Annotated in this window: 50 protein-coding genes (1 of these 50 only partly in view); 20 read left to right on the forward strand and 30 right to left on the reverse strand. The window is 64.0% G+C overall.

All coding sequences use genetic code 11. From position 1 onward, the window contains the following. Positions 1-157: 157 nt before the first annotated feature. From pstS to ACVOKO_RS04655, 6 genes are all read right to left on the reverse strand, one after another. A complete protein-coding gene (pstS, locus tag ACVOKO_RS04630) occupies positions 158-1177 on the reverse strand; it encodes a phosphate ABC transporter substrate-binding protein PstS (protein ID WP_346497748.1) in 1020 nt (339 codons plus the stop codon). 115 nt (positions 1178-1292) lie between these two features. Next, entirely contained in the window at positions 1293-2072 is a 780-nt protein-coding gene (locus ACVOKO_RS04635; protein ID WP_346497750.1) for a PA3715 family protein, read from the reverse strand. 407 nt (positions 2073-2479) lie between these two features. Continuing rightward, on the reverse strand, positions 2480-3688 hold the full coding sequence (locus ACVOKO_RS04640; RefSeq protein WP_346497752.1) for an OprO/OprP family phosphate-selective porin: 1209 nt from the start codon (positions 3686-3688) through the stop codon (positions 2480-2482). Between the two features lie 169 nt (positions 3689-3857). Continuing rightward, positions 3858-4499: an endonuclease III gene (gene nth / locus ACVOKO_RS04645; RefSeq protein ID WP_346497905.1), complete on the reverse strand. Its 642-nt coding sequence runs from the start codon at positions 4497-4499 to the stop codon at positions 3858-3860. Positions 4500-4651: 152 nt separating this feature from the next. After that, entirely contained in the window at positions 4652-5011 is a 360-nt protein-coding gene (locus tag ACVOKO_RS04650; protein ID WP_346497754.1) for a hypothetical protein, read from the reverse strand. Between the two features lie 7 nt (positions 5012-5018). Next, positions 5019-5801 carry an enoyl-CoA hydratase-related protein gene (locus tag ACVOKO_RS04655; RefSeq protein WP_346497756.1) on the reverse strand — a complete coding sequence of 261 codons (783 nt, stop codon included), beginning with the start codon at positions 5799-5801 and terminating at the stop codon, positions 5019-5021. A gap of 167 nt (positions 5802-5968) precedes the next feature. On the opposite strand from ACVOKO_RS04655, the gene ACVOKO_RS04660 reads away from it, so the two are divergent. From ACVOKO_RS04660 to ACVOKO_RS04670, 3 genes are all read left to right on the forward strand, one after another. Continuing rightward, on the forward strand, positions 5969-6670 hold the full coding sequence (locus ACVOKO_RS04660; RefSeq protein WP_282270953.1) for an FKBP-type peptidyl-prolyl cis-trans isomerase N-terminal domain-containing protein: 702 nt from the start codon (positions 5969-5971) through the stop codon (positions 6668-6670). Between the two features lie 766 nt (positions 6671-7436). Further along, on the forward strand, positions 7437-7880 hold the full coding sequence (locus ACVOKO_RS04665; protein ID WP_346497759.1) for a hypothetical protein: 444 nt from the start codon (positions 7437-7439) through the stop codon (positions 7878-7880). Positions 7881-7892: 12 nt separating this feature from the next. Continuing rightward, positions 7893-9566: a PA domain-containing protein gene (locus tag ACVOKO_RS04670; RefSeq protein ID WP_346497761.1), complete on the forward strand. Its 1674-nt coding sequence runs from the start codon at positions 7893-7895 to the stop codon at positions 9564-9566. A gap of 175 nt (positions 9567-9741) precedes the next feature. On the opposite strand, the gene ACVOKO_RS04675 is transcribed toward ACVOKO_RS04670, so the two are convergent. Both ACVOKO_RS04675 and ACVOKO_RS04680 read right to left on the reverse strand, forming a co-directional pair. Beyond that, positions 9742-11430: a PA domain-containing protein gene (locus ACVOKO_RS04675; RefSeq protein ID WP_346497763.1), complete on the reverse strand. Its 1689-nt coding sequence runs from the start codon at positions 11428-11430 to the stop codon at positions 9742-9744. Further along, entirely contained in the window at positions 11427-11858 is a 432-nt protein-coding gene (locus ACVOKO_RS04680) for a post-PEP-CTERM-1 domain-containing protein (protein WP_346497765.1), read from the reverse strand. The genes ACVOKO_RS04675 and ACVOKO_RS04680 overlap by 4 nt, the downstream gene beginning before the upstream one ends. A 345-nt stretch (positions 11859-12203) precedes the next feature. On the opposite strand from ACVOKO_RS04680, the gene ACVOKO_RS04685 reads away from it, so the two are divergent. The 3 genes from ACVOKO_RS04685 (at position 12204) to ACVOKO_RS04695 (ending at position 14894) form a co-directional block, all read left to right on the forward strand. Continuing rightward, positions 12204-13007 carry a CoA pyrophosphatase gene (locus ACVOKO_RS04685; protein WP_430980717.1) on the forward strand — a complete coding sequence of 268 codons (804 nt, stop codon included), beginning with the start codon at positions 12204-12206 and terminating at the stop codon, positions 13005-13007. Beyond that, complete coding sequence (locus ACVOKO_RS04690; RefSeq protein WP_346497769.1) at positions 13004-13906, forward strand: sulfurtransferase; 903 nt, start codon at positions 13004-13006, stop codon at positions 13904-13906. Before ACVOKO_RS04685 ends, ACVOKO_RS04690 begins: the two co-directional genes overlap by 4 nt. 133 nt (positions 13907-14039) lie before the next feature. Then, on the forward strand, positions 14040-14894 hold the full coding sequence (locus ACVOKO_RS04695; protein ID WP_346497771.1) for a DUF1684 domain-containing protein: 855 nt from the start codon (positions 14040-14042) through the stop codon (positions 14892-14894). A 45-nt stretch (positions 14895-14939) separates the two neighbouring features. Here the strand turns inward: ACVOKO_RS04695 and ACVOKO_RS04700 are convergent, their stop codons facing one another. Beyond that, on the reverse strand, positions 14940-15503 hold the full coding sequence (locus tag ACVOKO_RS04700; RefSeq protein WP_346497773.1) for an N-acetylmuramoyl-L-alanine amidase: 564 nt from the start codon (positions 15501-15503) through the stop codon (positions 14940-14942). A 51-nt stretch (positions 15504-15554) separates the two neighbouring features. Between ACVOKO_RS04700 and ACVOKO_RS04705 the strand changes: the two genes are divergently transcribed. Next, complete coding sequence (locus ACVOKO_RS04705) at positions 15555-16082, forward strand: hypothetical protein (RefSeq protein ID WP_346497776.1); 528 nt, start codon at positions 15555-15557, stop codon at positions 16080-16082. 132 nt (positions 16083-16214) lie between these two features. Then, positions 16215-18353, forward strand: a complete 2139-nt coding sequence (gene rlmKL, locus ACVOKO_RS04710; protein ID WP_346497778.1) for a bifunctional 23S rRNA (guanine(2069)-N(7))-methyltransferase RlmK/23S rRNA (guanine(2445)-N(2))-methyltransferase RlmL — start codon at positions 16215-16217, stop codon at positions 18351-18353. A 225-nt stretch (positions 18354-18578) separates the two neighbouring features. On the opposite strand, the gene ACVOKO_RS04715 is transcribed toward rlmKL, so the two are convergent. The 8 genes from ACVOKO_RS04715 to ACVOKO_RS04750 form a co-directional block, all read right to left on the reverse strand. Beyond that, complete coding sequence (locus tag ACVOKO_RS04715) at positions 18579-18911, reverse strand: DUF3325 domain-containing protein (protein ID WP_346497780.1); 333 nt, start codon at positions 18909-18911, stop codon at positions 18579-18581. Next, on the reverse strand, positions 18908-20530 hold the full coding sequence (locus tag ACVOKO_RS04720; protein WP_346497782.1) for a PepSY-associated TM helix domain-containing protein: 1623 nt from the start codon (positions 20528-20530) through the stop codon (positions 18908-18910). The genes ACVOKO_RS04715 and ACVOKO_RS04720 overlap by 4 nt, the downstream gene beginning before the upstream one ends. Then, positions 20527-20853 (reverse strand): DUF3649 domain-containing protein, encoded by a 327-nt coding sequence (locus ACVOKO_RS04725; RefSeq protein ID WP_346497783.1) that lies wholly within the window; start codon positions 20851-20853, stop codon positions 20527-20529. Before ACVOKO_RS04725 ends, ACVOKO_RS04720 begins: the two co-directional genes overlap by 4 nt. A gap of 107 nt (positions 20854-20960) precedes the next feature. Then, a complete protein-coding gene (locus ACVOKO_RS04730) occupies positions 20961-23189 on the reverse strand; it encodes a TonB-dependent siderophore receptor (protein ID WP_346497785.1) in 2229 nt (742 codons plus the stop codon). Between the two features lie 842 nt (positions 23190-24031). Beyond that, a complete protein-coding gene (locus tag ACVOKO_RS04735; protein WP_346497787.1) occupies positions 24032-25318 on the reverse strand; it encodes a DUF445 domain-containing protein in 1287 nt (428 codons plus the stop codon). 3 nt (positions 25319-25321) lie between these two features. After that, on the reverse strand, positions 25322-25750 hold the full coding sequence (locus ACVOKO_RS04740; protein ID WP_346497789.1) for a hypothetical protein: 429 nt from the start codon (positions 25748-25750) through the stop codon (positions 25322-25324). Next, the gene (locus ACVOKO_RS04745; protein ID WP_346497791.1) at positions 25747-26391 is read right to left on the reverse strand and encodes a DUF5671 domain-containing protein; all 645 of its coding nucleotides are present in this window, start codon (positions 26389-26391) and stop codon (positions 25747-25749) included. The genes ACVOKO_RS04740 and ACVOKO_RS04745 overlap by 4 nt, the downstream gene beginning before the upstream one ends. 51 nt (positions 26392-26442) lie before the next feature. Continuing rightward, positions 26443-27324 (reverse strand): plasmid replication/partition related protein, encoded by an 882-nt coding sequence (locus ACVOKO_RS04750; RefSeq protein WP_346497793.1) that lies wholly within the window; start codon positions 27322-27324, stop codon positions 26443-26445. 156 nt (positions 27325-27480) lie between these two features. On the opposite strand from ACVOKO_RS04750, the gene ACVOKO_RS04755 reads away from it, so the two are divergent. Next, positions 27481-28983 carry an aldehyde dehydrogenase gene (locus tag ACVOKO_RS04755; RefSeq protein WP_346497795.1) on the forward strand — a complete coding sequence of 501 codons (1503 nt, stop codon included), beginning with the start codon at positions 27481-27483 and terminating at the stop codon, positions 28981-28983. 452 nt (positions 28984-29435) lie between these two features. Here the strand turns inward: ACVOKO_RS04755 and ACVOKO_RS04760 are convergent, their stop codons facing one another. After that, a complete protein-coding gene (locus ACVOKO_RS04760) occupies positions 29436-29870 on the reverse strand; it encodes a PepSY domain-containing protein (RefSeq protein WP_346497797.1) in 435 nt (144 codons plus the stop codon). Between the two features lie 488 nt (positions 29871-30358). Then, positions 30359-30718 carry a hypothetical protein gene (locus ACVOKO_RS04765; protein ID WP_346497799.1) on the reverse strand — a complete coding sequence of 120 codons (360 nt, stop codon included), beginning with the start codon at positions 30716-30718 and terminating at the stop codon, positions 30359-30361. A 157-nt stretch (positions 30719-30875) separates the two neighbouring features. On the opposite strand from ACVOKO_RS04765, the gene ACVOKO_RS04770 reads away from it, so the two are divergent. Continuing rightward, entirely contained in the window at positions 30876-32174 is a 1299-nt protein-coding gene (locus ACVOKO_RS04770; protein ID WP_346497801.1) for an MFS transporter, read from the forward strand. Between the two features lie 135 nt (positions 32175-32309). On the opposite strand, the gene ACVOKO_RS04775 is transcribed toward ACVOKO_RS04770, so the two are convergent. The 3 genes from ACVOKO_RS04775 to ACVOKO_RS04785 all read right to left on the reverse strand — a co-directional run bounded on the left by ACVOKO_RS04775 (position 32310) and on the right by ACVOKO_RS04785 (position 35642). Further along, entirely contained in the window at positions 32310-32771 is a 462-nt protein-coding gene (locus ACVOKO_RS04775) for a bacteriohemerythrin (RefSeq protein WP_346497803.1), read from the reverse strand. A gap of 118 nt (positions 32772-32889) precedes the next feature. Continuing rightward, positions 32890-34101: a GGDEF domain-containing response regulator gene (locus ACVOKO_RS04780; RefSeq protein ID WP_346497906.1), complete on the reverse strand. Its 1212-nt coding sequence runs from the start codon at positions 34099-34101 to the stop codon at positions 32890-32892. 248 nt (positions 34102-34349) lie between these two features. Next, entirely contained in the window at positions 34350-35642 is a 1293-nt protein-coding gene (locus ACVOKO_RS04785) for an NAD(P)/FAD-dependent oxidoreductase (RefSeq protein WP_346497805.1), read from the reverse strand. Positions 35643-35809: 167 nt separating this feature from the next. Between ACVOKO_RS04785 and ACVOKO_RS04790 the strand changes: the two genes are divergently transcribed. From ACVOKO_RS04790 to ACVOKO_RS04820, 7 genes are all read left to right on the forward strand, one after another. After that, entirely contained in the window at positions 35810-36574 is a 765-nt protein-coding gene (locus ACVOKO_RS04790; RefSeq protein ID WP_346497807.1) for a gamma-glutamyl-gamma-aminobutyrate hydrolase family protein, read from the forward strand. Then, entirely contained in the window at positions 36571-37959 is a 1389-nt protein-coding gene (locus ACVOKO_RS04795; RefSeq protein ID WP_346497809.1) for a glutamine synthetase family protein, read from the forward strand. Before ACVOKO_RS04790 ends, ACVOKO_RS04795 begins: the two co-directional genes overlap by 4 nt. A gap of 323 nt (positions 37960-38282) precedes the next feature. Beyond that, positions 38283-39407: a polyamine ABC transporter substrate-binding protein gene (locus tag ACVOKO_RS04800; RefSeq protein ID WP_346497811.1), complete on the forward strand. Its 1125-nt coding sequence runs from the start codon at positions 38283-38285 to the stop codon at positions 39405-39407. Between the two features lie 486 nt (positions 39408-39893). Continuing rightward, positions 39894-41024, forward strand: coding sequence for an ABC transporter ATP-binding protein (locus ACVOKO_RS04805; RefSeq protein WP_346497813.1), 1131 nt, complete (start codon positions 39894-39896; stop codon positions 41022-41024). Then, positions 41021-41947, forward strand: a complete 927-nt coding sequence (locus tag ACVOKO_RS04810) for an ABC transporter permease subunit (RefSeq protein WP_346497815.1) — start codon at positions 41021-41023, stop codon at positions 41945-41947. Before ACVOKO_RS04805 ends, ACVOKO_RS04810 begins: the two co-directional genes overlap by 4 nt. Then, positions 41944-42789 carry an ABC transporter permease subunit gene (locus ACVOKO_RS04815; protein ID WP_346497817.1) on the forward strand — a complete coding sequence of 282 codons (846 nt, stop codon included), beginning with the start codon at positions 41944-41946 and terminating at the stop codon, positions 42787-42789. The genes ACVOKO_RS04810 and ACVOKO_RS04815 overlap by 4 nt, the downstream gene beginning before the upstream one ends. Before the next feature lie 371 nt (positions 42790-43160). Beyond that, positions 43161-44528, forward strand: coding sequence for an NAD-dependent succinate-semialdehyde dehydrogenase (locus ACVOKO_RS04820; RefSeq protein ID WP_346497819.1), 1368 nt, complete (start codon positions 43161-43163; stop codon positions 44526-44528). 328 nt (positions 44529-44856) lie between these two features. Here ACVOKO_RS04820 and ACVOKO_RS04825 read toward each other — a convergent pair whose 3' ends face one another. The 8 genes from ACVOKO_RS04825 to miaB all read right to left on the reverse strand — a co-directional run bounded on the left by ACVOKO_RS04825 (position 44857) and on the right by miaB (position 53768). Further along, positions 44857-46146, reverse strand: a complete 1290-nt coding sequence (locus ACVOKO_RS04825; protein ID WP_346497821.1) for a M24 family metallopeptidase — start codon at positions 46144-46146, stop codon at positions 44857-44859. Positions 46147-46177: 31 nt separating this feature from the next. Next, positions 46178-47191: a magnesium and cobalt transport protein CorA gene (locus ACVOKO_RS04830; RefSeq protein ID WP_346497823.1), complete on the reverse strand. Its 1014-nt coding sequence runs from the start codon at positions 47189-47191 to the stop codon at positions 46178-46180. A gap of 14 nt (positions 47192-47205) precedes the next feature. Further along, entirely contained in the window at positions 47206-48378 is a 1173-nt protein-coding gene (locus ACVOKO_RS04835; RefSeq protein ID WP_430980718.1) for a lipoprotein N-acyltransferase Lnb domain-containing protein, read from the reverse strand. 62 nt (positions 48379-48440) lie between these two features. Continuing rightward, positions 48441-49319 (reverse strand): HlyC/CorC family transporter, encoded by an 879-nt coding sequence (locus ACVOKO_RS04840; protein WP_346497825.1) that lies wholly within the window; start codon positions 49317-49319, stop codon positions 48441-48443. Between the two features lie 71 nt (positions 49320-49390). Continuing rightward, positions 49391-50011, reverse strand: coding sequence for a hypothetical protein (locus ACVOKO_RS04845; RefSeq protein ID WP_346497826.1), 621 nt, complete (start codon positions 50009-50011; stop codon positions 49391-49393). Between the two features lie 238 nt (positions 50012-50249). Further along, positions 50250-50735 (reverse strand): rRNA maturation RNase YbeY, encoded by a 486-nt coding sequence (gene ybeY / locus ACVOKO_RS04850; protein ID WP_313493664.1) that lies wholly within the window; start codon positions 50733-50735, stop codon positions 50250-50252. Then, positions 50732-51718, reverse strand: a complete 987-nt coding sequence (locus tag ACVOKO_RS04855; protein WP_346497828.1) for a PhoH family protein — start codon at positions 51716-51718, stop codon at positions 50732-50734. Before ACVOKO_RS04855 ends, ybeY begins: the two co-directional genes overlap by 4 nt. Before the next feature lie 601 nt (positions 51719-52319). Further along, positions 52320-53768, reverse strand: a complete 1449-nt coding sequence (gene miaB, locus ACVOKO_RS04860) for a tRNA (N6-isopentenyl adenosine(37)-C2)-methylthiotransferase MiaB (protein WP_430980716.1) — start codon at positions 53766-53768, stop codon at positions 52320-52322. Positions 53769-53914: 146 nt separating this feature from the next. Between miaB and ACVOKO_RS04865 the strand changes: the two genes are divergently transcribed. The 3 genes from ACVOKO_RS04865 to ACVOKO_RS04875 all read left to right on the forward strand — a co-directional run. Beyond that, positions 53915-54868, forward strand: coding sequence for a lytic transglycosylase domain-containing protein (locus ACVOKO_RS04865; protein ID WP_346497832.1), 954 nt, complete (start codon positions 53915-53917; stop codon positions 54866-54868). Between the two features lie 176 nt (positions 54869-55044). Continuing rightward, on the forward strand, positions 55045-55665 hold the full coding sequence (petA, locus tag ACVOKO_RS04870; protein WP_057629370.1) for a ubiquinol-cytochrome c reductase iron-sulfur subunit: 621 nt from the start codon (positions 55045-55047) through the stop codon (positions 55663-55665). Positions 55666-55667: 2 nt separating this feature from the next. Next, positions 55668-56520, forward strand: the 5' portion of a protein-coding gene (locus ACVOKO_RS04875; RefSeq protein ID WP_346497835.1) for a cytochrome b. It continues 410 nt past the right edge of the window; 853 of the gene's 1263 nt are visible here — the first part of the coding sequence; its start codon is at positions 55668-55670; its stop codon lies beyond the right edge, outside the window.

Below are 56520 nucleotides of genomic sequence, written 5' to 3' on the forward strand. Positions count from 1 at the left end.
GAGCCATGCTCGGCAAGGGCGTTACCGGTAAAGCCCCAGCCGAGCATGGCTCGGCTCTACCGGTGGAGCTGGAGTTGCCCCTCCCATAAAAAAAAGCGCGGATCACTTGATCCGCGCTTGAGACGACGAGGGAGAGAGGGACCCGCCGACTCTTTACTCAATAATTCAGGTTCTGCTGCCAGTAAGTTTCAATCTGGCGCACCAACGGATCGGGCAGCGGCACGTAGTCCAGCTGACGGGCCTGGGCATCGCCATTGGCATAGATCCAACGGAAATACTCGACCGTTGCCTTGGCACCTTCGGCGCTCTTGGGCTGCTTGCGCATCAGGATGAAATTGGTGGCGGTGATCGGCCATGCCTGCTCGCCCGGGGCGTTGGTCATCACCAGGTAGAAGTCACGGGCGTTGGCCCAGTCAGCGCTGGCAGCGGCAGCCGAGAAGCTCTCGTCACGCGGCTGCACGAAGTTGCCGGCGGCATTCTTCATGCGCGAGAAGGTCAGGCGGTTCTGCAGTGCGTAGGAGAACTCGACGTAGCCGATGGCGCCCTTGATCTGCTTGACGTAAGCGGCCACGCCTTCGTTGCCCTTGCCGCCGATGCCAGCCGGCCACTGCACGCTGGTGCCTTCACCGACGCTGTTCTTCCAGTCCGCATTGACCTTGGACAGGTAGTTGACGAAGTTGAAGGTGGTGCCTGAACCATCGGAGCGGTGCACGACGGTGATCTTGGTGTCAGGCAGGGTCAGGCCGGCATTCAATGCGACGATGGCCGGATCATTCCACTTGGTGATCTTGCCCAGGAAGATGTTGGCCAGGGTCGGGCCGTCCAGCTTCATCGCGCCCGGCTCGACGCCGGCGACGTTGAGCACCGGCACCACACCGCCGATCACCGACGGGAACTGCACCAGGCCAGCCGAGGCCAGCTCTTCGGGCTTGAGCGGGGCATCGGACGAGCCGAAGTCCACCGTATTGGCCTTGATCTGCGCGATACCGCCGCCGGAGCCTATCGACTGGTAGTTCACGCGCTTGTTGGTGGCGGCGTTGTAATCGGCCGACCACTTGGACATGACCGGGTAGATGAAGGACGCGCCGGCGCCAGTGACATCGGCAGCATTGGCGGCGAACACGGACGACGCTGCAAGGATGGCAACAGCGGCGCGCGATTTGATGGCGTGGATCACGAATGGCTCCTGGGAGTTGATGTGCGGTGGTTTCCGCCCCGGTGCCTATTTCATAACCATTTGATGACAGCTCAGCGTCTGTCATATGACGCACAAATGACAGTGAATCCTGTCCTCAGAACGTGGCCTCTACATCGCTGGGCAGTGGGTAAGTACGGCCCTTTGGCAGCAGCTTGAAGCTGCGCACGGGCATGTCCCGGCGCGCTTCAATGCAGTTGCCATCGGCACCTTCGTAGCTGACGGTTGAACTGCTGCGTTCACGGATTGTCAGCGTTGCCCAGCCTTGCGCCGGGGCCGGGCCAACTTCCAGCGTCCGCTTTGTTTCATTGAATTCACCGGCACAGCGGGTATCCCATTCGCCGCCACTGCGGGAGACGACGATCTGCCCGGTAATGGCTTCCAGGCTGGTGCCGTTGAATACCAGCAGCTGCAGGCGGGTATCGCTGAAAGGATTGGGCTGTGAAGAGTTGCTGCGTGAGCTGCGTATGCCGAATGCGCGCACGTTTGGCGAGAGGTTGTAGCGCGCGGTATCCAGACCGACGCTGTCGACGTGGATGGCATCGCTGCTCATCACGTCAGGCAGGCGGCGGCCTGCACGTGGGCGCAGCGTGGTGCTGTCGACAACCAACACGTCCAGGTCGCCCGCCTGGGAGTCGCCATTGGGGCCCTCCGGACCCAGAAACGGCACCGCTATCAAGGTCAACGAAGTATCCGCTGGCCATACCCTGCAAGCGCTGCGCTCTGCGTCGATGTGCCAGCCAGGGCGGTCGGGCAGGGCTGCCGCATCCCGCTGTTGGTACGCCTGGGTGATGCGTGCAGCAGCGCCATCGCCACAGTCCTGGGCGAAGCTGGTGAAGGGCAGGGAGAGCAGCAGTGCAAGCAGGCAGGTGCGCATGGATCCATCCGGTTGGAGCGCCCCCGGAGCAGGTTGTGGGAGCTGCATAAGCTGCGAAGCTTACATAGCTTCAGGCAACGGGGGCGTATCGGAGGGGCAGGTGCGCCCGTTGTTGTAGGAGCGGCGTGAGCCGCGAAGCTGATAGATCTTCAGATTGCGGCAGCTGTTTGCGCGCAGACGTTGCTTGCTTCGCGGCTCACGCCGCTCCCACAAAAGCACGCACCAGCAGGTACTCAGTGGTTGTGGGAGCGGCGTAAGCCGCGAAGTTCGTGCATTTTCAGTTGGCGGAAATCAGTCTCACGGCTGGACCACCAGCATCGCGGCTTACGCCGCTCCTGCAAAATCACAATCGCTGCAACGACGAACGCCCCTTGCGGGGCGTTCATGGTGTTGCAGGCAGCCGAGATTTACCAGAAGAACTGCAGGCGGGCTTCCAGGATGTCCGGCTTGTCGCTGACGAACTTCTTGCTGGCCGAGGCGTACTTGTTGCTGTCGACCATCACGTAGTTCAGTGATGCCTTGAAGTTGGAGCGCCAGTACCAGTTGGCACCCACGGTCCAGATGTCCATCTTGCCGCCGAGCACGCCATCCACCAGCGGGGTGCCACCGACCACCGCCGGTGCCTTCAGGCCGCCGTCGTTGAGGTCGATGTGATCGAAGCGTGCGCCCAGCTGCCACATGCCGCGGCCCGGCTCGTCCGGCAGGCCCAGGCTCGGGGTGCCGCCCTTGTAGCCCCAGGTCTCGCCGGTGACGTTCCACACGCCGCTGATGTAGTAGCCGTCGGTGCTGTAGTTGTCGTGGGCGTAGCGCTTGGCCTTGGAGCTGTAGTACTCGCCCTGGGCCTTGAACGGGCCGCGCACGTACATGGCTTCGGCGCCGATGGTGCTCAGGCGGTCGGTGTCCTTCAGGTCGCCGCTGTCGACCAGGCGCACGGTGGCGAGGTCGGCGTTCGGGCGCGCGCGCAGGCGCAGCAGGTCGGCGTCGGTGTCGTAATCGACGTAGCTCAGGCCCAGGTGCAGGATGTTGCCCTTCTCGTTGATCGGGGCGAAGGTGCCGCGCACGCCGTAGCCGCTGCCATGGGCCAGGTCGCGGGTCAGCTCGCGGCCGAAGGCCGAAGCGGTGACTGACCAGTTGGCATCGCCGACGCCGTAGCCCACGCCGAGGCGGCGGGCAACTGCGTAGGTGTTGGTGACGGTGGCCTTGGAAATGAAGTCGTTGTTCTTGGTGCTGGACAGTTCTTCCAGGCTGTTGGGCTGCTTGTACTGGCCGGCCTGCAGGAAGTGGTTGCTGTTGCCGCCCAGCTTGTACTTGACGTTGGTGTCCAGGAACTTGTCGGCCTTGGCGTCGTAGCCAACCACCCACTCGATGTTGCCCGGGCCCTTGCCCTTCAACACCAGCTCGGCGCGACGCAGTTCGAACTCGCTGTCCTTGCCGTTCTTGGCGACGCCGTTCAGATCCGCCTTGTCATTGCTGAACCAGTTGCCGTCAGCCTGCACCAGGCCTTCGAAGGTGATTTCGGAACCGCCAATAACGTCGATGGCGACTTCAGCGTTTGCAGCCGGCGCGAACAGTGCAGCAGCCACGGCCGCAGTGAGGAGTTGGCGATGCAGTTTCATTGGGTGGGTAGCCTTGCAGGCGGTTGGAGGTTGCTGCGAAGGCTAGGGCGTAAAGATTGCGTAAATGTGACAGTCCGGCGACCAGCTTTGGCCCCGAAGCACAAGAGCCTGCGTATTTGGCCTATGGGCTGTTACGGGAAAGTGTCGTGCAGATGTCATCCGCCGGCGCTTATTCAGCGTCGGCGGTCTTGTCCTTGAACTGGCACAGGTCGCGGATCACGCACTGCGGGCAATCCGGCTTGCGTGCCTTGCAGACGTAACGTCCGTGCAGGATCAGCCAGTGGTGTGCGTCCTGCAGGAACTCGGCCGGGATCACCTTCATCAAGCCATCCTCGACCGCGCGTACGTCCTTGCCGGGGGCCAGCCCAGTGCGGTTGGCGACGCGGAAGATATGCGTGTCCACCGCCATGGTCGGCTGGCCGAAGGCGGTGTTGAGCACCACGTTGGCGGTCTTGCGGCCGACCCCGGGCAAGGCTTCCAGTGCGGCGCGTTCGGCCGGCACCTCGCCGCCGTATTTGTCGACCAGGATCGCGCAGGCGGCAATCACGTTCTTGGCCTTGGCGTTGAACAGGCCGATGGTGGCGATGTACGGCTTCAGCCCTTCCTCGCCCAAGGCAAGGATGGCCTGGGCGGTATTGGCCACCGGGAACAGCTTGCGGGTGGCCTTGTTGACGCCCACATCGGTGGCCTGTGCCGACAAGGTCACCGCGACCAGCAGCTCGAACGGCGAGCTGTATTCCAGCTCGGTGGTCGGGTGTGGGTTGAGCTCGCGCAGGCGGGTGAACATCTCCAGCACCTGTGCAGCGTTCATGCGCTTGCTGCCACGGCTTGCCGTTGCCTTGCGTGGCGCAGCTTGAGTGGTGGCAACCTGCTTGCTGGCGATGGGCTTGGCGCCGGTCCTTTTTGCGATCACTTTTTTGCCGACAGCCTTCTTGGCCGTCGCCTTTTTCACGTGTAATGAGTTCATGCGCTCGGGTTTCCTGCCGCGCGTGCCTTTGCCCGGGCCAGAATGGCTGCCGCAGCCGAGGGCAGGGCGGGTTTGCTGTCGGCAGCTGGTGGTGGTGCGCGGCGGGCCTGGCGCTCGGCCGCGCGCCGTTCCAGGCGGGCGGCACGTGCGCGGTAACGCTCGCGTGCGGCCCACGCCGTGCGCAGTTGCTGCTGGGCCAGCTGCAGCTGCTGTGGCAGCTGCGGATAGGCCGGATCCAGCAGTGCATCGCCAGGCTGTGGCAGGTAGTCCATCAGCCCGGCGCGCAGCGCCGCATCCAGGTCATCGTCCAGCACGAATTGCAGCAGCTGGCGGGGCGGGGTGCTTGCGGTAACCATGGACTACTCAGTGATTCTTGAATTCCGGCTTGCGGCGTTCCAGGAAGGCGCTGGTGCCTTCACGCATGTCCTGGGTGGAGAACACCAGGCCGAACTGCGCGCTTTCGTATTCCAGCCCTTCCTCGATGCCGCATTCGCCGCCGACATTGATCGCATCCAGAATGCCGCGCAGGGCCAACGGTGCGGCGTTGGCCAGTTGCTCGGCCAGCTGGGTGGTCTGGGCTTCCAGCTCGGCAGCGGCAACCACGCGGTTGACCAGGCCCAGCTGCAACGCACGCTCGGCGCTGATCGGCGCGCCCAGCAGGCACAATTCCAGCGCAGCGGCGCGGCCGCCCAGGCGCAGCAGGCGCTGGGTGCCGCCAAAGCCCGGCACCAGGCCCAGGTTGATCTCCGGCTGGCCCAGCTTGGCGCTGTCGACGGCGATGCGCAGGTGGCAGGCCATGGCCAGCTCCATGCCGCCGCCCAGCGCAAAACCATTGATCATGGCGATCACCGGCTTGTTCAGGCGCTCGATACGGCGCATCAGGCGCTGACCGACCAACGAGAAGTCGCGGCCCTGAACCGGGGTCAAGGTATTCATTTCGGAGATATCCGCGCCTGCCACGAAGGCTTTACTGCCGGCGCCTGTCAGAATCACGACTCTTACGTCTGCGGCCTGGGCTGCCTCGGCAAAGGCTGCATCCAGCGTTTCCAAGGTCTGGCGGTTGAGCGCATTGAGCTTTTCCGGGCGCTGCACCGTGATGGTGCGGATGCCTGCGTGGGTGCTGATTGAAACCGGTGCATCGGACATACGGGCGGAACCTCAAACGTTAAAAAAAAGTGAGGAATTGAACTCTTTTAACCGACGCTGGTCATAGAACGCGTCGTCAGTGGCGGACAGCCTTTGTGACGGCTATCCTAACCCGTCGCCTCTAGCGGCATGTTTGCCCTGAGACACCTTTCCTGGAGAACTGTTTGATGAAGTTGCGTTCTATCGCGGTCGCCGTGGCCGCCCTGGCCGTCACCGGCACTGCTTTCGCCCAGGACATCGCGTCCGAGAAGGGCAAGCTGAGCTATTACTTCGGCTATGACTACGGCAACAACCTGGCCGAGCTCACTGGCCGTGGCGAACAGCTGGATATCGCTTCGGTGGTAAAGGGCCTGCAGGACGCCTATGCCAAGAAGCAGCCGGCCATCACCGCCGATCAGCTGAAGCCGGCCGTGGAAGCGTTCCAGCGTCGTGAGCAGGGTCGTGCCCAGGCTGCCAAGGCCGAGTACGACAAGGCCGCCGCTGAAAACAAGACCCGCAGTGACCAGTTCATTGCCGCCAACAAGGCCAAGGCCGGCGTGCAGACCCTGGCCAGCGGCGTGCAGTACCGTGTGATCGAAGCCGGTGCCGGTGCCAAGCCGACCCAGGCCAGCACGGTTGCGCTGGAAGTTGCCGGTCCGTTCCCGTACGGCCAGCGCCCGACCGAAGCTCGCCCGGCCCAGTCGATCCCGTCGATCAAGCTGAGCGAAGTCGAGATGGCGGCCATGCGCGAAACCCTGCTGCAGATGCCGGCCGGCGCCAAGTGGGAAGTCACCCTGCCGCCGGAAAAGGCCTACGGTGCCGACCCGCGCACCCCGTTCCCGCCGAACGTGGCTGTGCAGTTCGAAATCAAGCTGGTCAGCGTCAAGTAACAGCGCGTCAGTGATGCAATCAAAAGCGCCGGTGGCAACACCGGCGCTTTCTTTTTGCCCGCAACCGCATGTAGTGCCGAGCCATGCTCGGCAGAAGCTTTACCGGTAACGCCCAGCCGAGCATGGCTCGGTTGCTTGCGGGCACGCCCAGCGCGGCACCGAAATCACCTGTAGTGCCGAGCCAGCTCGGCAGAGGCATTATCGGTAACGCCCCGCCGAGCTGGCTCGGCTCTACAGGCGTTGCTTGCAGGCACGCCCAGCGCGGCGCCTCATCGCCTTTGCAACACGTTTGATTCCCGCCTGTGTATGGCACTCCCAGGCAGACCTGCCCGCTGCGATGGATACGTCGCTGCCGCTTACGCTCACGATCCATTCGTGCTGCATGCGGGCATCGGCCATTCTCTCCGCCTACGCGTCTCGTACCCTTGCACTCCGCATTTATCGGTGCGAGCGAGATCAGCATGATTTGGCTGCGCCCGCATGCCAAAAACAACCCGGCGATCTACCAATAAATGTCAATTTTCCGACGAGGCCCATGCCTATGATCTGTGCGGCACGTCGCAGGTTGTCGGTCGCTATGCAATCAACTGCATGTGTATCAACGAGGTCGCTCAACAGGTAATCCCGTAACACCCAACCAAGGTGATTGGCGGTCAGCAGTCGGGGCTGCGCGAACAGGAACGGTGGTCTTCATACCGTCAGACGTTGGGGTTTCGGTTTCCCGGTCGCGGCCATGCTTACCGCGTTCCATTGAAGGGGTGACGAAATGCAACGAGATCGTAATGAGCTTGTTCGTTGGTTGGGTGCCGTGGCTATCGCGTTAGGCACGGCGGCCAGCAACGGTGCGTCTGCGCAGTCTGCGACAGAGCCCGTGCCGGACTATGCCGCGCTGATAGGCGTGCCGATGTCTGCAACCGAGGTTGTGCGTTCGCGTGCGAAAGCGAGCGATGCGCAGGACGTGCGGCGCAGGATAGCTGCCGCGGGCCTGCATCGCAGCGCGGCGGATCGTGCCGCGTCGGAGGGCTTGAATCGTGCTCTGGCACGGATGCCCGACACGGCTGAGCAGGCATTGCGTCAAGCGGCAGCTGGCAGCAGCGGGACAGGGGTCGTGTTGACGTCGCGTCAGGAAATCGAACCGATGTATGCGGTGCCACTCAAGGGCGGCGGCATGAATGCCTCGCACGGCACCAACGACCACAGCACGCGCTGACCGGAGAAAAAAATGAAGATCAAGTCACTTGCGGTATGCACCGCAGCGGTGCTGTGCGCGGCCATTTCGTCGGCGCATGGGCAGGCCAGGATAACCTTGGTCAATCTCGACAAACCCGGCATTGGTTTGAACGACCCGACGCCGGTAACGCCAGTTGGGGGGAACCCCGGAAAAACCCTGGGACAGCAGCGGATGATTTCCTATCAATTCGCGATGGACCTGTGGGGCGCGTTGTTGCGCAGCTCGGCTGAGATCAAGGTGGAGGCGTCGTTTGCTCCGCTGACATGCACGGAGGGTAGGATCGTACTCGGCCAAGCCGGTGCCATTGCCAGGATCAAGGCCAGCGAGGTTGCTCAGGGCGGCGCTGCTGACTTCGAATACCCGGTTGCATTGGCAAATGCATTGGCCAGTCGCGATCTGGATCCGCAAAGAAACGACATTCTGACCAACTTCAGTTCTGCGATCGATACGCCGTCCTGCCAGGAGCTGGGTGCAAGCGGCTGGTACTACGGACTGGCCGGCAACAAACCGCACAACATCGAAGATCGTGCCAACTTCCTCAACGTGATCATGCATGAGATAGGCCATGGTCTGGGTGCGTCGGGCAATTCTGGCTTCTTTTTCAATACGCCGATCCGCTGGAGCAAGGGGCCGTGGGATGGCATGGCGTGGTCGAATCTGCATGCGATGAATTACAACGATTTCGATGTTGTTGATGCGCGCATGGGTGTTGCACTGATCACCCCTGGCGAAACGGTATGGAGGGGCGGTGCGACCAATCGCATGGCCGCACTGTTTGCGGATCACCGGCAGTTGCTGCGCATAACCTCTCCCGCTGCAGCGGACCACGACTACATCCCAGCGGCGTTTGGCGGCGAGGATCTGTCGCCGCTGAAGGGCGAAATCGTGTTGTTGAAAGATGCCGTGGCTGACGGTGCGGTAGACATGCACACCGGCTGCAATGGCCTGGAGGGGCAGCCGCTCATCGCCAACGCAGCAGCACTACAGGGCAAGGTTGTGCTTATCGACCGAGGGGTGTGCGAGTTCTCAGCGAAGGCATTGAACGCGCAGAATCTCGGTGCGTTGGCGGTGATTCTGGCGAACAATGTGCCAGGAGCTACGCTCAACGCGGGCGGCGGTACGATGGGCCACAAGGTGACGATTCCTGTTGTAACGGTCACCCAGGAAGTCGGCAGCATGCTGCGTGGTGATGCGCCGGTGGTCACGGCTGGGCTTGTTGAAGACCCGAAACGATTCTATGGCCTGGATTCCGGTGGCAGCATGCGCCTGTTTACGCCCAATCCCTATCAGTCTGGGTCCTCGTTCTCGCACGTTGACTCCGACATGACCCCGAACTTCCTGATGGAGCCGGCGGAAACCAAGACCTTGCGTGCGGACGTGATGATAGATGTGGCGCTGGAAATGTTCGAGGAAATGGGCTGGCCGACCAATCGCAACGGCACCGCCAAGCTGGGCAACTGCGACACCTCGATACCGGTTTACCGTGATTCGTTCATTCCCGGCGCCAACCTGATAGCGCAGAGCAATCTCTGCAGGTCTTCGGCTGCGGGAAACCGTAGCCAGCAGTTGCGCTGCATGAATGACCACATCAGTTCATTGCATGCACAGTCCTTGATCACCTCGCTGGAGGTGGCAAAAGCCCGCCAGTGCGCCGCCAAACTGTAGCCGCGTTGGCAAGCTGCGGCGCGGTCGCTGATGCAATGGCTGTTGGATGCGGAAGTGGAGCGACGAGGGCTGATGCTCTGCCTGCACCAAAACGGGTAGGTCTGCCCATCATGTAGTCAGTGAAGTAGATAAAACCAGAGCCGGCGCCGCGAGGCGCCGGCTCTTTTCTGAAGCGTTACGGCGAAGCTACCTTGGCCGCGCAGGTGCGGATGCCGGCTTGTTCCACCGTGCTGATCATGCTGGCCGCTTTCAGCGAGGCAGCGGTGTCATTCATGCAGCGCAGGTAGAGCGCCCGGTTGCCGTTGGCGGTGGTACGGCACAGGCGGTCCTGCGCCTGCACGTTGGCGCCTGCGATCAAGCCCGGGTTCTTGAACAACTTCACGCCCGTATCGCAACTGCCGATGCGCGCCGTGCCTGCGTTCAAGCTCCAGCCTTCATCGACAAACGCTGCCAGGGTCAGGTCAACCATGCGTCCTGCATCGGTGTTGGGGCTGTTGGCCGGCTCCATCAACGCATCGGGTACCAGCACACTTTCAAAGTGCGAGAAGGTTGAGCCGCCCGCCACGATGGCCGGTGCGTACAGCAACGGTCGTCCGCTGGAGTCGGCACCGGCGAACTGACCGGCCACCTGGCCCAGTGCGGCGGTCAGTGGTGTGCCTGCCTGCGCTGCTGCCTTGATCAGGTTGGCATCGCCCAGGTTGACGCTCAGGGTCGGGATGGTGGCATTGACGCTGGCATCTTCGGCCATGCCCGGTGCGGTACCCGGGTCGCCGGAGCTGGCCACGTTGCCGATGATGGCTGCAACCGCGCCTGCCGCCTGTGCGTTGGCTGCCTTGATCTCGAACGCGCAGCTGCCACGATTGACGTAAGCGACCTTGCCGCTGAGGCTGCCCGCAGGCAGGGTTTCACAGGCGTCGGCGGTGTCGGCGCCGGTGCCGTCGTTGGCAACCACAACCGGGCCGGCGAAGTTGGCCGGGGTAGCCGGTGGGCCGAACGAAGCGGTGCCGAAGAACTGCGTCCTCACGCTGCTGCCGTTGACCGACAGCACGACCGCCGGGTCGAGCCACTGGGGGGTCTGTGCGCGGGTGGTTGCGCCATTCCACGCAGGTGCGCCGCGGGTCTTGATTGCGGTGGCGCGCAACGCGTTGGTCATGCTGGCTTCGGTGAAGCGTTTGCCGGACAGGTTGTCGAACGCGTTCTCGGTATAGACGTCCGAGTAGCCGTAGTACTGCGGAATGCCAACGCGTTCGCCCAGGCGGCCGGTGGTGTAGCCGACAAAGCCGGAGAAGCCCAGGCCGTGGCCGATCTCATGCATCACCACATCCAGGAAGCTGATGAGGTTTTCCGGGGCGTTGCCATCCAGGCCGTAATACCAGCCAGAGCCGGTCATGCACGGCGTACCGTCCGGGTTGCTGCCGCCCAGGTTGGCGTTGAAGCGGCTGGTGATGTCGGTGCCGGCGGCACTGATGGTGATGCGGCTGCCGTTGAGTGCGTTGGCCAATGGGGCGTGATAGATCATGCCCAGCTCAGCGCCTGCGGGCGGCGTGGTTGCGATCCAGGAGGCGCCGGCTGAGCCGAGGGTGCCGCCGGTAGCGGTGCAGGTCAGGTCCTGGAAGCTGGCGCCGACGAAGGTTTCCACGTCGCTCTGCAGTACCGCGCCCCACAGATCGGCGGCGAACTGGTAGACGATGCGGCGTTGCTCGCCGACGCTCTTGCCGGGGTTGCCGCCTTCGGGGGCACGTACGGTGGGATCGTTGAGGCCGATGCCGGCCGGATCCTGGTTGATCGGGGTGATGATGGCGGCGTTGGCCGTGGCGCCGAACAGGGTGCTGCCGATGACGGCGGAAAGCAGCAGCGTCTTCATTCGGACACCTCCTGGCGCCCATGCGAGAGCGGGGCGCCGTTCTCCAGCATCTGCACCTCACCGTTGGCGTCGCGCTCAACGCTCAGCGAGTTCAACGCCGACAGCGGCAAGTCGGCGGTGCTCATGCCGTTGCTGTGCGCGCGGATGGTCTTGGCAGCGTCGGTGCCGGTCTGCGGAATGCGTGCCCAGGCAGCATTGGTGCCTGCGGCGCTGCGGCCTGCCGAGGGCATGGCATTGGCCTTGTCGGAAAGTGCGCGGATTTCGGTATCGGTCAGCTTGCGCAACTTGCCGGTCTTGGCATCGATGCCGGCGACCATGCCGCTTTCGGTAGGGGTACTCGGGTTGCCGTCCGTTGGCGGCTCATGGGCCTGTACTGAAAGGCTGGCCGAAAGTGCCAGCGCCGATAACAACAAGGAGGGTTTTGCCATTCTCATTTCCGGGCTCCGCTACAGAGTGAAAAGCGATAAGGCTCCATCCGCATGCAGGCCAGACTCGTATCGAACAGTCACGCTGATCGAACGCGCGTCCAGCGCATTGGATGATTCGTGTTCCCCCTGTCGTCTTGGAGTGTGCCCTTAGATGAACCCACGCTCAACCATAAATTGATGGTTGTCACAAAAACCATGCATCCGGCCGACGGGCGGCTGAGCTGAATCGGCAGGGCCGAAAGGTTGCGGCATTGCCATCGTGTTAATGCAATTCCAAGCGAATCAATGCCCGGGAACTGGTCCGCAGGGTTCGGCTCGCGCTACGCTAGCGTGATGTCTGAATTGATGGATGCACCTGCTCGTGTCATCTCCAGCCCCTGTATCGGCATCTGCGCGCTTGATGAACAGGGCCACTGCCGTGGCTGCTGGCGCAGTGGCGCCGAGATTGGCGGGTGGTTGCGCATGAGCGAGGACGAACGCCGCCGCTTGATGGCGCAGGAGTTGCCAAGGCGTTCGCGCCAGGCGGTGGCCTTCGCCGAACAGCTGGCCGGGCGCGAGCGCCTGCAACGGGCGTTGATGCCGCTGACCCAAACACCGGCCGGGCAGGGCTGGAACCGCTCTGAACTGGAAGATCTGCTGCCACCGGGGCCGCCGGTGGAAGCGGCGGTGTTGGCGGGGCTGGTGCCGCGCCCGCAGGGCACCCAGGTGATCCTGACCCGGCGTACCGAGGCGCTGCGCAATCACGGCGGCCAGGTGGGGTTTCCGGGCGGGCGCATCGAAAAGCTGGACCGCAATCCGCTGGCTGCGGCACTGCGCGAAAGTGACGAGGAAATTGCATTGCAGCGCAGCCAGGTGTTGGCGCTGGGCTATCTGGACCCGTTCATCACCATTACCGGGTTCCGGGTGACGCCGGTGGTAGCGGTGGTCGACCCGGCCTTCATCGCCCGGCCCGAACCCGGCGAGGTCGCCGAAGTGTTCGAAGTGCCGTTGGACTACCTGATGGACCCGGCCAACCTGCGCCAGGTGGAAATCGAACACGGCGGGCGTATCCGTCATGTCATGGAATACAGCTGGCCCGGTCAGCGCATCTGGGGCGCCACAGCGGCCATCCTTTACAACCTTCGCCGTCGATTGGAGCAGGTGACATGAGCCGGAACGGAACTTCCTGGAGCACGCTGGTCGATGTGGCCGAACTGGCTGAGGCCCTGGCGCAGCAGCCGATGCGCCTGGTCGATGCCCGCGCTGTCGCCAGCACCGCGTTGCGGGTGGTTGATGCCCGGTTTTCACTGACCGATACACAGGCCGGCGCCGCCCAGTACGCAGCCGGGCATATTCCCGGCGCGATCCACGCCGATCTGGAAAAAGACCTGTCGGACATGGGCAAGCAGGGCCATGGCCGGCATCCCTTGCCGGACAGCGAGGCTTTTGCCGCCACGTTGGGGCGTTGGGGTATCGGTGCCGACACCCAGGTGGTGGTGTACGACGCGGCCGACGGCAGCATGGCCGCTGCGCGGCTATGGTGGCTGCTGGGCCTGATCGGCCATCGCAAGGTGGCGGTGCTTGATGGTGGCCTGGCGGCGTGGCAGGCGGCCGGCCATGCGCTGGAGGCGGGCCCGGTCGCGGTCACCCCCTTGCCGCCCTATCCGGGCCAGTTCGACATGCGCCAGGTGGTCAGTGCCGATGAGGTGCAATCACGTCTGGCGCAGACCCCGGCCTGGTTGCTGGATGCACGGGCCGGCGAGCGTTACCGTGGCGAAGTCGAACCGCTGGACCGGGTGGCAGGGCATGTACCCGGCGCGATCAACCGCCCGTTCGGCACCAGCCTGCAGGCTGGCCGTTTTCGTCCGGCGCAGGAGCTGCGTGCGGAGTTGCTGCCGTTGTTGGGCGGGCAGGCACCGGAACAGATGGCGGTGATGTGCGGCTCGGGGGTGACGGCCTGTCATCTGCTGCTGGGGTTTGCGCATGCCGGTTTGCCCGGGCTGCGGGTGTTCAGTGACTCGTGGAGTGGCTGGTCCAGCGATGCAGGCAGGCCGGTTGCCAAGGGTTGAGTTGTAACGGCATCGCGCATTGGGCGCGATGCAGATGCGTGGGTGCTTCGGGGGAAGCGTGGGCTTATACAAATTGCTCGGCGTAGCGCTGTTGGCGGCGGTTCTTGGGGCATGTGATGCGCCAGGCAGCGGTGTGTCCGCGGTTGACCAGCGGCAGTATCTGCGTGACGTCGAGCAGTGGCGGACGCAACGGCTGGCAAGCCTGCGCGCGCCCGAAGGCTGGCTCAGCTACACCGGCTCGGGCCGGCTCAAGACCGGTGCCTACCGGGTGGGCAGTGCGGCCAGCAATGACATCGTATTGCCCAGCGGCCCCGCCGAACTGGGCTTCCTGCAGGTGAGCAACGACGGCCAGGTCAGCATCGACGCCAACACCCGCGCGGATGCGCGGATGAACGGGCAGCCGCTGCAGCGGGCGGTGCTGGTGCCCGGCGTTGCCCACGTCAACGAAGCCAGCCGCGTGCAGGTGGGCCAGTCCGAGTTCTACCTGGTGCGTACCGGCAGCATTCTCGGCTGGCGCTACCGCGACCCGCAGTCACCGCGGCGGCTGGCCTTCAGCGGCATCGAGCACTTTCCGGTGGATCCGAAATGGAATGTGCGCGCGCGCTGGAATCCCTTCCCCAAACCCAAGCAGGCGGTGCTGCTGACGTCGATAGGCACGCCGCTGCCGGCGCTGGTGCCGGGGGAGGCGGTGTTCGAGGTTGGCGGGCGCAGCTATCACCTGCAGCCGGTGCTGAATGAAGCCGCGCCAGAGGCGCAGCGACTGTTCTTCCTGCTGTCCGACCGCACCAGCGGCCGCGAAACCTATGGTGGCGCGCGCTATCTGTACGCGGCGCCGCCCAAGGATGGCGTGGTGCAACTGGATTTCAATCGCGCCGAAAACCCGCCCTGCGCGCTGACCCCGCATGTGGTCTGCCCGATAGCACCGACGATCAACCGGCTGGATCTGGCGGTGACAGCCGGCGAGAAGTTCCAGTACCTGGCGCAGTAACAAGGCTTACCCGGCCGGTTTGGCGGGCGGGTGCCGCCGCTGCATTCAGTCCGGCAGGCGTTGCAGGTCGATCGCGCGCAGGACCAGCTCCCAGGGGAACATCGGGCCCGGGTCCAGCTTGCGTTGCACGTTGCGGCCGGGGTCATCGCTGGCGGGTTCCAGCGCTGTATCCAGCTGCTCATGGCCGGCGATGTAGCGCAGCGAGGGCAGTGCCTGCGGCAGCCACTCCAGCAGGCGCACCAAGGCCGCGATCTGCGCCTCGGGGTAGGGCTCGCTCATCACCTGGTTGTTGGTATCGAACCAGTTGGGCCAGCGTCCACGGTTGACCAGTTCGATACCGATCGAACGCGGGTTGATGCCACGTACGTGATGGGCAACGCGGTCCAATGCGATGTACTGCTGGATGCTGCCATCGCGGTCGATGTAGTAGTGGCCGCTGTTGCCGCTGCCGTTGTCGTACAGGGCGCGCTCGCCGTACTCGCGGGCGGTGGCCAGGTCCGGCAGTTCGGTGCAGTGGATCACCACCAGATCGATATCGGTGGGCTTGCGCTGCGCCAACAGGCTTTCGTAGGGCAGCGGTTTGGCAATGATGGGGGGCGGCAGGTGCATGGGTGGATGCTAGCATTCACCCATGAGTTCCCCCATGACTTGCCGCCAGCCATGAGCCGCGGCCATTGCATTCTGTCGCACGGCTTCGAGAGCGGCCCGGACGCTACCAAGGTCACCGCGCTGGCCGATGTCGCGCAACGCCTGGGCTGGAGCCACGAGCGCCCGGATTACACCGACCTGGACGCCAGGCATGAGATCAGCCGGGTGGGCGACGTGCCGGCGCGGCTGCAGCGGCTGGTCGAGCGCGCGGCCGAGATGGCGGCGCGCGGCCCGTTGGTGCTGGCCGGTTCCAGCCTGGGCGCCTATATCTCGGCGATCACCTCGCTGCAGGTGCCGGTGGCGGGGCTGTTCCTGATGGTGCCGCCGACCACGATGGGGCCGATGCCGGCGCTGGACGCCGCTGCGGTGCCGATCAGCGTGGTCCACGCCTGGAATGACGAGTTGATCCCGGCCGCTGACGTCATCGCCTGGGCCGCCGAGCGCAAGGCGCGGCTGCTGCTGGTCAATGACGGCCACCGCCTGATGCGCCATGTGGACGCCTCCTGCCAGGCCTTCGAGGCCCTGCTGCGCGGTTTGTGAACGCGGCCGCAGCCTGAATCCGACGGCGCGGCGGGCAACTGCCTACAATAGCGGCCTTGGATGCCCCGGGGCCGGCCACCGTGCCTGCCCGCCTGGCTGGCCTGACTCCCTTTTCGAAAGTTGATATCTCCCGTGAATTTCTTTGTTTCCTGCGCCAAGGGCCTCGAATACCTGCTTGCCGACGAACTGCTGGCGATGGGCCTGCCGCGGGCGACCGCCACCATTTCCGGCGTCAATGCCGAAGGCGAGCTGCGCGATGCGCAGCGCGTGGTGCTGTGGTCGCGCCTGGCCAGCCGCGTGCTGTGGCCGCTGCAGGAATTTGAATGCCCGGACGAGAACTCGCTGTACCAGGGCGTGGCGGCAATGCCGTGGGACCAGCACATCACCCCCGAGCTGACCTTGTCGGTGGACGCGCATGTGTCCGGCACCGCCATCACCCATGCGCGTTTTGCCGCGCAGCGGGTCAAGGACGGCGTGGTCGACAGCCTGCGCGGGCAGGGCATGGAGCGGCCTTCGGTGAATGTTGAATTCCCGGACGTGCGCATCAACCTGTCGCTGCGCAAGGGCCGCGCCACGATCTCGATCGACCTGGGCGGTGGCCCGATGCATCGCCGTGGCTGGCGCATGGCGCAGAACGACGCGCCGCTGAAGGAAAACCTGGCCGCAGCGGTACTGCTGCGCGCCAACTGGCCGAAGATCCATGCCGAAGGTGGCGGTCTGCTCGACCCGATGTGCGGCAGCGGCACCTTGCTGATCGAAGGCGCCCTGATGGCCGCCGACGTGGCACCGGGCCTGCAGCGCCATGGCAGCATTCCACCGAGCCGCTGGCGCGGGTTTGACCAGGCGCAGTGGAAGGAATTGACGGCCGAAGCGCGTGAGCGCGAGCAGGTTGGCCGTGCTGCGCTCAAGCAGGTCATCCACGGCAGCGACATCGACCCGCAGGCAATCCGTGCGGCCAAGGAAAACGCCGAAGTCGCCGGCGTCAGCGAGGCCATCTGGTTCGGCGTGCGTGACGTTGCCGATGTGCAGGTGCCGCCGCAGGAAACCGGTTGCGTGGTCTGCAACCCGCCTTACGACGAACGCCTGGCGGCCGATACCGTGCTGTATCGCCGTATCGGTGATGCGCTCAAGCGTGCCGTGCCGACCTGGCGTGCAAGCCTGCTGTGCGGCAGTGCCGATCTGGCCTTCGCCACCGGCCTGCGTGCGGGCAAGAAGTACCAGATGTTCAACGGTGCCATCGAGTGCGCGCTGATCGTCTGCGACCCGATTGCGGTGCCTGAGCGCGAGAACGCCGGCCAGCCGCGCGAGCTCAGCGAAGGCGCGCAGATGGTGGCCAACCGCCTGCGCAAGAACCTGAAGAAATTCAAGAACTGGCTGAACCGCGAAGGCATCACCTGCTTCCGCGCCTATGACGCCGATCTGCCGGAATACGCGGCCGCCATCGATGTCTATCGCGAAGACGGTGGCAAGAACCGCACCTTCCTGCATGTGCAGGAATACGCGGCGCCGGCCACCATTCCGGATGTGGACGTACGTCGCCGTCGCAACGAGTTGTTGGCCGCTGCGCGCGAAGTGTTCCAGGTGCCAGCCGAGCAGGTTGCGCTGAAGTCGCGCGAACGCGGCAAGGGCGGCAGCAAGTACGGCCGCTTCGAGCAGCGTGGCGAGTTCATCCTGGTGCGCGAGAACGATGCGCTGCTGCGCGTCAATCTGTTCGATTACCTGGACACCGGCCTGTTCCTCGACCACCGCCCGTTGCGTACGCATATGGCGCAGGAATCGCGCGGCAAGCGTTTCCTCAACCTGTTCTGCTACACCGGCGTGGCCAGTGTGGAAGCGGCGGTTGCTGGCGCCTCGTCTACGACCAGCGTCGATCTGTCGGGTACCTATCTGCAGTGGTGCGCCGACAACCTTGCGCTCAACGGCAAGGGTGGCAGCCAGCACACGCTGGTACAGGCCGATGCGGTGACCTGGCTGGAAGCGGAGAAGAACCGTTACGACGTGATCTTCTGCGATCCGCCGACCTTCTCCAATTCGGCGCGCGCTGAAGACTTCGACATCCAGCGCGAGCATGTGCGCCTGCTGCGTGCCGCGATGGAGCGGCTGACCTCGGACGGCGTGTTGTACTTCTCCAACAACTTCCGCCGCTTCAAGCTGGAAGAGAATGCCATCGCCGAGTTCGCCAACTGCCGCGAAATTTCCGCGCAGACCATTGGCCCGGATTTCGAGCGCAACGCCCGCATCCACCGCGCCTGGGAACTGCGCCGGGTATAAGCCGACGCGACACCTGTAGTGCCGAGCCATGCTCGGCAGAGGCTTTCCCAGCAATGCTTCACCTGTAATGCCGAGCCATGCTCGGCAAGGGCTTTCTTAGGAATGCCTCCCTGTAGTGCCGAGCCATGCTCGGCAGAGGCTTTCCCAGTAATGCCCCAGCCGAGCATGGCTCGGCTCTACCAAAAGCGTTCCCGGTAATGTGCCCCAGCCGAGCATGGCTCGGCTCTACAGCAGGGTTGCTGCGGCCATTCCCGCTACTGGCAACGCCCACGCCAACGGCACGATCCAACGCGGGCGATACGGGTATAGCCCGAAGGCCAGCAGCAGGCCGGCAGCGGTCATCGCCCCCAGCCACCACACGGGGCCCAATCCCCAGCCATCCCGCCATACGCACAGCGCGAACGCGGCCGACAACAGTCCCCAACCCAGCCAACCCCACAGCCGCATGCGCGCGCTGCTTGCGCCTGCTTTCCCGTGCAGTTCCAGTTGGTGTTTCTCCATCGCCAACGACAGTGCAACAAAGGCGGCGAACGACAAACCAAGCGCAAGCAGCATCATGCGCTGGCCTCGGCGACCGCGACGGCCTGTTGCCTGCGTTTCTTTTCGGCCGCACTCAACGGCGGTTGCCAGTGCTGCATGCGCCAACCGCAATAACCCAGCATCACACCGAAGGCCAGCATGCACAGGTCGAAGCCGGCCAACACCCAGTCACCGCTGGCGATGGTCACGCCCAGGTTGCTGCGGGTGGTCAAGGCATTGAGCAACGGAATCAAGGCGAACATCGCCGCGCCTGCATACAACTGCCACGCCCACATCATCCGCTTGGGCCAGATGAAGGCCGCCAGCAATGATGCCGCCCATGCGTAGAAGAACACGCTGATCTCGGCGTCGCTGCGCTCGGCCAGCTGCAGCGGCAGCAGACGGTTGCCCCAGAAATAGGCGGCAAAGGCAATCGGCAGGCCGGCGACAGCGCCGATGTTCAGCGCATCCACCAGGCGCAGGCCAAAACCCGTCCTGCCAGACTTGGCGTGCTTGGGCCGTTCTTTCACTGCCCACAACACCACGCCGCTGGCCACCATCAAACACCCGATCAGGCCCGACAGGAAGAACAGGCCACGCAAACCCCAATCGGCGAAACGCGCCAGATGCAGGCCGTACATGACGCCGCGTGTTGCAGTGGCACCACCGGCGCTGGGGCTGGCTTCCAGCAGCGCGCCGCTGACTGCGTCAAAGCGCAGCGATGGCGTGTCTACCGACAGACGCTTGCCGTCGCGCTGCTGGATATCGATCACGGCGTTTGCCGCACCCGGCCGGTACACGGTGAAGCCGCCAATCTCGGCGCCATTCCAGTGCCTGCGCGCGCTGTCCATCAGTTGCTGGATGGGCATCGGCAAGGCCTGGCCCTGTGCCGGTGATTCAACCTCGGCCATGCGCGCGAATGCTTCACTGAAGAAGGCGTCTTCGTCCTTTGGATAGGCGCTGCTCACACCCCAAGGCAGGTACATGAACATCAAGGTGACGATGCCGGTGTAGGTGATCATGGCGTGGTAAGGCAGCGCCATCACTGCGCTGACGTTGTGGAAATCCAGCCACGAGCGCAGGCCTTTCTGCGGGCGGAAAGTGAAGAAATCCTTGAAGATCTTCTTGTGGGTGATGACGCCGCTGATGATCGCCACCAGCATGAACATCGCGCAGAAACCGACGATGTAGCGCGCCCATACGACTGGAATGTAGTGCAGGTCGAAGTGCAGGCGATAGAAGAAGTCGCCGCCGCGGGTTTCGCGTGCCGTCACCTCGTTGCCGGTGTTGGGGTCGACGGTGGCATCACCGAAGCGGCCGCCACCACGGCGACGACGTTTCTCGCCCTCGACCGGCGGTTTGACCATCGATTCGGGGTTGCGCCAGAACATGCGCAGCGCCGGGTTGCGGGCATCGGGCAGGGTGACGCTCCAACTTTCAGCCTGAGGTGCCTTGTGCTGCAGGAAGCTGAGCGCGCGCGCCGCCGCATCGTCGGTGCTGACCGTGCTGCGCGGCAGCTCCGGCCGCATCCAGCGACTGATCTCTTCGCGGTAGTAGCTGGCGGTGCCCGCCATGAAAATCAGCAACAGCAACCAGCCCACCAGCAGTCCGGTCCAGGTATGCAGCCATGCCATCGACTGGCGGAATCCGTTCTTCATGCCGCACCTCCAAACCATTGCGTGCCCAACCAGAACAGTGCGGTCGGCAGAAGGATGCCGAGCCATGCGCGCAGCGCGCTGCGGGTGGCAAATGCCCATAGCGCCGCGCAGGCGCAGAGCACGATGGCGACCAGCATGCCGGTCAGCACGGCCTGGCTGCGGGCGATCGGCAATGCCACGGCGAAGAACATCGAGCATGTGGCGGCCAGCGCGTAGCCGCCAACGATGGCGGCCAGTGAGCGCGACAACACGCCCAGCCAGGGGCGCGCGAAGAAGCCGAGAAGACGGTTGTGCCAGGGGCTGGCAAGAGGCGTGCTGTCCACAGAAACCTGCAAAGTCGAATCAATACGGGCGCCACCGGCGACGCGGTGGCGCGGAACAAGTCGGCCGTCCCTGGCCGCCACTGCATGGCAGTGGTTCCCTGGAGGGATTACAGCTTCCAGCGCAGGCTCAGACGCACGTTGCGCGGCTCGCCCCAGTTGACGCCGTCATAGAAGCCGACGTTGCTGTAGTACTTCTTGTCGAGCAGATTGTTGATGTTCAACTGCGCGGAGAAGTTGTCGTTGAACTGGTAACCGGCAAAGGCATTGACCAGTACCACCGCGTCCTGGGTGAGGCGCGACTTGTAGGTCTTGCCGCTGGTCAGGTAATCGTTGGTGGGGCGGTTGGTCATGCGCCAGATTTCGCTCTGCCAGGTGACACCGCCACCCAGTGACAGCCGGCTCCAAGCGCCGCCGGGACGCCAGCCGGTGTTGAGGCGGAACGTGTTGACCGGCGTGGTGGTGCTCTGGCGCACGCCCTGCTGGTTGCGGATGATGGTGTGCGCGTAGCCGGCCGACAGGTTCCAGTGTTCGCTGATGCTGCCTTGGGCTTCCACTTCCCAGCCCTTGACCTTGTTGCCCTTGCCAGTGGAACGGTAGGCGCTGGAACCATCAGGCAACGAGGCCTCCGGCACCGAATCGTCGATCTCGGCGACGTTGTCCTTGACGCCCTTGAACACGGCCGCCGATGCGTTCATGCGGCCGTCGAACAGCTCGGCCTTGATGCCGGCTTCCCACATGTCGCCGACCACCGGCTCCAGGTAGTTGTTGTTCTTGTCGCGGTAATTCTGCGGCTGGAAGATGTCGGTATAGCTGGCGTAGGCGCTGAACGACTTGCTGAAGTCATAGATCAGGCCGGCATACGGAGTGAGCGAGTCATCCGGCTTGTAGCCGCCACGGGTGGTGCCCAGCAGTTTGCCGGCCGCGTCGCGATCATAGCTCCAGCTGCGCGTCTCCCAGCTGCCGTAGCGTGCGCCCAGTACCGCCATCAGCGGGTCGGCCAGCTGCAGGCGCGCGGCCACATAGGCGGCGCGCTGCTTGAGCTCATCGCGCGAGGACAGCCAGTTGTAACGATTGACCTGCAACGGTGCGACATCACCGGTCCAGTGGCGCCAATCCGGCACCTTGTCGTAGCCATCGGGGTAATCGAAGTCCGAAGCCGGCACTTCGCCCTTGCGCACCGACTGGCCGAGGCCGACCACCAGTTCGTGCTCGCGGCCGAACAACTTGAACGGGCCGCCGGCATTGACGTCGAACACCTGCATGTCGCCGCGTTCGCCAAACGCACCGATGTAGGCGACCACGCCGGTGCCGTCCGGGCGCGGGTAGCCCGCAGCGCCGTACCAGACGTTGCCTTCGGTCTCGCGCTTGGAGCGGGTGTAGCTGGCCTTGATTGCCCAGTCGTGGCCCAGGCTTTGTTCAAGCCGCGCGAATGCGGTCTTCTCCACAATCGGCCAGCGGCTCCAGCGCGCCGAGAAATTGGTCGAACGCGGCAAGTTGGCCGGCTTGCCATCGACGCCCCAGTACGGCACCACACCCCAGGTAACGCCCGAGGTTTCCGGGGATTGGTATTCGTAGCCAACTTCCAGCAAGGTGCTGTCGCTGAGGTCAGCCTGGACGATGCCGTAGAACACATCCTTGTCCAGCTTGTAGACGTCGCGGAAGGAATCGCTCTGCTGCTTGGCAACGACCATGCGCGCGCGCACGCGGCCATCCAATGCAACCGGGCCACCGATATCCGCTTCCAGACGCTGGTTGCCCCAGCGCCCGAACATCAGGTTCGCGCTCATCGCGAATTCGTCGGTTGGGCGCTTGCGCACGTAGTTGATGGTGCCCGACGGATCACCGGCGCCGGTGGTCAAGCCGGTGGCGCCGCGGACCACCTCGATGCGGTCGTAGATGACGCTGTCGTTGTTGGTCTTGATGTAGCCGCCGAAGGTATTGAGCATGCCATCAACCTGGAAGTTGTTGATGGTGTAGCCACGCGAGACGAAGCTGATGCGCTCGCTGTCGGTCACCGCGACGTGCACGCCGGTTACCTGGCCCATCACATCGGACATTGCATACAGGCCCATGTCATCCAGGCGCTGGCGGGTCAGCACCGTGACCGACTGAGGGGTGTGGCGCAGCGACAGATCCAGCTTGGTGGCGGTACGCGCCTGCTTCACCGTGTACGAGGTGGGGATGTCGGCATCGGCAACGACTTTCACCGTGTCCAGGTTGGTGGCCGAGGCGGGCGCTGCTTCTTCGGCAAATACCGGCATTGCAGCACTGGACAGGGCAATCGAAAGCGCGATGGCCAGCAGTGCAGGCTGCGGCAGGGTGGGGCGGGAGGGCATGTTGGATTCCTGTTGGGCGAAGGGTTTGCCAACCACAGGAGTCGCGCACGACGCAGCCCGCACGATGCGTGGATGCCCCGGGTGTACCGCTCCCGCCAGTTGGCCTGCATGCACGGCGCGGCCTGCCAGGGCGCGCGGCGTCAGTTTGGATATCGGGGGTACACGGGGCGTGGCGGAACGATGCGAAGCATCCGTGCCGCACGAGGCTGGGCGTACTGCCTAGGTGCTAACGATAATTGTTCGCATTTGATTAAGCAAGCTGATGTGTCCGTGTGCTGTTGGCAATCGCGATGTGATTGCGGGCTGTGATGCGATGCCGGCTTCGCGGCTTACGCCGCTCCCACATATGTCGCCGGAGATTTGTAGGAGCGGCGTAAGCCGCGAAGCTGGCTAACCTGCAATCGCGCGCATCCGCTGCAATCATCAGATGCGGCTGGCTTTTGTCGGATGCTGAAAGTGCTTCGACCTGTTGCGGTACTGGCTTCGCGGCTTACGCCGTTCCTACAGATGTCGCCGAAGGTTTGTGGGAGCGGCGTAAGCCGCGAAGCTGGCTTGGCTGCAATCGCCCGTATCGGTTGCAATCATCAGATGCGGCTGGCATTCGTCGGATGCTGAAAGTGCTTCGACTTGTTGCGGTACTGGCTTCGCGGCTTATGCCGCTCCCACAACAGATGTCGCCGGAGATTTGTGGGAGCGGCGTCAGCCGCGAAGCTGACTAATCTGCAGTCGCGCGCATCGGTTGCAATCACGAGATGCAGCTGGCATTCGTCGAGTGCTGAAAGTGCTTCAACCTGTTGCAGCCCCGGCTTCGCGGCTTACGCCGCCCCTACAACGCTGCGGACCTAGAATTTCAGCCAGCCGGTCAGCGCATGCAGCAGCAGGCCGATCAGGCCGCCTACCAGGGTGCCGTTGAAACGGATGTACTGCAGGTCGCGGCCAACGCTCAGCTCAAGTTGCTCGACCAGCTTCTTTTCGTCCCAGGCCTTTACGGTCTGCGCGATATGGCTGGTGACGCCACTGCGCAGGCGATTGGTCAGCTTTTCCGCGCCGGCCAGCATGTGCTGGTTGAGCGCGTCGCGCAGGGCGGGGTCGTTGCCGATGGTCGTGCCCAGCTTGCCCAGGCTGCGTTCCAGGTGGCCCGCCAATACCGAATCCTCGCGCGACAGATCAGCCCGCAGATATTCATGCACGCGCTGCCACAGGCCCTGCACATATTCCTGCACTGCCGGGTGGTCGATCACCTGCTGCTTGAGTGCATCAACTTTGGCCGCCAGGGCCGGGTCTTCGCGCAGGCGGCGCATGTAGTCACCCAGCCACAATGCATAGTCCTGGCGCAGCGGGTGCTCGGGTTGCGAGAGGATGGCCTGCAGTTCTTCCAGCCCGGCGCGTGCCAGGCGGTCGGCCAGTGAATCACCGATCTCGTCGATCGGTTTTACCCAATCCACGGTGCTGGCCAGCTTCGGCCATTCCTTGCGGATGTAACGCACGATCAAGGCCGAGGCCTGCTGTCGCACCTTGTCGTTGTCCAGCCAGTGGGCGACGCGGGTAAGCCCTTCGTCGAGCACCCGCTGGTGGCGGTTGTCGGCGGTCAGTAGCCCAAGCAGTTCGCCGGCGGTGGCCGCTGCGTTCCACTGCCGCAGCTGGGCCACCACAAAGCCCTGGATGGAGCGGCGCACTGCCGCCTCATCGAGCAGATCCAAGGCCTGCACCGTCCAGCCGCGCGCCATGCCGGCCAGCATTTTTGCCTGCGCTGGTTGCGCCAGCCATTCGCCAAGACGGGTGGCGGGATCGAACACTTTCAGCTTGGCCAGCAGTGTTTCCGGTTCCAGGAAGTGATCGCGCACGAATACCGCCAAGCTGTCGGCGATGCGTTCCTTGTTGCGCGGGATGATGGCCGTGTGCGGAATGGGCAGGTTCAACGGCCGCCGGAACAGCGCCACCACCGCAAACCAGTCGGCCAACGCACCGACGGTCGCCGCCTCACAGAACGCCCCCACCCAGGCCCAGATGCCGCGCTCGCCGTTGATGTGGCTGACAACGAAGCCGGCCAGCATCGCCAGCAGCATGGCCACGGCGTACAACTTGAGGCGACGCAGTTGGGCGCGGCGCGGGTCGTCCTGGGGGCTCACGGCTTATTCGTTGTCCTTGTCGCTCACCGCGCGGCGGAAACAGTGGTTGCCGGCCGGGTGCGCCCATTCGCTGGCGCGGCCGGCCTGTGGGCCATCGGCGCTGCTGGTGTCGAACTGCGCGCACAGCTCGTAGTGGGTGGCGTCCAGGGTGCGATAGCGGTAGTCGGGGCCACCGGCCGGGTCCTTGTAGGTCAGCACCATGCCCGGCTGCGCTGCCAGGGCGAGGATGTTGGGCGGCAGCGCGTCGTTCTCGCGCCAGTAATTTTGGGCAGCGGTCTCCAGCGTCCGCAGATGCGACAGGCGCGCCTCATCCAGGCGCTTGAGCCGCTGCTGCGACGGTGAATCGATGACCCAGACCCCGGCTGCAATTGCAGCCGCAGTGACGATGCCGGTCGCCCAAAGGACGCGGGTGCCCCAAGCGGTACGGCTCATGCCTCCACCTCCTCTTGGCGTAGATCCCACAGGTAGTACGAAAACACGGTGCCAGCGATCACGCCGACCACCAGTACCTTGAGCACGAAGCGCAGGCTCAGCTCGCCGCTCAGCAGGTTGTAGACCAGTGCGGTGAGATCGCCGATCAGGACCGTGGCGGCGACGAACAGGGTCAGATAGGTGAGCCAGCGGCGCACCGGTGACAAACGCTTGATCGGGTGCTTGTCCACGTCGCGGCTGACGCGATGGGCGGCGAAGGCGAACACCGGGAAGGCGATCACCAACGCCGAGATCGCCCAGCGGATGCCGCCGCTCAGGCGCAGCAGCTGCCAATCGGGGTCAGTCGGATCGGGCAGCGCGTACTGGATCAGCTGGAACAACAGGCTGCCCAGGTTCCAGGCGAAGAAGTACAGCGTGCTGAACAGCACCAGGTAGGCAAAGGCTTCGCGCGCCGATAGCGAGGCGCGTGGGCGCGGCACCGGCAGCGGGAAGTCCACCTCGGCCCAGCCATCCAGCACGCCGCTGATCTGCTGCTCGCTCCAGCCGGCGGCCAGCAAGGCGCTGCTGACCTGCTGGCGACTGTGGCCGCGCATCAAGGCGTCGCGGACGAAGGTTTCAAGTTCCGGGGAGGCCGAGGCCATCACATGCTCCTTGCAGGGATGACCGCAGCCTAGGGTGCCGGCTCAGGTCAATCAAGCGTCGGTCGGTTCTTCGACCTGGGAGGCCAGCATGCGCGCACGCAGGGCATCCAGTTCCATGCGCAAGGCCTGGTTCTCGCCGGTGAGCGAGGCCACGCGCTGGCGCAGGGCCTGAACTTCGGCGCTGTCGACGGCGCCGTCCAGGCCATCGGCTTCGGCCATGCTCAGCGGCTGCGACTCGTCGTCGGCATCTTCGCGCGCCGCCTTCGGCTTGCGCTTGGCGTCACGCACGCGCTTGGCGGCCTGCTTCAGCTCGTCCTTGCCGCCGCGTGCAGCGGCACGCTGTTCATCCTCGGGCAGGCTGGCCACGGTGGCTGCCGCGCTGAGCGAGATCGCGCCCACCCGCATGGCTTCGATCACCTCGGCGGTGGCGTGATCGTGGATCTTCTCGATCATCGTCACCTGGCTGGGGCTGAGCTTGGCTTCGCGGGCCAGATCGGCCTTGGACAGCTTGGGTGCCGGATCCCACGGTGGGCTGTCGTTGTCGGCTGCATCGCTGGGCGCTGCCTCACCCTCGCTCTCGCGGCGCAGCTGTTCCTGCTCGCTGCGGCGGCGGGTTTCCAGGATGTCGCGCTTGCGCAGGGCCAGCACGCCGCGCTGGTAGTCCGACACGCTGCGGCGGCCCAAGTGCTGCTCGATCATCCACAGATGCACATCGTCCATCGACTTGAAGCGGGTGTTCTGCACGGTATTGAACGCAATGCCGTGCTTGGAGCAGATGCCGTAACGGTTGTGGCCGTCGATCAGCACGTCGCCCCACAGCACCAGCGCGTCGCGGCAGCCCTCGGCCAGCAGACTGCGCTCCAGCGCGTCGTGCTCGTCCTGCGTGAGCGGATCGATATAGGCCTTGAGTTCTTCGTTGACGATGATGTCCATGAGAGCTGCCAAAAACGTGGAGCGGCATTGTGAAGCCCGCAGGGGCCACGGCCAACCCTTGCATTTACCGGAAATAACAGGTCCATGTCGGCGCGCTACGGTGGCCGGCGTACCATCAAGGCCTGCTGCAACGTCTTCGTCACAAGGAAAACCTGCATGAACAGCCCGCATATCCGTGAACAATGGCAGGCGTTGGCCGACGGCCTGTCGCTGCGCACCCGCGCGTTCATCAACGGCCAATATGTTGATGCGGCCTCCGGCGCCACCTTCGACTGCATCAGCCCGATCGATGGGCGGGTGCTGGGGCAGGTTGCCGATTGCGGGCAGTTGGACATCGACCATGCGGTGGCAGCGGCCCGCCGCAGTTTCAGCGCCGGCCATTGGGCCGGGTTGAAGCCGGTCAAGCGCAAGCTGGTTTTGCTGAAGCTGGCGGCATTGGTTGAACAACACGCCGATGAACTGGCCGTGCTGGAAGCGTTGGACATGGGCAAGCCGGTTGCCGAAGCACGCCGCGTCGATATCGGCGGCGTGATCCGCTGCATCCAATGGACGGCCGAAGCGGTGGACAAGCTCTATGGCGAGGTGGCGCCCACCGGCGCCAACGAACTGGGCCTGATCACTCGTGAACCATTGGGTGTGGTCGGCGCCATCGTGCCGTGGAATTTCCCGCTGTTGATGGCCGCATGGAAGATTGCGCCGGCACTGGCGGCGGGCAATTCCGTGGTGCTCAAGCCGTCCGAGAAGTCGCCGCTGAGTGCCTTGCGCTTTGCTGAGCTGGTAGCCGAAGCCGGTGTGCCGGAGGGCGTGTTCAATGTGGTGCCAGGCAATGGCAAGAATGCAGGCGAGCCGCTGGCCTTGCATATGGACGTGGATGGCCTGGTGTTCACCGGCTCGACTGCGGTGGGCAAGCGCCTGCTGCAATGTGCCGGCCTGTCGAACATGAAACGTGCCTACATGGAATGCGGCGGCAAGAGCCCGAACATCGTATTTGCCGATGCGCACGATCTGGACAAGGCGGCAGCGGCAGCGGCCGCTGCGATTTTCTACAACCAGGGCGAGGTATGCACGGCGGGCTCGCGCTTGCTGGTGGAGCGTTCGATCAAGGATGCGTTTGTTGCCAAGGTCATTGAGCACGGGCGGCATATGCAACCGGCGCACCCGTTCGAGCCCAAGGCGGCGATGGGTGCGATGGTGGACGAAGCGCAGGCCCAGCGGGTGCTCGGCTACATCGAACAGGGCACGGCTGAAGGCGCGCGTCTGCTGCTCGGTGGCAAGCGCGCCGAGGTGGTTGCAGGTGGCTGCTACATCGAGCCGACCGTGTTTGATGAGGTAAGCCCGCAGCAGCGGATTGCACGCGAGGAAATTTTTGGGCCGGTGCTGTCGGTGATCGCGTTTGACGGTGAGCAGCAGGCCTTGCAGCTGGCCAACGACACCGAGTACGGCCTGGCTGCCGGTGTGTGGACGCGCGACATTTCGCGCGCACACAGGGTTGCACGCGGGCTGCGCGCGGGTAGCGTGTGGGTCAACTATTGGGACGGCGGTGACATGACCGCGCCGTTCGGTGGCTACAAGCAATCGGGCAACGGCCGCGACAAGTCGCTGCATGCCTTCGACAAGTACACCGAGATGAAGGCGACCTGGATCAATCTGGAAGGCTGATCTGTTTCCCAACCTCCCCCTTGGCTACGCCAAAGGGGAGGGGTGTTGCATGCAGTGCTGCTCTGCTCCCTCCCTTTCGCGCAGCGAAGGGGAGGGCTGGGGAGGGGTTGGCTTCATAGCTTGTGCTCACGCTTTTTAAACGTCACACGCAACAGCAAAAGCTACCCCCTCCCAACCTCCCCCTTGGCTGCGCCAAAGGGGAGGGGCGTTGCATGCAGTGCTGCTCTGCTCCCTCCCTTTCGCGTAGCGAAGGGGAGGGCTGGGGAGGGGTTGGCTTCATAGCTTGTGCTCACGCATTTGAAGCGTCACATGCAACAGCAAAAGCTACCCCCTCCCAACCTCCCCCTTGGCTACGCCAAAGGGGAGGGGCAGTGCATGCAGCGCTGCTCTGCTCCCTCCCTTTCGCGTAGCGAAGGGGAGGCGTGATGCATCACGGTTGCGCTAAGCGCGCATCAATCTTTTTCCTGCGCCACCACCGCACCGGTTGCCGGGTCCAGACGGACCTCCACCTTCTCGCCATTGGCAGTCCGGCCCTTGGCCTTCCACATGCCGTCGTCCAGCTTGACGTCGCTGACGCCGATATAGCCGGCGCTGGAAAGCTGCGCACGGATATCAGCCTCGCTCAATTGCGAAACCGCTTTGTCCGGATACACCGTGCCGGTGCGCGGGTCGAGCTTCACGTCGACCTTCTTGCCATCGGCGCTGGTCGCATCGGCCTCCCACATGCCGTCATCGAACTTGACGTCCTTGACGTTGGTATAGCCCTGCGCCTCCAGCTGTGCACGCACCTGCGGGGCGGTCAAGGCATCCTGGGCCTGGGCGATACCGGCGCCGGCCAAGGTCAGAGCGGCGGCGAACATGGCAGTGCGTAGCGGTCGGTTGTTCATGGGTCTGCTCCTTCGGGTTCATTGCGCATCTGGCGCAGCAGCAACCCTACCGTCGACTACCTGTATACCTCCGTGAATTGCCGCGATGTGGCGTTGGCGCAATCGGCTGCGGTTAATCGATGTGCACGGGAACGCAAGAAAGTGTTCGCAGAGCGTTTCATGGCGTGTGCAGCACGTCACCTTGTGCCGCCGTGCAGAACCCCGCAAGCCTCAACGCCGGCAACGCGCACTTTCCTGCAGCAAGGCGCTGCGCAGGGCTGCACGGTCGCCCTCGCTCACCGCATTCTGGAAATAGTTCACCTCGCTTCGGCTGAGGCTGCAGGGGTCAATTTCGTAGCCGGGCGGCCAAAAGCCCAGGGAACTGGCCACGCCCTGGATCATCTGGCGCGGGCTCATCTGCGGCCGCAGGCGGAAGTAGCGCGGCGCGTGGCGAAACGCCGGGTCGTTGTTGAGCCGGCGGAAAGGCTGTTGGGCGAACGTCTCCGCGCTCAGCGCAGCGCCGGCTCGGCCAGCGTCGGGTATGCGAAGGTCCAAGGGCGGCGGTGACGGGCTGGCCGTCGCCTGCTCGACGGCGATGGGCGGCAGTTGCGACGGTGATTGCTGCGCCCGCGATTGTGCTGTTTGGCGGGAGCGTCGGCCTGGCTGGCTGCATGCGTGGTTTTCAGCGGCGGCGGCACAGGCCGTGGCGGCAGCCAGCGCAGGCTGGTGCGCGGCCCGTTGTCGGTGGGGCGGGGCTGGCGCGGCTGCAGCAGCCATAACGCGATGGCCGCATGCACCGCGATGACCACCAACGCTGCGCCCAGGTGTGGGAAAGATCTGGAAATTGCCGACATCACCAGTGCATCCATGCGGAGGGTGCTGTTGTGACCGCAAGTTGCACCAATAGGTTCCGCCGGCCCGGCCTGGCCTGGGCCGGTCCAGGAACGACGGTGTCGGCTGCAACCAATTGGCAGCGGCGGCAGCGGTGCATGGCAGACTGCCAGCACTCTTTCTTCCGCTACGCCCATGTCCGCTGCCGCCAGCTCCGCCCCTTTGAACTCTCCGCGCCGGGTACTGGCGGCCAGCCTGATCGGCACCACCATCGAATTCTTCGATTTCTACATCTACGCCACGGCGGCGGTGCTGGTGTTCCCCAAACTGTTCTTCCCGGAGAGCAGCAGCGATGCGGCGCTGCTGCAGTCGCTGGCAACCTTCGCGGTGGCGTTCATCGCACGGCCGGTGGGCTCGGCGGTATTCGGCCATTACGGCGACCGGATCGGGCGCAAGGCCACGCTGGTCGCGGCCCTGCTGACCATGGGCCTGTCGACGGTGGCCATCGGCCTGCTGCCGACCTATCACGACATCGGGGTGGCCGCGCCGCTGCTGCTGGCGCTGTGCCGGTTCGGCCAGGGCCTGGGGCTGGGCGGGGAATGGGGCGGTGCGGTGCTGCTGGCGACCGAGAATGCGCCGCCCGGCAAGCGCGCCTGGTACGGAATGTTCCCGCAATTGGGTGCGCCGCTGGGCTTCCTGTTGTCGGCCGGTACCTTCCTGTTGCTGGGGCGGGTACTGGATGACGCCAGCTTCCTGGCCTGGGGCTGGCGGGTGCCGTTCATTGCCAGTGCGCTGCTGGTGATTGTTGGCCTGTGGGTGCGCTTGAACATCCGCGAGACGCCCGATTTCCAGAAGGCTCTTGAACAGGGCCAGCGGGTGCGCCTGCCGATACGCGAGGTGCTGCTAGGCCATGGCTTTGCGGTGCTGGCCGGTACCTTGGCGGCGTTTGCCACCTTCGTGCTGTTCTACCTGATGACGGTCTTCACGCTGGGCTATGGCACTTCGACATTGGCCTATGCGCGCGAGGATTTCCTGCTGCTGCAGATGGTCGGCATCCTGTTCTTCGCTGCCGGCATACCGTTGGCTGCGCTGTATGGCGATCGTCATGGAACGGTCAAGGCGATGTTGTGGGCGACGGCGGGCATCTTCGTGTTTGGCTTGTTGTTCCAGCCGCTGTTCCAGGCGGGGCATCCGTGGCAGGTGCTGTTGTTCCTGTCGGTGGGCCTGTTCCTGATGGGCCTCACTTACGGCCCCTGCGGCACCATGCTGGCCGGCCTGTATCCGGTGCAGGTGCGCTATACCGGCGCCTCGCTGTCGTTCAATCTGGCCGGCATCCTGGGCGCGGCACCGGCGCCGTATGCGGCAACCTGGTTGGCCGGCAAATTCGGCATTGCTGCTGTCGGCGGCTATCTATGCGTTACCGCGCTGCTGACCGGCCTTGCCCTGCTGGCGATCAACCGCCACCAGCGCGGGGTTGCCGCAGGAACGCCGTAAGTCGCGACTACCGCCAATCCCACACAGATCGGCAACGTGTGCGCCTTGCGGCGTGCCTGCGGCAGAAAACCCGGGAGCAACGCTTGCGGCATCTGCAACGATGCCGGCAAACGCGCTGTTCCCGCAAACAAGGACTCAGTGGAACAGGCGCTTCAAGGTGCGTCCCAGCCAGCTGCCTTCCTGATGGTCACGGGCAAACTGGTTGAGGTGGCGTTTCACGTGCTCGGCATAGGCCTTGTCGTCGCCACGGATGTGGTTGAACAGCCAGCGTGACAGCATGTTGCGCAGTTCATCGGTGACGTCCTCACCGGCCTGGAAACGCATGCGGTATTCGGAGACGCGTTTGCCGAACACTTCATGCACGCGCTTGTGCGCGGCGCAGAACGGGTAGCCGGCCTCTTCCATCAATTCTTCTTCAAAGGCGAAGTGCGACATGGTGTAGTCCACCAGTTCGTCGATGACTTCCGCCACCGCGATGCGTTCGAGGTTTTTCTGTGCAACGTGCAGGTGATTGAGCATCTCCACGATGCGCATGTGCTGGTGGTCGATGACCTCCACGCCCGTATTGAGATCGTCCTGCCAAACCAGTAATGCCACCGCCACTTCTCCCCATGTGTGCTTTGAGCAGCACTGTAGGGAGCGGGCCGGGCAGGCGCGTTGATCTGGATCAATGCCGGGTTTTCAACGCGTTTTTCGTTCAGATCGCGGGGCGCGATCAGTGTGTATCGCTGCTGCAGATACGGTTGCGCCCGCCGGCTTTGGCCAGGTAGAGCTGGCGGTCGGCTTCGGTGATGAGCTGATGCAGGTTGCCGCTGCGCAGCGGCATGCGGCAAACGCCGATGCTGACGGTCATGCTCAAGGTGTTGTCGCCGAATGGCAGGCGCAGGCTGGCCACCGCCTGTCGCATCTGTTCAAAATGCGCTGCGCTGGCGGCTGCATCCAAGCCGCTTACCATCAGGCAGAATTCCTCACCGCCAAAGCGCGAGCTGATGTCATGCGCGCGGGTATTGGCCTGCAGTACCGAGGCGACGGCGCGGATGGCCTGGTCGCCGGCCTCATGGCCGAGGCTGTCGTTGATGTGCTTGAAATGGTCGATATCAATCATGGCCACCGCCACCATGCCGCCATTGTTGATGGCGCTGAGCTGGCGCTGGCTTTGTTCCAGAAAGCTGCGGCGATTGGGCAGGCCGGTCAGGAAATCGCGGGTAGCCAGATCCTGCAGCGTGCCGATCAGCTCCAGCTGGTCCACGTTCTGCGAGACCCGGCAGAAGAATTCCTCGCGCGAGAAGGGCTTGCGCAGGAAGTCATTGGCGCCGTTCTTGAGGAAGCGCGGGATAAGCGAGGGATCCGAATTGCCGGAGATGCCGATCACCGCCACCTTGTCGCGCGCACGCATGGCGCGCAGCCGGCGGGTGAGTTCCACGCCCTGCATGCCAGGCATTTCTTCATCGACGATGACCAGCCGGATGGCCGGGTCGGCTTCGATCGCACGCAGTGCCGAGGCGCCGTCATCGGCCTCGATGACGTGGTAGCCATACATCGTCAGCAAGGCGGCGGCATAGGCGCGGGCAGACGGCGAATCGTCCACCACCAGGGCGGCGATGCGCCGGTTGCGCTCCATGCGCTGCACCAGCCAGACCAGGTAATCGATGCTGCCGGGGGTGTTCTTCAGGACGTAGTCGATGATCTGTTGCTGCAGCACGCGCTTGCGCAGGTCCTCGTCATAGACCCCGCTGACCACGATGGTCGGCAGCCCGCGGTTGACGAAATACTGCACCACCTGGTCGCGGTCGCCATCGGCCAGCACCAGCCCGGTCAGTACCAGAAACCAGCCCTCCTCACGATCCAGCAGTTCACCGGCCTCAGCCAGGCTGGAAGCAACGCTGACCGGCAGCTCCAGCCGTTGCTCGATGGCCTCGCGTAGCATCGTGGTGAAGGTGCGTGAATTCTCTACGAGCAGGATGCGTTGCGGCAGCGGCGTGATCGACGGGCTGTCGAACGCGAGCTGCGGCGGGTTGGCCAGAGTTGTGAGAGTAGGGAGCATCGGAACGTGTAACGGCAGCTGGCGTAAGAACTTGAGGCGAAGCGCACGTCGCGGTTGCCGCACCGACGTGAAGGCCGGTCTTCACAAGCTGGTCGAAATTGCCGCTTGTCGCCCTCGGCCGCGTCCAGGTCTTACCAGAGCAGGTCGCGCAGCTTGTACCAGGACATGGCAGCCACCAGTAAAGGCATGCGCAGGGCCTTGCCGCCGGGGAACACGCCATGCGGGATGCGTTCGAACACATCCAGGCGCTGCGCCTGGCCAGCAATGGCGGCAGCGATCACTTCGCCGGCCAGGCCGGTGCTGGCAACGCCGTGGCCGGAGAAACCCTGGGCGAAATACACATTCGGGGTGATCCGGCCCCAATGCGGGGCACGGTTGCGGGTGATGTCGATATAGCCGCCCCACACGTATTCCATTTCGACGTCGGCCAGCTGCGGGAATACCCGGCGCATGCGTCGGGTCATGCTGGCGCGCAGGCCTGGCGGGGGCAGTGCGGAGTAGTTGGCCTGGCCACCGAACAACAGGCGGTGGTCGCGGCTGAGCCGGAAGTAGTCCAGCGCCCAGTTCACATCGGCCACGGCCATGTCGTTGCGGATCAGTGCGCGTGCGCGCTCGGCGCCGAGCGGCTGGGTGGCGCCGATATAGGTGCCGACCGGCATCATCCGGGTTTCCAGCTCGGGCGCGATGCCCTGCAGCCAGGCGTTGCCGGCCAATACGACGAAATCGGCATCGACGCGACCGTGCTCGGTGATCAGCGCCGGCTGCCCACCACGCTGCAGGCGGGTGACCGGTGAATATTCGTGCAGGGTGACGCCGGCGGCCTCCGCCGCCTGGGCCAGGCCCTGCGCATAGGCCAAGGGATGAAGGTGGCCGCTGGCGGGGTCGTACATCGCGCCCAGGTAACGGTCGCTGGCCAGCTCCTGCCGCAGCCGCGGGCGGTCCCACCATTCCAGCGGATAGTCGTAGCGCTGTGCCATGCGCTCGATGTCGGCACGCAGGGCGCGCTCCTGGCGCGGGTGGATGGGCACGCTGGCATGGCCGTCACGCCAGTCGCAGTCGATACCGTGGCGGGCGATGCGCTGCTTGAGCATGTGCATGCCGTCGCGCGAGAAATCAAACAGCAGCCGTGCATCGTCGTCACCGATCAGCGCTTCCAGCGTGTCCTGTTCGCAGCCGTAGCCGACGATGGCCTGGCCGCCATTGCGGCCGGAGGCGCCCCAGCCGATCCGCTCGGCCTCCAGGACGGTGACCTTGTAGCCTTTTTCGGCCAGGGCCAACGCGGCCGTCAGGCCGGTGTAACCGGCGCCTAGCACAGCCACGTCGGCACGCGCCTGGCCACGCAGCGGTGCATGCGCGGCAAGCTCGGGTTGACTGGCGGCATACCAGCTTGGCGGGTAAACAGGTGCAGCGGGGTCCACGGACATCAGGCCGAATCAGGGGTGGGCAGTGTAGCGACCCCGGCGTATGCGGCGCGCGCAGGCGGGGAACAGCCGGCATAGTGTGCCCGGTACAAGTTGAATGACAGATGGCGCTTGGTTGCCTAATCGGCGGGGCAGGGGTAGCGTGCTAACACGTCTCACGAGCTTCACCCATGGCCAGCCTGCCGCTGGTCGGCTTGCCTACCGACAGCAAACCGATCGGCCCCCATCCTTTCCTTGTGGTCGGTGAAAAGTACGTGCGCGCCGTTGTTGATGGTGCGCAGGCCACCCCACTGGTGCTGCCGCTGCTGCAACCGCCGCTGCCGGCGGGGGATTGGTTGGCCACGCTGGATGGCCTGTTGTTGACCGGTGCCACCAGCAACATCGAACCGCACCACTACGGCGGTGGCGACAGCTGGCCGGGTAATCCGCATGATCCGGCGCGTGATGCCAATGTATTCGGGCTGATTCCGCAGGCACGTGCGTTGGGCATGCCGATCCTGGCCATCTGCCGTGGTTTCCAGGAACTCAATGTCGCCTTTGGCGGCAGCCTGCATCCCAAGGTGCATGAAGTGCCCGGTCTGGCCGATCATCGTGAAAACCCGGCGTCATCGTTGGATGTGCAATATGGGCCGGCGCACGCGCTGCAGTTGCAACCGGATGGTCTGCTGGCCGGCATTGCCGGCGGCAACGAGGTGATGGTCAACTCGGTGCACGGGCAGGGCGTGGCTCGCCTGGGCGAGGGCTTGCAGGTCGAGGCGCGCGCGCCCGATGGCCTGATCGAAGCGTTTCGTGGCAGCGGCCCGTCGTTTTTGTTGGGCGTGCAGTTCCACCCGGAATGGCGGGTTGTTGAAAATCCGTTCTATCTGGGCATTTTCAAAGCCTTCGGCGAGGCCTGTCGCCGCTATCGGTTACACAAACAAGTTGGTTCCCCATGACTTCGCGCCCCCGCTCACGCAATACCGCCGCCGACGTACAGGAAGAAAGCTCGTTGCTGCGCTGGCTCAAGGAGCGGCACATCACCGAGGTGGAATGCCTGGTGCCGGATATCACCGGCAATGCGCGCGGCAAGATCATTCCCGCCGACAAGTTCTCGCACGACTACGGTACGCGGCTGCCGGAAGGTATTTTCGCCACCACGGTGACCGGCGATTACCCGGACGACTACTACGAACTGACCTCGCCGGCCGACGCGGACATGATCCTGCGCCCGGACCCGGATACCGTACGCATGGTGCCCTGGGCCACCGATCCGACCGCGCAGATCATCCACGATTGCTACACCAAGAGCGGCCTGCCGCATGAGTTGGCGCCGCGCAACGTGCTGCGGCGCGTGCTGGCAGCCTACGAGGAACTCGGACTGAAGCCGGTGGTGGCGCCGGAGCTGGAGTTCTTCCTGGTGCAGAAGAACACCGACCCTGATTTCCCGCTGTTGCCGCCGGCTGGCCGTTCCGGCCGCCCGGAAACCGCGCGCCAGTCGTACTCCATCGATGCGGTCAACGAGTTCGACCCCATCCTCGACCTGATGTACGACTACTGCGATGCGATGAAGTTGGACGTGGACACCTTGATCCACGAATCCGGCGCCGCCCAGCTGGAGGTCAACTTCACCCACGATGATGCGATGTCGCTGGCCGACCAGGTGTTCCTGTTCAAGCGCACCATGCGCGAGGCGGCGCTGCGCCACGGCATCTATGCCACCTTCCTGGCCAAGCCGATGGAAACCGAGCCTGGCAGCGCCATGCATATCCACCAGAGCCTGGTGCGCGTGTCCGATGGCCAGAACGTGTTTGCTGGCAACAACGAAGGTGAGTACAGCGAGACCTTCGACAATTATCTGGCTGGCCTGCAGAAATACGTTCCGGCGGCGATGGGCTTCTTCGCGCCGAACGTGAATTCCTACCGCCGGCTGGTATTTGGTGAAGTTTCGCCCAGCAATGTGGAGTGGGGCTTCGACAACCGCACCTGCGGACTGCGTGTGCCGATGGACAGCCTGGAAAACAACCGCGTCGAAAGCCGCTTTGCCGGCTCCGACGCCAATCCCTATCTAGCGATGGCGGCGACGCTGGCCTGTGGCCTGCTGGGTATCCGCGAGAAGCTCAAGCCGACCCCCTCGATCAGCGGCAACGCCAAGGAACTGGGCTACGAACTGCCGCGCTCGCTGGGTGAATCGCTGGACGGGCTGGAAGTCTGCGACGCGCTGCAGGAGCTGCTGGGGCGCCGGTTCTGCCGCGCCTATGTCTCGGTGAAGCGCAAGGAATACGAGACCTTCTTCCGCGTGATCAGCTCGTGGGAGCGAGAGTTCCTGCTGTTGAATGTCTGAGTGCAAGGCTTGTCTCCCTCCCTTTTGCGCAGCAAAGGGGAGGGCCGGGGAGGGGTAAGCTCTGCTCTGGCTGTTGCAATAGTGGCTTCGCGGCTGACGCCGCTCCTACAGCTTGTCTCCCTCCCTTTTGCGCAGCAAAGGGGAGGGTTGGGGAGGGGTTGGTTTTGTTGTTGCCTTTCAAGCATGGCCAGCTTCGCGGCTCACGCCGCTCCCACAACCCCTGCAGCCGCTTTCTACACACAATGGCGCCGCAGATGGGACAATATGCCACCTCCCGGCTTGGCCGGTCCCCCATACCGCTCCCGGATCACACTGGAGAACCCATGAATCTGCGCATTCTGACCGTTGGTGTCGCCATTTCCCTGCTTGCTGCCTGCGGCGGCAAGGAACCCGGCGCCAAGCCTGCTGAAGGCGGCGAGGCCAAGGTCCTCAACGTCTACAACTATTCGGATTACATCGCCGAAGACACCATCCCGAACTTCGAGAAGTCGACCGGCATCAAGGTCACCTACGACGTGTTCGACAGTGACGAGATGGTCGAGACCAAGTTGCTGACCGGTGACAGCGGCTACGACATCGTGGTGCCGACGCTGAACTTCTTCGGCCGCCAGATCCAGGCCGGCGTGTTCCTGCCGCTGGACAAGAGCAAGATCCCGAACCTGGCCAACCTCGACCCGGCGGTGATGCAGCGCATCGCCGGCCAGGACCCGGGCAACCAGTTCGGCGTGCCGTACATGATGGGCAGCACCGGCATCGGCTACAACGTGGCCAAGCTGAAAGAGCGTTTCGGCGGCAGCGCCGACATCGCCAACAGCTGGGACCTGGTGTTCAAGCCGGAAAACATCGCCAAGATGAAGGACTGCGGCGTGACCCTGCTGGATACGCCAGCCGACATGATCCCGGTGGCCCTGCATTACCTGGGCGAAGACCCGCACAGCGCCGACCCGGCCGTGCTGCAGAAGGCTGCCGACCTGCTCAAGTCGATCCGCCCGTACGTGCAGAACTTCCACTCCTCGCAGTACGTGGGTTCGCTGGCCAACGGCAGCACCTGCCTGGTGGTGGGCTGGTCGGGTGACATCATCCAGGCCCGTGACCGCGCCGAAGAAGCCAAGAATGGCGTGGAAGTGGCTTATTCCATTCCCAAGGAAGGCGCCCCGCAGTGGTTCGACATGCTGGCCATTCCCAAGGATGCCAAGCATCCGGGCAATGCCTATGCCTTCATCAACTACCTGCTGGAGCCGGAAGTCGCGGCCAAGAACACCAACGTGACCCACTACGCCAACCCGGTGAAGTCGGCGACCTCGCTGGTTGACCCTGCCATCCGTGACGACAAGACCATCTACCCGGCCGAAGACGTGGCCGCCAAGATGTTCACCTATGCGATCAACAGCCCGGAGACGGACAAGCTGTACACCCGCTTGTGGACCGAGGTTAAGACCGGTCGTTGATTTCAGGCAGCTCTAGCGTTTGATCCTTACAACGCCTCCCCTTGCGGGGAGGCGTTGTTGTTTGTGGCGTGCGCGGGGATGCGGTTGTCAGTGAAGATGGCGAAGCCAGTGCTTGGCTCCCTCCCTTTGGCGCAGCCAAGGGGAGGGTTGGGGAGGGGTAGGCGTTGTGGCCTTTCAGGCATTGCCAGCTTCGCGGCTGATGCTGGTCCTGCAATTTCTGCTGGGAACGCCCCTGCCGAGCATGGCTCGGCACTACAGTGCCGCCTGCAGGATGTAGCTTGGCTGGGCTTGTCTCCCTCCCTTGGCGCAGCCAGGGGAGGGGTAAGCTCTTGTGGCCTTTCAGCATTGCCAGCTTCGCGGCTGACGCCGCTCCCACAGCCCCAGCAGGTTCAATCGCCCCCAACCGCCACAGCCGGCGGTGTCGTCAGCAAAAATGGGGGGCTAAACTACGCTGGTTTGTTCATCTGCCTGCTTCCGGAGCCCTACATGCCCGTTGACGCCAAGCCAGAGGCCATCGCTTTGAACAGCGAGCCCGGCTACCTGTCCATTCGCGATCTGCGCAAGGAATTCGATGGCTTCGTCGCCGTCGATGACGTCAATCTTGATGTGCGCAAGGGCGAGATCTTCGCGCTGCTGGGAGGGTCGGGCAGCGGCAAGTCCACTTTGCTGCGCTGCTTGGCCGGCTTTGAAACGCCCACCAAGGGCAGCATCCTGCTCGATGGCCAGCCAATCACCGCGCTGCCACCCTACGAGCGGCCGATCAACATGATGTTCCAGTCCTATGCGCTGTTCCCGCACATGACGGTGGAGCAGAACATCGCCTTCGGCCTGAAACAGGACGGCATGGCCAAGGATGCCATCGCCCGCCGTGTCGGCGAGATGCTGGAGCTGGTGCAACTGGAGAAGCTGGGCAAGCGCAAGCCGCACCAGCTGTCCGGTGGGCAGCAACAGCGCGTGGCGCTGGCGCGCTCGCTGGCCAAGAGCCCCAAGCTGCTGTTGCTGGACGAGCCGATGGGCGCGCTGGACAAGAAGCTGCGCTCGAAGATGCAGCTGGAGCTGGTCAACATCATCGAGCAGCTGGGCGTCACCTGCGTGATGGTCACCCACGACCAGGAAGAAGCCATGACCATGGCCACCCGCATCGCGGTGATGGACCAGGGCTGGATCCAGCAGATCGGCAAGCCCGATGACATCTACGAGCAGCCGGCCAATCGCTTCGTGGCAGGCTTCATCGGCTCGGTGAATTCCTTCGAAGGCGTGATCGACGAAGACCTGCCCGAATACGTCACCGTGCGCACCGCCGATTTCCCGGCGCCGATCTACGTCGGCCACGGCATCACCGGTTACGAAGGCCAGCCGGTGGCGTTCGCGCTGCGCCCGGAGAAGGTCCATATCGCCAAGGAAGAGCCGGAAGGAGAGACCAACAAGGCGTTCGGCGTGGTCGAGGACATCGCCTATTTCGGCAGCCACTCGGTTTACCACGTGCGCCTGCCCAGTGGCGCCAAGATCCTGTCCAACTTCGCCAACATGAAGCGCTGGGACAGCGACGGCATCACCTGGAACGATGAAGTCTGGGTGTCCTGGGACGACAACGACGGCGTGGTGCTGACCTCATGAGCGCAACCAGCCCACTCACCCGCGGTTGGCGGCAGTGGCTGCCAGGTGCGCGCGCAGGTGTGATCGGCGTGCCCTACCTGTGGCTGCTGCTGTTCTTTGCGATTCCGTTCCTGATCGTGCTGAAGATTTCCTTCGCCAAGATGGCGGTGGCGATGCCGCCGTATACCTCCATCGTCGAATACGTGGACAACGCGTTCACGGTGAACCTAAATCTTGGCAACTACACCGCGCTGTTCACCGACAGCCAATACCTGTTCGCCTACCTGAGTTCGATCAAGATCGCGGTCATCTCGACGTTGTTGACCTTGCTGATCGGTTACCCGATGGCCTACGTGATCTCGCGGATGTCGCCGTCGGCGCGCAACATCGCGATGATGCTGGTGGTGCTGCCGTCGTGGACCTCGTTCCTGATCCGCGTCTACGCCTGGATCGGCATCCTCGACAGCAACGGCCTGATCAACCGAACGCTGATGAATCTGGGGCTGATCGACGAGCCGCTGCGCATGCTCTACACCCCGTTCGCGGCTTACGTTGGCATCGTCTACTGCTACCTGCCGTTCATGGTGCTGCCGCTGTACGCCAACCTGGTCAAGCTGGACAACCGCCTGCTGGAGGCTGCCTATGACCTGGGCGCCAAGCCTTGGCAGGCGTTCGCGCGCATCACCTTGCCGCTGTCGCGCAGCGGCATCATCGCCGGCTGCATGCTGGTGATGATTCCGGCGGTGGGCGAGTTCGTCATTCCGGAAATGCTGGGTGGCCCGGACACCTTGATGATCGGCCGCGTGTTGTGGGGCGAGTTCTTCAACAACCGCGACTGGCCGCTGGCCTCGGCGGTAGCCATCGTGATGCTGTTGTTGCTGCTGGTGCCCATCATCATCTTCAACCGGTCCCAGCAGCGTGAGCTGGAAGGGAAGCTGGCATGAGCATGACCCGGCGTAGTTCCTGGTTGGGTTGGAGCATCCTGTTGCTCGGCTTCGCCTTCCTGTACCTGCCGATCCTGTTGTTGATGGTGTATTCGTTCAACTCCTCGCGGCTGGCGACGGTGTGGGCGGGTTTCTCCACGCAGTGGTACGGCGAGTTGTTCCGCGACCGCCAGCTGCTGCAGGCGGCCTGGATCAGCCTCAAGATCGCATTCTGGACGGCGAGCGCATCGATGGTGATCGGCACCATGGCGGCAATGGCCATGACCCGCTTCAAGCGCTTCCCCAGCAAGACCCTGTTTGGTGCCTTGGTGACGGCGCCACTGGTGATGCCGGAGGTGATCATCGGCCTGTCGATCCTGCTGATGCTGGTATCGATGGGCGGGTTGTTCGGCCTGCCGTCCAAGGGCGTGGTGGCAATCTGGATCGCGCATGTGACCTTCACCATCTCCTTCGTGACGGTGGTGGTGTCCTCGCGCCTGCAGGAGCTGGACCGCTCGCTGGAAGAGGCAGCAATGGACCTGGGCGCGAACCGGGTCAAGGTGTTCTTCCTGATCACCTTGCCGATCATCGCGCCGGCGCTGATGTCGGGCTGGTTGTTGGCCTTCACCCTGTCGCTGGATGACGTGGTGATTGCCAGCTTCGTCGCCGGTCCCAGCTCGACCACGCTGCCGATGAAGATCTTCGCCTCGGTGCGCATGGGTGTGAGCCCGAAGATAAATGCCTTGGCCACGTTGATGGTGCTGGCAGTGTCGACCGTGGCAGTGCTCGGCTGGTGGATTTCGGCCCGCGCCGAAAAGCGCCGCCAGCGCGACATGCAGCTGGCCCTGCAGGAAAACGGCTGAGGTCTGAATGTAGTGCCGAGCCATGCTCGGCAGGGGCTTTACCAGCAATGCCATGTAGTGCCGAGCCATGCTCGGCAAGGGGCTTTCCCAGCAAATTGTCACCTTTGTGGGAGCGGCGTCAGCCGCGAAGCTGGCAGCGTTGAAATCACCCACATGGCGGCGATTTGATGAATCACCGGCTTCGCGGCTGACGCCGCTCCTACAACGATGGGTTACTGGCAAGGCCTCTGCCGAGCATGGCTCGGCACTACAGGTGAATCCCCCAGCCTCTGCCGAGCATGGCTCGGCACTACAGGCCTTCGCTGGGGATTTACCTGCGCGCAACATTCGCGGCGCTACCATTCCTGCATTCGTTGAATGCAGGTGAGTTCATGGCGTCGTATCAGACTATCAATCCCTTCAACGGCCAGGTCGTGCGCACGGTCGAGTTGATGACAGCAGCGGCCATCGAGCAGCGCCTTGCCGCAGCTGAATCGGCATTCCCGCGATGGGCGGCATTGTCGCTGGATCAGCGCGGTGACTATCTGCGCAATATCGCCGGCGGCCTGCGCGCGCGCGGTGATGACATCCAACGCACGATGACGGCCGAAATGGGCAAGCTGGGTCGCGAGGCTCTGGTCGAGATCGAGAAGAGCGCAGCGGCCTGCGAGTACTACGCCGACCACGCCGCAGACTACCTGAAGCCGCAGCCCATCCCCACCGAAGCCCAACGCAGCTATGTCATCTACCAGCCGATCGGTTGCGTGATGGCGGTGATGCCGTGGAATTTCCCGATCTGGCAGGTGATCCGTTTTCTTGCGCCGGGCTTGATGGCCGGTAACGTCGCCCTGCTCAAGCACGCCAGCAATGTGCCCGGCTGTGCCGATCTGTTGCGCGAGGTTGTCGCCGCTGCGGGCGTTCCGGAGGGCGTGTTCGACGTGCTGCATATCGACAACGACCAGGCGGCCGAGGTACTGCGTGACCGCCGGATCAAGGCGGTCACGCTGACCGGCAGCGAACGTGCCGGCCGCTCCATCGCCGCCAATGCCGGCGACCAGCTGAAGAAGTGCGTGATGGAGCTGGGCGGCAGTGATGCCTTCGTGGTGCTGGACGATGCCGACCTGGATCTGGCAGCGGCCGCCGCGGTGCGCTCGCGATTCGACAATGCCGGACAGACCTGCATTGCGGCCAAGCGCTTCATCCTGCTCGACTCGATTGCCAACGCATTTGTGGAACGGTATGTCGAAGCCGCACAGGCGCGGGTTTACGGCGATCCGCAGGATGAGGCAACTACCCTCGCGCCGATGGCACGCGCTGACCTGCGCGATGAGCTGCATAAGCAGGTACGCAGCAGCATCGACAAGGGTGCGAAGGTGTTGCTGGGCGGCGCGCCGGTTGCCGACAGCAATGCCGGCTACCAGGCCACGATTCTCGACAACGTTGGGCAGGGCATGCCGGCCTATGACGAGGAGTTGTTCGGGCCGGTGGCCGCGATCATCCGGGTCAAGGATGAAGCCGAGGCCGTGCGCGTTGCCAATGACACCAGCTTCGGCCTGGGCGGCAGCGTCTGGACCCGTGACGTGCTACGCGGTGAGAACGTCGCCATGCAACTGGAATGCGGTGCGGCCTTCGTCAATTCAGTGGTGAAGAGCGATGCGAGGCTGCCGTTTGGCGGTACCAAACGCTCGGGTTTTGGGCGCGAACTGGCAGGCCCGGGTATTCACGAATTCATGAATATAAAAACGGTTTACGTGGCCTGAGGAATGCCCCGAGGCTGTGGGGCGCAAGCTTGTGGGAGCGGCGTAAGCCGCGAAGCTGGTGGTCCATATGCGCCCGCAAAGGCCTGCAATTGCAGTTAGTTTGATTGCAGGCTCGCTTGGTATTTCGACCATCAGTGGCTTCGCGGCTCACGCCGCTCCCACAGGATAGGTATTGCTTGGAATGCCCCTGCCGAGCATGGCTCGGCACTACGCTCCCTCCCTTTCGCGTAGCGAAGGGGAGGGTTGGGGAGGGGTAGGCTCTACTGCTTTGGATTTGGCAGTGGCTTCGCGGCTCACGCCGCTCCTACAAAAAGCGCGCCCGCTCTCATCACCCAAACGGCTGATCGATGGACCGGCTCTGCGGCGTCATCAGCGCCGCGCCGTCTTCGGTGACGTAGAGGATGTCTTCCAGACGCACGCCAAAGCGGTCCGGGATGTAGATGCCCGGTTCGTCGCTGAAGGTCATGCCTGGCTCCAGCAGGTGCTTGTTGCCTCGCACCAGGTAATCCCATTCGTGCATGTCGATGCCGATGCCGTGACCCAGGCGATGGCTGAAGTAGCGGTAGTCCGGGCCGTAGCCGGCATCGCTGATCACCTTGCGCGCAGCGGCGTCCACCTCGCCCATCGCCACACCCGGGCGCGCGGCATGCAATGCCGCTGTCTGCGCCTTCAATACGATGTCGAATACCTTGCGGATCTCGTCATCCGGTTGGCCCAGCACCACCGTGCGGGTGATGTCGCTGGTGTAACCGCCGGCACGGCAGCCGCCGTCGAAGATGATCGGCGTGCCTTCGACCAGATGCTGTGGTTTGTCCGAGCCATGCGGCGAGGCGGTGTACTTGCCGACGTTGACACTGGCGTCGCCCTTCAGGCCGGTGCGGGCGTAGGCCATGGCCAGCAGGCCGCCGATGTCCTGTTCGGTCATGCCCGGCTGCAATGCCTTCCACACCGCTTCGTAGACCGCCAGGGTGGTTTCGTTGGCCAGCTTCATCAGTGCCAGTTCGGCCGCGCTCTTGACCCGGCGGCAGCCGGATACCACCGGCCAGGCCGGCACCACCTTGGCCTGCGGCAGTGCATCGGCAATGCCCTTGGCGCGGAAGTAGGGCACGGCTTCTTCCATGCCCAGCGTGCCGGTGGCGTGGCCCATGTCACGCAGCACCTTGGCGACCAGGGCGTAGGGGTCTTCATCCTCCTGCCAGCCACGTACATCGTTGCCGAGTTTGATCTGCTCCAGCGTGCGCACGCGCTCGAATTCCGGGGTGACGTAGACCGGTTCACCTTTGCGCGGCAGGATCACGCCGGTCAGGCGTTCGCTGTCCCACCAGTGCATGCCGGTGAAATAGGTCAGCGAGCTGCCAGCGCCAATGAATACCGCGTCGATGCCATGTTCGGCCATCAGGCGCTGGGCCTTGGCCACGCGCGCGATACGCTCGTCATTGCCAATGGGCACCACCTGCGCGGCGACCGATTTCAGGCCGCGCATCGATGCTGGCAATGCATCCTCGCTCGTGCCTGCGGTCTGGGCCGAGGCCAGCTGCAACGGCAACGCTGCGGCACCGGCGATCAGCGTGGTGCGCAGGAAGTTGCGGCGCGCAGGATTGGAATGATCGTGTTGCATATGTCCCCTCAGACAATGATGGCGTTGCGGCTCAAAGCCAGCCGGAGCGTTTGAACAGGCGGTACAACACCACGCAGATCACGCCGACGCCGACCATCAGCAACGGATAGGCGAAGCGTCCTGCCAGTTCCGGCATATGCGCGAAGTTCATGCCGTACCAGCTGGTGACCAGGGTGGGTGCAGCCAGCAATGCGGCCCATGCGCCGAGCTGTTTGACCGTCTCGCCCTGCGCCAGCGTCACCAGCGACAGGTTCACGCTCAGTGCGGTGCCCAGCATTTCGCGCAGGGTGTCGATGGCGTCATTGACCCGCGCGGCATGGTCCTGCACATCGCGCAGATAAAGCCGCACTTCTTCGTTGATCAGCTGCGCCTGGTTGCGCTGCAGCTGCGCCAGTGCATCCTGCAACGGCGCTACGGCCAGGCGCATCTTGTTGAGCTCGCGCTTGAGGTCGTACAGGCGGATCACCGTGCGCCGTTCATAGCTGTCGGCAAAGATGTTCTTTTCCAGCAGATCCAAGGTGTCGCGGAAGCTGTCGGTGATCGGCAGGTAGTGATCGACCACCGCATCCAGTACCGAGTACAGGCAGAAAGAAGGGCCCATCGCCAGCAGTTCGGGCTCGCGCTCCAGCCGCGCACGTACCGGCGCATACGACAGCGAGGCGCCGTGGCGCACGGTCACCAGGAAGCGTGGGCCGAGGAAGGCGTGGGTTTCGCCGTAGCGGATACGCTCGTCGACGACCTGGGCGGTGTGTACCACCACGAACAGCGAGTTGCCGTAGGTCTCGATCTTGGGCCGCTGGTGTGCCTTGCGTGTGTCTTCGATGGCCAGCGGGTGCAGGTTGAACTCTTCCTGCACCTTGTCCAGGATCGCGTCGCTGGGCTCGTACAGGCCGACCCAGACGAAGCCGGCGGCGTCGTCCTGCAGCACGTCGCTGATGCTGTCCAGGTCCAGCGCACGCTGGCTGCCATCGGCGCCGTACCAGGTGCAGTTGATCACGCAGGCCGGGTTGGCCTGTACGGAAGTAGGAGTGATGCCGGTAGTCATGCCGGCATCGTGCCTCAGCTGGCCGGTGACGCCAAGCTGCGCTGCGTGAGAATGAAGGCCAGTGCTACATGGATGGGCAGCAACAGCACGATCCACTGCATGTTGAACTGCGCTTGCAGCGACAGCCAATGCAGCGGCAATGCCAGCGCGGCGATGCCGGTCAACGTCCACAGCACGAACCGGAACCCGCCATGCGGCTGGCGCCCGCGCAGCAGGCTCCATGCACCGGGGAGCAGTAGCAGGGCCAGCGGATTGAGCAGTAGCAGGTTGCGGTTGGCCCATGCAGCCTGGTGTTCACTGAAGCCCCACAGGAACGTCAGCAGGCCGCCGGCAACGCCGCAGAACAACCAGAACGGCAACGCGAACGCGCCAATCAGGCGCGGCTTGCGGCGGGCGGAATACAGCCCGGCAGCGACCGCCAGCCCGACCAACAGCCATGGCCACCAGTAGCGCTGTTTTTCTTTCGGTTCCGCTGGCAGGCGCTGCGGCAGCAACTGCTGTTCGGCCTGTACCAACGGCCGACCTTCACTGTTGCGGGCTTCGCGCAGGCTGTCGGCCAGGCGCATGGGTACAAAGGCTTCCTGCCAGCGCGACAGCGGCTGGTCGGCATTCGGCCCCAGGCCCAGGTCGAAGCCCAGCCACATCCATGGCGAGGGCGAGGCCAGTCGCACCGATTCGCTGCGGTAGCTGTTGCCACGCGAGCGGCCAGCCAGCTGCGATTGCAGGGCGCCGCCCATGGCTTGATCCAGGCTGTCGCGCACCATGGTGGCGCAGTTGGCGGTGAAGTAGTCGTAGCGGTAGCGCGCGTTCTCGGGCTTGGCCCGTTCGGCCAATGCGTCGGCCAGCGCCAGCGCCTGCGCGTGTGGCAGGTCCAGCCATTGGATGTTGGCACCACGGCCGACACTCTCGTATTGCGCCAGGTCCTGCTCCAGCGGCAGGGCCACCAGGTAATACATCATCCTGCCGCGAATGAAATTGCCGATGAAATCCGGCTCGGACGGGTCGAAGAAGCCGAAGTTGTACGAGGTTGCCTGGCCGCTGACCGGGTCAAGTACCACCAGTGCGTCATGGCCGAAACGTTCGAAGAACACTTCGCCCGGCAACATGGTGACCACGCCGATGCGCGGTGCAGTGGCGTTGCTGGATTCGCTGGATTGGTTGGCGAGCGTTTGTGCGCTGCTGGTCATGGCGACCAGCAGCAGGAACAAAGCCGCAAACGCGGACAGCAGCCGCGGCAGGCGCAGGGTGATCAATCTTCGTCCTGGTCTTCAGGCGGCAGGATGGTGACGTGGAAAGCCTGCACGCGGCGCGCATCGGCCTTGGCCACGCGGAACACGAAGCGCTCCAGGGTCAACTCATCGCCGATTTCCGGCAGGTGGCCAACCGCCTCGGTGATCAGGCCACCGATGGTGTCGTAATCATCGTCGGAGAACTCGGCGCCGAAACGCTCGTTGAAATCACCGATGGTGGTCAAGGCGTCCACTACGTAGCGGCCATCGGCGAGGATGGCGATCTGCGAGGTGTGGTCTTCGGTCTCGTCATGCTCGTCGTCGATCTGGCCGACGATCTGCTCCAGCACGTCCTCGATGGTGACCAGGCCGGCGACGCCGCCGTATTCGTCGACCACGATCGCCATGTGGTTGCGCGAAAGCCTGAACTCCTTGAGCAGCACGTTGAGCTTCTTCGACTCGGGGATCAGCACCGCCGGGCGCAGCAGCTCGCGCACGCTGGCATGGCTGTTGTCGGCGACCACGCCTCGCAGCAGGTCCTTGGCCAGCAGGATGCCGAGGATGTCGTCCTTGTTCTCACCGTGTACCGGGAAGCGTGAGTGGCCGGAATCGACCACCTGCTTCATCAGCTCGATGAAGGGCCGGTCCACCGGCAGCGACACCATGTGCGAGCGCGGGATCATCACGTCGCCGACGGTCAGCTCAGCCACCGAAATGGCGCCTTCCATCATCCGCAGGGTATCTGCGGCGATCAGGCCGTCCTGCTGTGCCGTCTGCAGGATGGCGACCAGTTCGTCGCGGGTATGGGGTTCGCTGGAGAACGCCGAACCCAGGCGCTCCAGCCAGCTGCGTTTCTTCTCGCCGTTCTCGGGCGAGGTACTACTGTCGTCTTCAGACATCTCTTGGTTTGACTGCACCCGGTACGCCGGGCGGTGCCCACAAGTCTAGCAGGATGTTTGCCGCGGCCTGTTCAAGCCGCGGGCGGGGTGGGGGTCTGAACATTCGGCGCTGCCGCTGGCAGCTGGTTGGGGCTGTCAGTCGGCCCGATGGGCGCGGCTGGGGTTTCTTCCTCGGCAGGCAGGTCCAGGCTGTAGGTGCAGCCTGCCAAGGTCTTGCCGGGGTGGGATTTGACCGTGGACACACCCAGGATTATCGATTCGATCAGGGCTTCGCCGGTCTTGGCGTCATTGACGTCGCGGCTGACCAGCTCGCGGCCGGCCATGAACTTGTCCGGGGCGTCGTAGCCGGTTTCCAGGTCCAGTTGTTTGGCCAGCGGGCGCGGATCGGGCATGTCGAGGATGGCGATGACGGTGCCGCCGGCCATGGCGATATGGTCAGCGCTATGTCCGAACACGCTGATCGGGGTGTTGAGCATGTACTCGGCCATGAACAGGTTGCCCTGCGGCAGCGGCCGCCAGCCCAGTGCCACGGCTTTCAGCGGGTCGTTGGCGATGGGCGCCAGCGCTGCGAATTCACTGACGCTCTGCCGGCATTCGATCAGGGCGGGCAGGTCGATGGCAGGCTGGGCATTGGCCGAGCCGGCGACGATGAGCAGGAGAGAAAGCAGGCTGGTTGAGCGCACGGCATTCATTCGGTGAAATCCTGATCGCGATGATAGCGGCGTGGCGCTGTTTTGTAGGAGCGGCGTGAGCCGCGAAACAGATGCGCCTTCCGATTGCGGGCATTTCAGGTCCTTATCGAATGCCCGCTTCGCGGTTTGTGCCGCTTCTACAGGCGGGGACCGTTGGGCCATGGGTAGGGCCCCTACCGAGCATGGCTCGGCACTACATGGGATTGTCGGGAAAGCCTTTGCCGAGCATGGCTCGGCACTACTGCTCGTTGGCGTAGGGATCTGCGATGCCCAGGTCGGCCAGGATCTCGCGTTCCAACTGCTCCATGGCTTCGGCTTCCTTGTCGTCCTCGTGGTCCCAGCCCAGCAGGTGCAGCACGCCGTGCACGGTGAGATGGGCGTAATGGGCGTTGAGGGCCTTGTCCTGCTCCTCGGCCTCGCGTGCGACTACCGGGGCGCAGATCACCAAGTCTCCAAGCAAGGGGAACTTCACTCCCTTGGGCAGGCCTTCGGGCAGTTCTGCCGGGAAGCTGAGCACGTTGGTGGCGTAGTCCTTACCCCGGTAATGGCGGTTCAGTGACTGGCCTTCCTTGGCGTCGACCACACGGATGGCCAGGTCGGCTTCGCGGATGCGGCCTTTCAAGGCAGCGGCCACCCAGCGGCGGAAGCTCACCGCCGCAGGCAAGCCGGCACGGGGCAGGGCGTAGCTGACGGCTACATCAAGACGCACGGGGCCCTTGGTCATTCGCTCGCTCCGGGTTTGACCTGCTGCAGATCGCGGCGGTCATAGGCGCTGACGATGCGGGCCACCAGCGGATGGCGCACCACATCGCGCGATTCAAAGAAGGTGAAGCTGACCCCGTCCACACCACGCAGCACCTCAATACCGTCGCGCAGCCCGGATTTGATGTGCTTGGGCAGGTCGGTCTGGGTCAGGTCGCCGGTGACCACGGCGGTGGAGCCGAAGCCCAGCCGGGTCAGGAACATCTTCATCTGTTCGATGGTGGTGTTCTGGGCCTCGTCCAGGATCACGAAGGCGTCGTTGAGGGTGCGCCCGCGCATATAGGCCAATGGCGCGATCTCGATGACGTTTCTCTCCAGCAGCTTGGCGACCTTCTCCACGCCCAGCATCTCGTACAGGGCGTCGTACAACGGGCGCAGATAGGGGTCGACCTTCTGGGTGAGGTCGCCGGGCAGGAAACCCAGCTTCTCGCCGGCTTCCACTGCCGGGCGCACCAGGATCAGCCGCTGCACGCGTGATTCATTGAGCGCATCCACCGCCATTGCCACCGCCAGGAAGGTCTTGCCGGTACCGGCCGGACCAATGCCGAAGCTGATGTCATGGGTGGCGATCTGGTGCAGGTAGCTGGCCTGGTTGAGGCCACGGCCGCGCACGGTGCCGCGCTTGACCTTGATCGCCACTTCCTGCGCTTCATAGGCCTGCTCGGTTACATGATCCACGTTGGCGCGGTTCAAGCGCAGGTGGATGGCGTGGCTGTCGAACAGGGCTTCGGCCGCTTCTACATACAGAGCCTTGAGCAGTTTCTCTGCTTCCAGCGCGGTTTTACCCGCGCCGCTGACGCGGAAAACATGGCCGCGGTTGGCGATCTCCACGCCCAGTTTGAGTTCTACCTGGCGCAGGTGTTCGTCGAACGGGCCAGCCAGATTGGCCAGTCGCTCGTTGTCAGCCGGGTCGAGAGTGAAATCGCGATGCGTGGTGGTGGTCATTTTTACTGGCAGTTGCTGGCCGGCGAAGCCGTGCCCTGGACCGGAGAAGGGTACCCCCGTGGCCGGCGGACCACCAGCGTGGTGCCGCCGTCAGGGTTCTCCACAGCCGATGTGGATGTGGCGTGGGCCAAGCTGTGGATATCCCTGCCCAGCCCTTGCGGCATAAGCCTCTTGGCGGGTTGGTTAAAAAACCGCCACATTTGACGGTTTGCGGCTAACGAGTTGTCCACAATTTGTGTGGATCGATCCGGGATGAACATGTGGATAACCGTCCGCAGCCCAGCAACGGCGGGCTCTGAGTCGGTGTGGCGAATAAATGACCGCGGCCGCCGGGCGACAGCGAAGCGAGCCGGGAGGCTCAGGCAAGAGCGGGCGGCGATGGCTTTCCAAAGCCAAAACGGGCAGCGAAGGCTTCCCCCTCTCCCGCATGCGGAAGAGGGGCAGCTTGCGAACGCCTGCTTCGCTTCGCATCGAACGACCTTGCGCCAGCGCAAGGCACGAGGCGCGGAGCGGGGCAGGGGTGAAGGCGCTCCTGCTTCGGACTGGTGAACCAAGCCCCAAACCCTCGCCGCCCAGCTTCCGTAAGAAGCGCGCCCCCAACTCAGTCCGGCGTAACCACCCGGCCGCGCAGCGAGTTGCTGAATGCCTCGGTGATCAGCACATCGACGAACTGGCCGATCAGGCGTGGGCTGGCCGCGAAGTTCACCGAGCGCATGTTCTCGGTCTTGCCGGTCAGCTCGTTCGGATCCTTGCGCGAGGGGCCTTCAACCAGCACGCTCTGCACGCTGCCGACCATGGCCTTGGAGATGCCGGCGGCGTGCTCATTGATATGCGCCTGCAGCCGCGACAGGCGGGCGTGCTTCTCCGCTTCGCTGGTGGTGTCTTCCAGGTCGGCGGCGGGGGTGCCGGGGCGGCGCGAGTAGATGAAGGAGAAGCTCTGGTCGAAGCCCACGTCCTCGATCAGCTTCATGGTCTTGTCGAAGTCGGCGTCGGTCTCGCCGGGGAAGCCGACGATGAAGTCCGAGCTGATCGAGATGTCCGGGCGCACCGCACGCAGCTTGCGGATCTTGGACTTGAACTCCAGCGCGGTGTAGCCGCGCTTCATCGCACTGAGCACGCGGTCGCTGCCGGCCTGTACCGGCAGGTGCAGGTAGTTGGCCAGTTTCGGCACGTCGCGGTAGGCGTCCACCAGCGAATCGCTGAATTCCAGCGGGTGCGAGGTGGTGAAACGGATGCGGCCAATGCCGTCGATTTCGGCAAGGGTGCGGATCAGCAGGCCGAGATCGGCAATCTCACCATCGCCGTAGGGGCCGCGGTATGCATTGACGTTCTGGCCCAGCAGGTTGATTTCACGTACGCCTTGGGCGGCAAGCTGCGCGCATTCGACCAGCACGTCCTCGAACGGGCGGCTGACCTCGGTACCGCGGGTATAAGGCACCACGCAGAACGAGCAGTACTTGGAGCAGCCCTCCATGATCGAGACGAAGGCCGACGGGCCCTCGGCGCGCGGCTCGGGCATGCGGTCGAACTTCTCGATCTCCGGGAAACTGATGTCCACCTGCGGCTTGTTCTGCTCGCGGCGGGCGCGGATCAGCTCCGGCAGGCGGTGCAGGGTCTGCGGGCCGAACACCAGGTCCACGTAGGGCGCGCGCTTGACGATGGCTTCGCCTTCCTGCGAGGCCACGCAGCCGCCGACGCCGATGATGACGTCGCGGCCATTGGCCTTGAGCGCCTTCCAGCGGCCGAGCTGGCTGAACACTTTCTCCTGCGCCTTCTCACGGATGGAGCAGGTGTTGACCAGCACCACGTCGGCTTCTTCGGGGTTGTCGGTCAGCTCCAGCCCCTCGGCAGCGGCGAGCACGTCGGCCATCTTGGTCGAGTCGTACTCGTTCATCTGGCAGCCGTGGGTCTTTATGTAGAGCTTGCCGCGCGCGCCGCCGGCAACCGTCGGCTTGACGCCGGGCAGGGGAATCAATTCAGGAGTGGTCATTTCAGTAGTCACGGCAAAACCGGCCGTGATCGGCAAAGGGGCAGCTGGCGTCCCGGGCATGGCGCTTATTCCAGACGGGTGGGCGGGCACGCAGCCACTGGGGCTGCATTCGTAGCCGGCTATTGTATCGGCCTGCCGGCCCCAGTACGAAGGCTGCTGCGTCAAATACTTGGCAAGCCCCGGCGAAGCTGGGAGACTCCCCGCCCATGAAGGGGATTTTGGGGATCACCGTCGTTCTTGCTGCTGCATTGGTCGCGTTGCCGGCCAGTGCCGGCACGCTGTACAAGTGTATTGGCAGCGACGGGGTGCCCAATTACGTCAGCAAGCGCGTCAGTGGCGCCAGCTGCAGCGTGGTCAGCAACTACCGGCCCTCGCGTGAGGCGCCGCGCTATGTGCCGCCCGCGCCGGTGGCGGCCCCGGTGGCTGCTGCGCCGGCGGCGCCGGTCGCAACGCCAGCAATGCCTGCCGGCCAGCCGGGCGAAGCCGGCGCCAGCACGGCGGTGGCGGCGCGCACTGCGCCAACCGTGCTGACAGCCGCGCCCGCACCCACGCCGGCGCCCACCGGGCGCGCGCAGCGCGTGGTCAGTGGGCAGGTCTACTCCTATATGAAGGACGGGGTGCGCCACTACACCAGCAGCCGGCCGGCCCAGGTGGCCAATATCGGTGCGGTGCGCACCATCCAGTACAGCTATATCGAGCGCTGCTTCGCCTGTGGTGTGCAGTCGCGGGTCAACTTCGGTTCGGTGCGGCTCAACACGCAGGCCTACAGCACCGAGATTGCCGCGGCCGCGCGCGAGTTCGGTGTCGAAGAGGCAGTGGTGCGGGCCATCATCCATGCCGAGTCGGCGTTCAATCCCACCGCGCTCAGCCGCGCCGGTGCCCAAGGTCTGATGCAGTTGATGCCGCCCACGGCGCGTCGTTTCGGGGTGTCCGATTCCTTTGATGCGGGCCAGAACATCCGCGGTGGTGTGCAATACCTGTCGTGGCTGCTGCGCCGCTTCAACGGCAACCTGACCCTGGCGGCCGCTGGCTACAACGCGGGCGAGGGTGCGGTGGACCGTCATGGCGGCGTACCTCCCTACAAGGAGACCCAGTACTACGTGCAGCGCGTTGCGCAGTTGGCCGACCGCTACCGTGGCGAACAGGCCACGCGCCAATAAGGTCCACCTCCGTTTCTGTTGCAACAGGCCGTGACAAATTTCGCGGACTGGTGTTTGATCGCGTTGTATGAGCGTTAAGCGTTCCGCTACACTCCGGAACGATTCGATTCAGAGCGGAATGGCCCCCACCAGACCGCTGGCAGCCTCTCGCTACCTAATCAATATCGGAGTGCCGGATGGCAAACGATGGGGTAAATGATCCAGTCAACACCGGACGTCGGCGGTTTTTGACAGCGACCACCGCTGTGGTCGGGGCAGTTGGTGTTGGTTTCGCCGCAGTTCCTTTCATCAAGTCGTGGAATCCCAGCGCCCGTGCCAAATTGGCCGGTGCCCCGGTGACTGCCGACATCAGTGCCCTGCAGGAAGGCCAACGGCTGATCCTGGAGTGGCGCGGCCAGCCTATCTGGATCGTCAAACGGTCCAAGGCCATCCTGCAGGCATTGCCTACCCTGGATGCACGGCTCAAGGATCCGGAGTCCGGCAACAAGGACCAGCAGCCGGATTACGTGCTCAAGGGCAATCCCGAGTTCCGCTCGATCAAGCCGGACATCTCGGTGCTGGTCGGGCTGTGTACCCACCTGGGCTGTTCGCCGGAAATGGTTGCCGAAATCCGCCCTGAGCCCTACGACGCGCAGTGGAAGGGTGGCTATTTCTGCCCCTGCCACAAGTCGCGTTTCGACATGTCCGGGCGCGTGTTCCAGGATGTGCCGGCGCCGATCAATCTGCTGGTGCCACCGCACCACTATGTGGATGACAACACCCTTGTCATTGGCGTTGATCCGCAGGGAGCAGCCTGATCATGGCCGACAATATTCTTAGCCGCACCGTCAGCGGCGTGAGCAACTGGGTCAATGAGCGCGCGCCGGGCCTGGTGCCGGTGTACCGCAAGCATGTCAGCGAGTATTACGCGCCGAAGAACTTCAACTTCTGGTACTACTTCGGCTCGCTGGCGATGGTGATCCTGGTCAACCAGATCGTCACCGGCATTTTCCTGACGATGCACTTCAAGCCCAGCGCGGCCGAGGCGTTCGCCTCGGTCGAGTACATCATGCGCGACGTGGAGTGGGGCTGGCTGATCCGCTACATGCACAGCACCGGTGCCTCGCTGTTCTTCATCGTGGTCTACCTGCACATGTTCCGTGGCTTGATGTACGGCAGCTACAAGAAGCCGCGCGAGCTGGTGTGGATCCTGGGCATGCTGATCTACCTGGTACTGATGGCGGAAGCCTTCATGGGCTATGTGCTGCCCTGGGGCCAGATGTCGTTCTGGGGCGCCAAGGTGATCATCTCGCTGTTCGGCGCCATTCCGGTGATCGGCAACGGGTTGACCGAGTGGATCATGGGCGATTACCTGCCCGGCGATGCCACGCTCAACCGCTTCTTCGCGCTGCATGTGATTGCCATGCCGCTGGTGCTGCTGTTGCTGGTGGTGCTGCACCTGGGTGCGCTGCACGAGGTGGGCTCCAACAATCCGGACGGCGTGGAAATCAAGAAGGGGCCGAAGGGCAACCGCTGGTCGCCGACTGCGCCGACCGATGGCATCCCGTTCCACCCGTATTACACGGTCAAGGATCTGTTCGGGGTCTGCTTCCTGCTTACGTTGGCAGCTTTCATCATCTTCTTTGCGCCGGTATTTGGCGGCCTGTTCCTTG

This window comes from Stenotrophomonas sp. STEN240 (assembly GCF_056756175.1).

Bases quoted from the DNA above. Each gene is read 5' to 3' on its own strand.
- ACVOKO_RS04635 (WP_346497750.1), bottom strand. From the start codon at position 2,072: ATGCGCACCTGCCTGCTTGCACTGCTGCTCTCCCTGCCCTTCACCAGC.
- ACVOKO_RS04640 (WP_346497752.1), bottom strand. From the start codon at position 3,688: ATGAAACTGCATCGCCAACTCCTCACTGCGGCCGTGGCTGCTGCACTG.
- nth (WP_346497905.1), bottom strand. From the start codon at position 4,499: ATGAACGCTGCACAGGTGCTGGAGATGTTCACCCGCCTGCGCGAGCTC.
- ACVOKO_RS04650 (WP_346497754.1), bottom strand. From the start codon at position 5,011: ATGGTTACCGCAAGCACCCCGCCCCGCCAGCTGCTGCAATTCGTGCTG.
- ACVOKO_RS04655 (WP_346497756.1), bottom strand. From the start codon at position 5,801: ATGTCCGATGCACCGGTTTCAATCAGCACCCACGCAGGCATCCGCACC.
- ACVOKO_RS04660 (WP_282270953.1), top strand. From the start codon at position 5,969: ATGAAGTTGCGTTCTATCGCGGTCGCCGTGGCCGCCCTGGCCGTCACC.
- ACVOKO_RS04665 (WP_346497759.1), top strand. From the start codon at position 7,437: ATGCAACGAGATCGTAATGAGCTTGTTCGTTGGTTGGGTGCCGTGGCT.
- ACVOKO_RS04670 (WP_346497761.1), top strand. From the start codon at position 7,893: ATGAAGATCAAGTCACTTGCGGTATGCACCGCAGCGGTGCTGTGCGCG.
- ACVOKO_RS04675 (WP_346497763.1), bottom strand. From the start codon at position 11,430: ATGAAGACGCTGCTGCTTTCCGCCGTCATCGGCAGCACCCTGTTCGGC.
- ACVOKO_RS04680 (WP_346497765.1), bottom strand. From the start codon at position 11,858: ATGGCAAAACCCTCCTTGTTGTTATCGGCGCTGGCACTTTCGGCCAGC.
- ACVOKO_RS04685 (WP_430980717.1), top strand. From the start codon at position 12,204: ATGGATGCACCTGCTCGTGTCATCTCCAGCCCCTGTATCGGCATCTGC.
- ACVOKO_RS04690 (WP_346497769.1), top strand. From the start codon at position 13,004: ATGAGCCGGAACGGAACTTCCTGGAGCACGCTGGTCGATGTGGCCGAA.
- ACVOKO_RS04700 (WP_346497773.1), bottom strand. From the start codon at position 15,503: ATGCACCTGCCGCCCCCCATCATTGCCAAACCGCTGCCCTACGAAAGC.
- ACVOKO_RS04705 (WP_346497776.1), top strand. From the start codon at position 15,555: ATGAGCCGCGGCCATTGCATTCTGTCGCACGGCTTCGAGAGCGGCCCG.
- ACVOKO_RS04715 (WP_346497780.1), bottom strand. From the start codon at position 18,911: ATGATGCTGCTTGCGCTTGGTTTGTCGTTCGCCGCCTTTGTTGCACTG.
- ACVOKO_RS04720 (WP_346497782.1), bottom strand. From the start codon at position 20,530: ATGAAGAACGGATTCCGCCAGTCGATGGCATGGCTGCATACCTGGACC.
- ACVOKO_RS04730 (WP_346497785.1), bottom strand. From the start codon at position 23,189: ATGCCCTCCCGCCCCACCCTGCCGCAGCCTGCACTGCTGGCCATCGCG.
- ACVOKO_RS04740 (WP_346497789.1), bottom strand. From the start codon at position 25,750: ATGAGCCGTACCGCTTGGGGCACCCGCGTCCTTTGGGCGACCGGCATC.
- ACVOKO_RS04745 (WP_346497791.1), bottom strand. From the start codon at position 26,391: ATGGCCTCGGCCTCCCCGGAACTTGAAACCTTCGTCCGCGACGCCTTG.
- ACVOKO_RS04750 (WP_346497793.1), bottom strand. From the start codon at position 27,324: ATGGACATCATCGTCAACGAAGAACTCAAGGCCTATATCGATCCGCTC.
- ACVOKO_RS04755 (WP_346497795.1), top strand. From the start codon at position 27,481: ATGAACAGCCCGCATATCCGTGAACAATGGCAGGCGTTGGCCGACGGC.
- ACVOKO_RS04760 (WP_346497797.1), bottom strand. From the start codon at position 29,870: ATGAACAACCGACCGCTACGCACTGCCATGTTCGCCGCCGCTCTGACC.
- ACVOKO_RS04765 (WP_346497799.1), bottom strand. From the start codon at position 30,718: ATGGATGCACTGGTGATGTCGGCAATTTCCAGATCTTTCCCACACCTG.
- ACVOKO_RS04770 (WP_346497801.1), top strand. From the start codon at position 30,876: ATGTCCGCTGCCGCCAGCTCCGCCCCTTTGAACTCTCCGCGCCGGGTA.
- ACVOKO_RS04780 (WP_346497906.1), bottom strand. From the start codon at position 34,101: ATGCTACGCGAGGCCATCGAGCAACGGCTGGAGCTGCCGGTCAGCGTT.
- ACVOKO_RS04785 (WP_346497805.1), bottom strand. From the start codon at position 35,642: ATGTCCGTGGACCCCGCTGCACCTGTTTACCCGCCAAGCTGGTATGCC.
- ACVOKO_RS04790 (WP_346497807.1), top strand. From the start codon at position 35,810: ATGGCCAGCCTGCCGCTGGTCGGCTTGCCTACCGACAGCAAACCGATC.
- ACVOKO_RS04795 (WP_346497809.1), top strand. From the start codon at position 36,571: ATGACTTCGCGCCCCCGCTCACGCAATACCGCCGCCGACGTACAGGAA.
- ACVOKO_RS04800 (WP_346497811.1), top strand. From the start codon at position 38,283: ATGAATCTGCGCATTCTGACCGTTGGTGTCGCCATTTCCCTGCTTGCT.
- ACVOKO_RS04805 (WP_346497813.1), top strand. From the start codon at position 39,894: ATGCCCGTTGACGCCAAGCCAGAGGCCATCGCTTTGAACAGCGAGCCC.
- ACVOKO_RS04810 (WP_346497815.1), top strand. From the start codon at position 41,021: ATGAGCGCAACCAGCCCACTCACCCGCGGTTGGCGGCAGTGGCTGCCA.
- ACVOKO_RS04815 (WP_346497817.1), top strand. From the start codon at position 41,944: ATGAGCATGACCCGGCGTAGTTCCTGGTTGGGTTGGAGCATCCTGTTG.
- ACVOKO_RS04820 (WP_346497819.1), top strand. From the start codon at position 43,161: ATGGCGTCGTATCAGACTATCAATCCCTTCAACGGCCAGGTCGTGCGC.
- ACVOKO_RS04825 (WP_346497821.1), bottom strand. From the start codon at position 46,146: ATGCAACACGATCATTCCAATCCTGCGCGCCGCAACTTCCTGCGCACC.
- ACVOKO_RS04830 (WP_346497823.1), bottom strand. From the start codon at position 47,191: ATGACTACCGGCATCACTCCTACTTCCGTACAGGCCAACCCGGCCTGC.
- ACVOKO_RS04835 (WP_430980718.1), bottom strand. From the start codon at position 48,378: ATGACCAGCAGCGCACAAACGCTCGCCAACCAATCCAGCGAATCCAGC.
- ACVOKO_RS04840 (WP_346497825.1), bottom strand. From the start codon at position 49,319: ATGTCTGAAGACGACAGTAGTACCTCGCCCGAGAACGGCGAGAAGAAA.
- ACVOKO_RS04845 (WP_346497826.1), bottom strand. From the start codon at position 50,011: ATGAATGCCGTGCGCTCAACCAGCCTGCTTTCTCTCCTGCTCATCGTC.
- ybeY (WP_313493664.1), bottom strand. From the start codon at position 50,735: ATGACCAAGGGCCCCGTGCGTCTTGATGTAGCCGTCAGCTACGCCCTG.
- ACVOKO_RS04855 (WP_346497828.1), bottom strand. From the start codon at position 51,718: ATGACCACCACCACGCATCGCGATTTCACTCTCGACCCGGCTGACAAC.
- miaB (WP_430980716.1), bottom strand. From the start codon at position 53,768: ATGCCCGGGACGCCAGCTGCCCCTTTGCCGATCACGGCCGGTTTTGCC.
- ACVOKO_RS04865 (WP_346497832.1), top strand. From the start codon at position 53,915: ATGAAGGGGATTTTGGGGATCACCGTCGTTCTTGCTGCTGCATTGGTC.
- petA (WP_057629370.1), top strand. From the start codon at position 55,045: ATGGCAAACGATGGGGTAAATGATCCAGTCAACACCGGACGTCGGCGG.